This is a genomic window from Candidatus Zixiibacteriota bacterium (assembly GCA_026397505.1).
Classification (GTDB): Bacteria; Zixibacteria; MSB-5A5; order GN15; family PGXB01; genus JAPLUR01.
This window is the reverse complement of sequence record JAPLUR010000123.1, coordinates 1-45851: the sequence shown is the minus strand read 5'-3', so window position 1 is coordinate 45851 and position 45851 is coordinate 1. Positions and strand designations below refer to the sequence as shown.

General features: G+C 48.9%; 43 protein-coding genes. 12 read left to right on the top strand and 31 right to left on the bottom strand.

Annotated features, from left to right (window positions below):
- Positions 1-532: 532 nt before the first annotated feature.
- The 14 genes from NT002_13015 to NT002_12950 all read right to left on the bottom strand — a co-directional run bounded on the left by NT002_13015 (position 533) and on the right by NT002_12950 (position 17168).
- Positions 533-790 (bottom strand): hypothetical protein, encoded by a 258-nt coding sequence (locus tag NT002_13015; GenBank protein MCX6830179.1) that lies wholly within the window; start codon positions 788-790, stop codon positions 533-535.
- A 242-nt stretch (positions 791-1032) separates the two neighbouring features.
- Positions 1033-1716: a hypothetical protein gene (locus NT002_13010; protein ID MCX6830178.1), complete on the bottom strand. Its 684-nt coding sequence runs from the start codon at positions 1714-1716 to the stop codon at positions 1033-1035.
- Positions 1717-1933: 217 nt separating this feature from the next.
- Positions 1934-2923 (bottom strand): fibrobacter succinogenes major paralogous domain-containing protein, encoded by a 990-nt coding sequence (locus tag NT002_13005; GenBank protein MCX6830177.1) that lies wholly within the window; start codon positions 2921-2923, stop codon positions 1934-1936.
- Between the two features lie 1016 nt (positions 2924-3939).
- The gene (locus NT002_13000; protein MCX6830176.1) at positions 3940-5463 is read right to left on the bottom strand and encodes an aromatic amino acid ammonia-lyase; all 1524 of its coding nucleotides are present in this window, start codon (positions 5461-5463) and stop codon (positions 3940-3942) included.
- Between the two features lie 213 nt (positions 5464-5676).
- Complete coding sequence (gene mtnA, locus NT002_12995; protein MCX6830175.1) at positions 5677-6690, bottom strand: S-methyl-5-thioribose-1-phosphate isomerase; 1014 nt, start codon at positions 6688-6690, stop codon at positions 5677-5679.
- Between the two features lie 3 nt (positions 6691-6693).
- Positions 6694-7110, bottom strand: coding sequence for a secondary thiamine-phosphate synthase enzyme YjbQ (locus NT002_12990; protein MCX6830174.1), 417 nt, complete (start codon positions 7108-7110; stop codon positions 6694-6696).
- Between the two features lie 5 nt (positions 7111-7115).
- Positions 7116-8798, bottom strand: coding sequence for an AMP-dependent synthetase/ligase (locus NT002_12985; protein ID MCX6830173.1), 1683 nt, complete (start codon positions 8796-8798; stop codon positions 7116-7118).
- Positions 8799-8904: 106 nt separating this feature from the next.
- Positions 8905-11004: a hypothetical protein gene (locus NT002_12980; GenBank protein ID MCX6830172.1), complete on the bottom strand. Its 2100-nt coding sequence runs from the start codon at positions 11002-11004 to the stop codon at positions 8905-8907.
- A 151-nt stretch (positions 11005-11155) separates the two neighbouring features.
- Positions 11156-12457 carry a hypothetical protein gene (locus NT002_12975; protein MCX6830171.1) on the bottom strand — a complete coding sequence of 434 codons (1302 nt, stop codon included), beginning with the start codon at positions 12455-12457 and terminating at the stop codon, positions 11156-11158.
- An 18-nt stretch (positions 12458-12475) separates the two neighbouring features.
- Positions 12476-13981, bottom strand: coding sequence for an AMIN domain-containing protein (locus NT002_12970; GenBank protein ID MCX6830170.1), 1506 nt, complete (start codon positions 13979-13981; stop codon positions 12476-12478).
- A 15-nt stretch (positions 13982-13996) separates the two neighbouring features.
- Positions 13997-14617: a type 4a pilus biogenesis protein PilO gene (gene pilO / locus NT002_12965; GenBank protein MCX6830169.1), complete on the bottom strand. Its 621-nt coding sequence runs from the start codon at positions 14615-14617 to the stop codon at positions 13997-13999.
- Positions 14618-14628: 11 nt separating this feature from the next.
- Complete coding sequence (locus tag NT002_12960) at positions 14629-15348, bottom strand: PilN domain-containing protein (protein MCX6830168.1); 720 nt, start codon at positions 15346-15348, stop codon at positions 14629-14631.
- A gap of 4 nt (positions 15349-15352) precedes the next feature.
- A complete protein-coding gene (gene pilM, locus NT002_12955; protein MCX6830167.1) occupies positions 15353-16405 on the bottom strand; it encodes a type IV pilus assembly protein PilM in 1053 nt (350 codons plus the stop codon).
- A 256-nt stretch (positions 16406-16661) separates the two neighbouring features.
- Positions 16662-17168: a GspH/FimT family pseudopilin gene (locus tag NT002_12950; GenBank protein ID MCX6830166.1), complete on the bottom strand. Its 507-nt coding sequence runs from the start codon at positions 17166-17168 to the stop codon at positions 16662-16664.
- A 311-nt stretch (positions 17169-17479) separates the two neighbouring features.
- Here NT002_12950 and NT002_12945 point away from each other — a divergent pair, with 311 nt between their 5' ends.
- Positions 17480-19831: a S8 family serine peptidase gene (locus NT002_12945; protein ID MCX6830165.1), complete on the top strand. Its 2352-nt coding sequence runs from the start codon at positions 17480-17482 to the stop codon at positions 19829-19831.
- Positions 19832-19872: 41 nt separating this feature from the next.
- Here the strand turns inward: NT002_12945 and NT002_12940 are convergent, their stop codons facing one another.
- The 4 genes from NT002_12940 to NT002_12925 are packed head-to-tail and all read right to left on the bottom strand — an operon-like array spanning position 19873 to position 23077.
- Positions 19873-20973, bottom strand: a complete 1101-nt coding sequence (locus NT002_12940; protein MCX6830164.1) for an aminopeptidase — start codon at positions 20971-20973, stop codon at positions 19873-19875.
- Between the two features lie 15 nt (positions 20974-20988).
- A complete protein-coding gene (locus tag NT002_12935; GenBank protein MCX6830163.1) occupies positions 20989-21495 on the bottom strand; it encodes a methylated-DNA--[protein]-cysteine S-methyltransferase in 507 nt (168 codons plus the stop codon).
- Positions 21492-22436 carry a hypothetical protein gene (locus NT002_12930; GenBank protein MCX6830162.1) on the bottom strand — a complete coding sequence of 315 codons (945 nt, stop codon included), beginning with the start codon at positions 22434-22436 and terminating at the stop codon, positions 21492-21494. The genes NT002_12935 and NT002_12930 overlap by 4 nt, the downstream gene beginning before the upstream one ends.
- The gene (locus NT002_12925; protein MCX6830161.1) at positions 22433-23077 is read right to left on the bottom strand and encodes an HAD family hydrolase; all 645 of its coding nucleotides are present in this window, start codon (positions 23075-23077) and stop codon (positions 22433-22435) included. The genes NT002_12930 and NT002_12925 overlap by 4 nt, the downstream gene beginning before the upstream one ends.
- Before the next feature lie 434 nt (positions 23078-23511).
- Here NT002_12925 and NT002_12920 point away from each other — a divergent pair, with 434 nt between their 5' ends.
- Complete coding sequence (locus NT002_12920) at positions 23512-25353, top strand: S41 family peptidase (GenBank protein ID MCX6830160.1); 1842 nt, start codon at positions 23512-23514, stop codon at positions 25351-25353.
- A gap of 40 nt (positions 25354-25393) precedes the next feature.
- On the opposite strand, the gene NT002_12915 is transcribed toward NT002_12920, so the two are convergent.
- From NT002_12915 to NT002_12895, 5 genes are all read right to left on the bottom strand, one after another.
- The gene (locus tag NT002_12915) at positions 25394-25801 is read right to left on the bottom strand and encodes a hypothetical protein (GenBank protein ID MCX6830159.1); all 408 of its coding nucleotides are present in this window, start codon (positions 25799-25801) and stop codon (positions 25394-25396) included.
- Positions 25801-27204, bottom strand: a complete 1404-nt coding sequence (locus tag NT002_12910) for a hypothetical protein (GenBank protein MCX6830158.1) — start codon at positions 27202-27204, stop codon at positions 25801-25803. Before NT002_12910 ends, NT002_12915 begins: the two co-directional genes overlap by 1 nt.
- 13 nt (positions 27205-27217) lie before the next feature.
- The gene (rlmN, locus tag NT002_12905; protein ID MCX6830157.1) at positions 27218-28252 is read right to left on the bottom strand and encodes a 23S rRNA (adenine(2503)-C(2))-methyltransferase RlmN; all 1035 of its coding nucleotides are present in this window, start codon (positions 28250-28252) and stop codon (positions 27218-27220) included.
- A gap of 190 nt (positions 28253-28442) precedes the next feature.
- Complete coding sequence (locus NT002_12900) at positions 28443-28844, bottom strand: response regulator (GenBank protein ID MCX6830156.1); 402 nt, start codon at positions 28842-28844, stop codon at positions 28443-28445.
- 171 nt (positions 28845-29015) lie between these two features.
- Entirely contained in the window at positions 29016-29798 is a 783-nt protein-coding gene (locus NT002_12895; protein ID MCX6830155.1) for a beta-ureidopropionase, read from the bottom strand.
- 89 nt (positions 29799-29887) lie between these two features.
- Between NT002_12895 and smpB the strand changes: the two genes are divergently transcribed.
- From smpB to NT002_12850, 9 genes are all read left to right on the top strand, one after another.
- Positions 29888-30358 (top strand): SsrA-binding protein SmpB, encoded by a 471-nt coding sequence (smpB, locus tag NT002_12890; protein ID MCX6830154.1) that lies wholly within the window; start codon positions 29888-29890, stop codon positions 30356-30358.
- Positions 30355-31842 carry an N-acetylmuramoyl-L-alanine amidase gene (locus tag NT002_12885; protein MCX6830153.1) on the top strand — a complete coding sequence of 496 codons (1488 nt, stop codon included), beginning with the start codon at positions 30355-30357 and terminating at the stop codon, positions 31840-31842. Before smpB ends, NT002_12885 begins: the two co-directional genes overlap by 4 nt.
- Positions 31839-32663 carry a glutamate racemase gene (murI, locus tag NT002_12880; protein ID MCX6830152.1) on the top strand — a complete coding sequence of 275 codons (825 nt, stop codon included), beginning with the start codon at positions 31839-31841 and terminating at the stop codon, positions 32661-32663. The genes NT002_12885 and murI overlap by 4 nt, the downstream gene beginning before the upstream one ends.
- 3 nt (positions 32664-32666) lie before the next feature.
- A complete protein-coding gene (locus NT002_12875; protein ID MCX6830151.1) occupies positions 32667-33854 on the top strand; it encodes a DNA recombination protein RmuC in 1188 nt (395 codons plus the stop codon).
- Positions 33855-33858: 4 nt separating this feature from the next.
- Positions 33859-34962 (top strand): M24 family metallopeptidase, encoded by a 1104-nt coding sequence (locus NT002_12870; GenBank protein ID MCX6830150.1) that lies wholly within the window; start codon positions 33859-33861, stop codon positions 34960-34962.
- Entirely contained in the window at positions 34959-35813 is an 855-nt protein-coding gene (locus tag NT002_12865; GenBank protein ID MCX6830149.1) for an HmuY family protein, read from the top strand. The genes NT002_12870 and NT002_12865 overlap by 4 nt, the downstream gene beginning before the upstream one ends.
- 212 nt (positions 35814-36025) lie before the next feature.
- Positions 36026-36271, top strand: a complete 246-nt coding sequence (locus NT002_12860; protein MCX6830148.1) for a CDGSH iron-sulfur domain-containing protein — start codon at positions 36026-36028, stop codon at positions 36269-36271.
- A 44-nt stretch (positions 36272-36315) separates the two neighbouring features.
- Positions 36316-36909, top strand: coding sequence for a YceI family protein (locus NT002_12855; GenBank protein ID MCX6830147.1), 594 nt, complete (start codon positions 36316-36318; stop codon positions 36907-36909).
- A 207-nt stretch (positions 36910-37116) separates the two neighbouring features.
- A complete protein-coding gene (locus NT002_12850; GenBank protein MCX6830146.1) occupies positions 37117-38199 on the top strand; it encodes a protein DA1 in 1083 nt (360 codons plus the stop codon).
- Between the two features lie 458 nt (positions 38200-38657).
- Here NT002_12850 and NT002_12845 read toward each other — a convergent pair whose 3' ends face one another.
- Positions 38658-38855, bottom strand: coding sequence for a hypothetical protein (locus NT002_12845; GenBank protein ID MCX6830145.1), 198 nt, complete (start codon positions 38853-38855; stop codon positions 38658-38660).
- A 191-nt stretch (positions 38856-39046) separates the two neighbouring features.
- Between NT002_12845 and NT002_12840 the strand changes: the two genes are divergently transcribed.
- On the top strand, positions 39047-39799 hold the full coding sequence (locus NT002_12840) for a hypothetical protein (GenBank protein MCX6830144.1): 753 nt from the start codon (positions 39047-39049) through the stop codon (positions 39797-39799).
- Positions 39800-39890: 91 nt separating this feature from the next.
- On the opposite strand, the gene NT002_12835 is transcribed toward NT002_12840, so the two are convergent.
- The 7 genes from NT002_12835 to NT002_12805 form a co-directional block, all read right to left on the bottom strand.
- Positions 39891-40391, bottom strand: coding sequence for a hypothetical protein (locus NT002_12835; protein MCX6830143.1), 501 nt, complete (start codon positions 40389-40391; stop codon positions 39891-39893).
- 33 nt (positions 40392-40424) lie between these two features.
- Positions 40425-41801, bottom strand: coding sequence for a hypothetical protein (locus NT002_12830; GenBank protein ID MCX6830142.1), 1377 nt, complete (start codon positions 41799-41801; stop codon positions 40425-40427).
- Positions 41802-42225: 424 nt separating this feature from the next.
- The gene (locus tag NT002_12825; GenBank protein MCX6830141.1) at positions 42226-43188 is read right to left on the bottom strand and encodes a DUF4097 family beta strand repeat-containing protein; all 963 of its coding nucleotides are present in this window, start codon (positions 43186-43188) and stop codon (positions 42226-42228) included.
- Between the two features lie 215 nt (positions 43189-43403).
- Positions 43404-44153: a CPBP family intramembrane metalloprotease gene (locus NT002_12820; protein ID MCX6830140.1), complete on the bottom strand. Its 750-nt coding sequence runs from the start codon at positions 44151-44153 to the stop codon at positions 43404-43406.
- Between the two features lie 93 nt (positions 44154-44246).
- Positions 44247-44720 (bottom strand): hypothetical protein, encoded by a 474-nt coding sequence (locus tag NT002_12815; protein ID MCX6830139.1) that lies wholly within the window; start codon positions 44718-44720, stop codon positions 44247-44249.
- A 149-nt stretch (positions 44721-44869) separates the two neighbouring features.
- The gene (locus tag NT002_12810) at positions 44870-45529 is read right to left on the bottom strand and encodes a hypothetical protein (GenBank protein ID MCX6830138.1); all 660 of its coding nucleotides are present in this window, start codon (positions 45527-45529) and stop codon (positions 44870-44872) included.
- A gap of 59 nt (positions 45530-45588) precedes the next feature.
- The coding region (locus NT002_12805; GenBank protein MCX6830137.1) for a hypothetical protein at positions 45589-45851 on the bottom strand (263 nt) is incomplete at its 5' end.

Sequence of the window (45851 nt, the reverse complement as noted above, 5' to 3'; positions counted from 1 at the left end):
TTACAGAATCATAATGCACGTCTTGGCCGCCTTCTGGGACTATATAAGACCATTCCGAAAGAATTCCCATGCCATCAACCGAATAAGGTCAGCGGCCATCCCTAATCTATAAAAGTAGGGTTTTTCAACACTCCCGAAGTCCTGCGGTTCCGCCATCTTCTGGGGCCGTTAAACGCAAGAATCTGGATGCTGGATCAAATCCAGCATGACAATGATCGGACTTTAAAGAAGGGTGAGCGGGCCGCACGTTACAGGCTTCTCGAAGTGTCATGCTGGCGGAAGCCAGCATCCAGGGGTGGCGCGGCCAGGGGTAATATAAGTTGTTGAATAATAAGCGATTGCAAATAGGCGAAAAAAGCGAAGCCACCATTATTTCATTTAAACCCATATATAACAATGGATTGTCAATTGGTGGGTTCGCTTTTTGAATTTTTTGCCCTTCTGACGGATGCAATTTACCCCTCGTAACAGATTGACAGTAAATGAAATGGATGGATTTGGGAAGGGTCGTCATTTTGGGTTCCTTCTCATTTTAAGGGGGTGAAATGGGGTGACCGCGGGAGGTTTTGCCCGAGATGTCGCGCTTGAGGCTGCGAATAAGTGATAATAGGACTTTATATTGATGTTTCTCCGGTAGTAATTGGATGGCGCGCATAAGATTGAATTTGGAATAGAGGCCATGTTTCAGACCGTTACGGCTGGAGCGGAATTTGCCCAGCGGGGTTTTAGGGCCGGTGGATTTCTGGGCGTTGAGACAGTTGGCGATGAGTTTTCTTTCGCTAATAGGCATATTCAAATACTCCTATAAATAGGGGTAGTGGGGAGAATCACCATCGGATCAATGGTAATTTTGCGAGGCGGGGATTGAATTGCAAGCGATTAGGAAGGAAATATTGGGAGTTCCGCGGGGTCTTAGGTCGCCGCCTTTGGCGGCGGGCGTGACCCTGCGGCAAATGGGCGCAGCAAGATTCCAATGGGCGCAGGGTCACATCCCGCCTGAAGTCGGGACAAGACCCTGCGCAACTTCAAAGCTCATTTCTGCCGGTAATCTGCCCCCGTTCCGCCTTTGCTATTTTCTCCCACACTTCGTCCGTTCGCATGACCAGTCCCTACAATCGATTTGTTGGAAGGACCTCCGTCGTCTATTCTGTTTGTGTTATCCGCGATTTCGTTTATTCTTGCCGCTTGCACAATTACCGTGTGGTCGGCTATTTGCTGTAACATCGGTGACGCAAGATCAAATCCCTTGAATACTACCTCATGTGAAAAAAGTTGCTTGCTGTCAGATAAGTGTCGCTCAAATTGAACTTGGATGGCGGGGCGATCACTCTCATCCAAGATTTTGTTGTCAAAGGTAGGCCGTACTATATGGAGGGCAACGCCTTCATCCTGTGCTGCAGCGCGCGCCCCTTGAGTGAAATCTATATTTGTGATCATCACACATTTGTGTGCCCTAACTTTTTCCCTAACTTTCTGGAGAAGCATTACTTCACCTTGGTCGACCTTTTCGGCTGTCCGCCACTTGGCATTGGCAATGTTGAGATATAGTGTAACATTATTGCAGATTTCCCAATATAGGTCAATTTGATGCCTGTATTCAGGTAGATCGGGACATCTGGGGTTAGGTATATCTATAGAGCGCACGTTGTCAATAGGTAAGCCTAACTCAATAGCAAGGAATCGGCGGCACAACTCTTCATATTGTCTACTGTTCACGGTTGCGACCTCTCTTGGTTTTGCAGTTCATTTCTCCTGCGGATTTGACAATCTTTGTATTTCAAATAATGCATTGCCATTGATGCCATAGAATATATGCGGCTCCATCAACCTGTCAAGTATTCATTTCAGAGATGTTTGGTCAATCACAAGATTAGGGGAAGATCAGTTACGACCTACGTGGCTACAAGGTTATCCGACGGAGTGGTAAGTCAACCTAATCCTTGACACAGCGAACCGACCAACCGTAGCGCTTATTGTCAGAGCCGCGGCCAACACCTGCTAGAGAGTAACTCAGGATTCGGTTCCAGGCGCTACTATTGTTCTCCGTAGAAGAACAATAGAGAGCGACGTTACCCACAGCGTCGTAATATCCATAGTTGTAACGGTAGCCGCCAGGCAACCCGGAAAAACCGCTTTCGTTGGTGGCGCCTATGTTGGGACTGCTCCAATGCGTGGTTCCGGTTTCTTTCATTTTGCCACCTGCAACTGCACCGCCACCAAGGTAATCAACTAACGTCTGCCACTCAGCATCACTTGGCACATGGCAGCCAGCAGGCGCTATATTCCGGCTGTCACTTACAGCATACCAGTTATATAATCTGCCATAAGTAGCAACATTATTTATATCATTATTATATTCGCAATAGGCACCGGTAGTAAGACCGCTCCATGTGGCATCGTAAGTCACATTGGGTATCGCTTCGCCATTACGATAATGTGTCACTTTCAGGTTCTCTGCCAACCACACCTGTGTACCAATCGTTACTGTTTGATATCCATTGCCGTCAATATCGATTACTGTACCTAAAGCAAATGTCGTAAATGCTACTTCATTGCCATAGCCAGTACCGACACTATTGGTTGCGTAAGCCCTTACATAATAAGGGGTACTGGCAGTTAAACCGGCTACGGAACTTGTAAAACCACCTGCCCCTACGCCATCGGTAGTCTTGCTGTCAGCAATAGTAGGTGTTGGACTTGCACTCCAGCATACGCCGCGGGCGGTTACGGCCGCACCGCCATCTGATATAATATTTCCGCCGCATTGTGCCGTTGTTTGCGTTATGGTGCTGACAGCGGCGGTCGTTAAAATCGGCACTTTATCATTTGGACTTACCGGATCATCGTCACCGCAGCTGACGAATAAGAGAAGAATAAATGCCGCCAATGCAAACAACAGAGCTACATCTGATTTCTTGAACATAGCTCTCCATTAATTTAATATCCTTAGTATTACATATTCCAACTTCGCGATGAACTGATCTTCCTCCGACAACTAGGGCACAATCGTGCTCAAAGTGGCGACACTCTCTTTCTACCATCATCGCCGTCAATGACTCTTGACTCAATCTCGGCGCCCGCCGGTGTGCTCGCGGGAATCAGTGTTAACTTAATAGAATCTTCCATTATGTCAATCATTAATATTCTCTGCGCCTTCCGACTGGTCCTTTGAGGGGTTGCCCCGACAGAATTGGAGGGGGCGGTTTTCGGGCCGCGTAACAAGAAAACTCCTTGTCAATATTTTCATCTTGATTTCGCATAAGCCCCGGCGGTACGGTCGCTTGTGCGATTCTCTAAGATTTCGCTTGGAATTAAGCGCGTCGATATGGAATTTAGAAGCAAATAATTATACAATATAGTGCAATTGAGATGATAAATGTAATTCTATCAGAACTTAGGCAGGCGGGGCCCAAAGTGGCGGCACTCATTGTTCTGTGGCTTATAGTAAATCAGACCCTTGAAATGATGGCAGAATCCGTCTGGCTGTGTTTTGCAGTATATTGTTCGGCGTGGCTTGGAGCTCTGATCATCTATCTTGTCCCAATGGATATTATATTTAAAGGACACTCAAGAATCCGCAGAGTCAAATGAGGATGTCAATTTAATAGGGCACCCCGAGATTCCAATAAGCGCAGGGTCACATCCCGCCTGAAGTCGGGACAAGACCCTGCGCAACTTCAAAGCTGAAGCCTGCCGCACACAGGCGGTCGTAAAACCGTTCGGGATTTTGCGCTATTGGCTGGATTCTGGCTTTCGCCAGAATGACATTTAAAGAAGTCTATTGCAGGAAGCCTAGTCTTCTGCCATTATCGCTCGATTAATGTCATGCTGGACATGATCCAGCATCCTGAGTTTTGTGTCAGCGAAAATGGTATGAATCTGCGCAAAAATAGGAGGGGCGTATGCCATACGCCCCCACAATACAATCGGGAACAGAATTTATCCCAGCGGGCCGATCGCTTTCTCCACCTCGTGCAATATCTCGCACGATTTGACCAGCTCTTGCATCCGGGTATGGTCGGGATACAGCGGGCGGTCGATATCGAGAAAAGCAACATACTTGCGGATCACCTCTTTGGCTTTGGTAACGCCCTGCCCGAATTTGTACTCGCGGAAATCGAGCGCCTGCGCCGCGGCCATGAATTCAATCCCCAGCACGCCGTACGCATTGTCGAGAATCTGGAAATTCTTGATGGCGGTATTCATCCCCATCGAGACAAAATCCTCCTGGTCGGCGGCGGCCGGGATCGACTGCACCGAGGCGGGCGCCGAAAGAATCCGCTGCTCCACGATGAGCGAATCGGCGGTGTACTGGCTGAGCATCAGGCCCGAAAACATCCCCGCTCCTTTGGTTAAAAACGGCGGCAGGCCGACCGAGAGCGCCGGATTATTGAGACGGTTCATCCTTCGCTCCGACATGACACTGACCATGGTTATCGCCGCGCCGGCCATATCCATCGGGAGCGAGACCGGCGACCCCTGGAAATTGGCGCCGGAAAGCTGAAGATTTTCCTCGGGGAAAAAGATGGGGTTGTCGCCGACCCCGTTGAGTTCGATTTCGACCTGCGCGCGGCCATAGGCGAGTGCATCATGAGCGGCGCCGATCACCTGCGGCGTGGAGCGCATCGAGTAGGCATCCTGCACCTTGCACTTGACCTTGCCCAGGGCCAAATCCCCGCCGGCGACACAGTTCAGAATGGCGCGGGCGCTTCGAACCGCCCCGGCAAAACCGCGCACCTCGTGTATTTTGGGATGGTACGGTTTCATATTGGCCTTGAGCGCCTCGAGCGACATAGCGCAGGCGATTTCGGCCTGTTTCAGCCAGTTCCGGGCATCATAGAGAAATATGGCGCTCATTGCCGTAAGCATATTGGAGCCGTTGATAAAGCCGAGGCCATCGCGGGCTTTCAACCCCGGTATAGGGATGCCCGCCTTATCCATGGCTTCCTTACCGGAAAGAAGCTCGCCTTTATAATAGGCTTGCCCCTCCCCCATCATCAGGAGCGCCATCTGAGCCATCGGCGCCAGATCGCCGCAGGCGCCGACCGAACCTTTCTGGCAGACAAAGGGAGTGACCCCCCGGTTGAGCATTTCGACCATGGTCAGAGTTATCTCCGGGCGGATCCCGGAGTTGCCGTGGGCATGCACATTGACCCGCCCCGCCAGAGCGCCGCGGACATATTCGATCGGCGCCGGATCGCCGATACCGGCGGCATGGTTGTAAACAAGATATTTCTGGAAATCCTCGACCTGTGCATCGTTGAGGACAACCTCGGAGAATTCGCCGATACCGGTATTGATACCATACATGATTTCTTTAGCTTCGATCTTTTTCTCAAGCATCGCGCGGCATTTCTTGATTCTCTCCACCGCCGCGGCGGGGAGCTCCACCTTTTCGTTATCTCGGGCGATCTTGACCAGTTTTTCGATGGTCAGGCCGGAACCGTCTAATTGGATAGCCATATATACCTCACAATATAAATAATTTCATGGTGATCAGATTTATAAGGAACGGAAATTGACAGATGACGATTACTCATCCTGCAGGCCGGATGAGGATTTGGGCTGATAGCGGGAGACGGACGTAACGCAATGATAGTAGAAGCAGTTTCCCGCCGGAGTTTTATCTATAATCTGCCAAAGCATGAAAGAAAGATATTCGGTTTGACAGAAAAGTCAACGTCTTTTGCCCTTGCTTATTCCCTTGTCGGAAATATAGGCGGTGACCAGTTCTGCCGGCGTGATATCAAAAGCGGGATTGTATACATTCACCGCAGAAGGTGCGGTTTGCACGCCGCCCCAGTCGGTTATTTCATCCGAGGCGCGCTCTTCAATGGGAATCTCTTTTCCGGAGGGAATATTATCGTCAAATGTCGATGACGGCGCGGCGACATAGAATGGTATTCCATGCTCTTTTGCTAAAACCGCCACACAGTATGTACCGATCTTATTGGCGAAATCGCCATTTTTTGCAATGCGGTCGGCGCCGACAATCACTTTAGTGATTTTTCCCTGCTGCATCAGGAATCCGGCCATATTGTCGCAAATGAGGGTGACATCAATCCCCTCCTGCATTAGTTCCCAGCAGGTCAGGCGCGCCCCCTGAAGGATTGGGCGAGTCTCATCGGCATAGACTTTGACTTTCTTTCCCTGTTCATGGGCGGTATATATCACGGCCAGCGCCGTACCGATGCCGCCGGTAGCCAGCGCCCCGGCATTGCAGTGAGTGAGAATGCAATCGCCGTCCTTTATCAATTCGGCGCCATTCCGCCCGATGGCGCGACACATCTCTTCATCCTCTCTGAGAATGGTCACCGCTTCATCCCAGAGGAACTGCCCCAGTTCGTCAATATCCTCACCCCCATAGGCATGGCAGATACGCATGATTCTGTCCACGGCCCAAGCAAGATTGACGGCTGTTGGGCGGACTGCTTTGATTTCCCCGGCGACATCAGCGAGAATCCTCTTAAGATGCTCGCTGTCGGCTTTGACCTGGGCCTGTGCCGCAACGGCCAGGGCAAACGCACCCGCAATGCCTATGGCCGGCGCGCCGCGAATCTCGAGAGTTTTTATGGCCCGGATAATATCGCGGTAGTCATTATATTCATGATATATTATCTCAGCCGGAAGACGCCGCTGGTCAAGTATTCTCACTTTAGTCCCGATCGGCTCTATGGTCTTAAACTGCATCGTTCATTCTCCGATTATTTGAAGGATTACCTTGCGGTCTCGCGGGCGGTTGTCAAATTCGAGGAAAACCACCTGCTGCCAGGTGCCAAGCTGCAGTTGCCCATTGACAAATGGTATATTGATGTCCGGCCCAACCAGGGCCGCCCGCAAATGCGAAAAACCGTTGCCGTCATGCCAGGTCTTATCGTGCTGACAGGAGACATTAGAAGGGACAATCCTTTCAAATAGCTCGGGCAAGTCTGCCAGAAGCCCCGGTTCATATTCTATCGTAGTCAGGGCGGCTGTGGAACCGGGGACAAAGGCGGTAACAACTCCCGAGCTTATTCCGGCTGCCTGGATTTTTCCGGCTATGGCTTCGGTTATGTCAACGATATCACCGTCACCGCGGGTATGAAAGCTGATTTGATCCGATTTCACCATTTTCGCTACCGGTATAGGCTCCGCTTGATTTTTCTGGAGGAGGTCTTCTCAAACTCCTGATAACGAACTTCGAATCGATTGATTCTCTTGTAATCGGCCAGACGGTCGTTAACCGCTGTCACCTCGGCATCAATAATCTGCTGAATCTGCTCCGGGCCGGGTTCCTGCCCCTGAACCTTTTCATGGGATTTTATCCTTTCCAAATCGGGCACGATAGCGGCAAAGATTTCCTCGCCCATTTTGTTGTCTTTCTTTCTGCCCAGAACGACCGATTCCAATATATAGGGCGACATAAGCAGGGCGTTTTCAATTTCCTCGGGGTAAATATTTTTTCCGGCGGCGCTGACGATGAGGTTTTTCTTTCGTCCTGTTATATACAGATGGCCATTCGAGAGGCGCCCCATATCGCCCGTATAAAGCCAGCCGTCCCTGATTAACTCCGCGGTAGCTTTGGCGTTATCAAGGTATCCGGGGGTATTGGATGGCCCTTTCACCTTTATTTCCCCTATACCTTCCGGCGACGGATTGTCGATTTCAACAGACAGAGCGGGAAGGGGCGACCCGACCGATTCAAATCTTATATCATGAGGGCGATGGACAGAGACGACCGGCGAGCATTCGGTCATTCCGTATCCCTGCAGGAAGTCAAATCCGACCAGATTGAACCATTCGGCAATTTCGGCCGGAAGCGGGGCGCCGCCGGAAATGAGCAGGCGTATGGAACCGAGGCCGGCATTATTTCGCAATTTCCGAAACAGGGATTTTCCAGCCCTGATTTTAAAATTCCACGCGAGTCTGCTGACCCCATAGAGCAATCGGTAAGTCAACCGTCGAGCAAATGGCGATTCCTCAATTCTCTTTTCAATTGTTTTATACATCTTCTCGAACAGAAGAGGTACCCCCACCATGCAAGTGACCCCATGATTCCTGATATCCTCAAGGATATCGCGTGATTTAAGCGACTTTGAGTAGGCTATCGTCGTTCCGATGCAAAGCGGGAGGAGAAAACCGCAGGTGGCTTCAAGAGTGTGATGAAGCGGCAGGACGGATAAGTATATGTCGTCGGAATAAAATTCAATGCAATGTATTATCGCCTCAATATTGGAAAGTATATTGCGATGAGTTAGAATTACCCCCTTGGGGTCACCGGTCGTTCCGGAAGTATATATCAGCGCCGCGGGGTCCTCCATACTCCTTAATTCGCCGATCAGTGGTACAGCCTTCGCCAATATTTCCAGATTAGGTGCGTTATCGGGTTCAAAACCAATCAATTGCGTGTCTAATGCCGACTGATTAATAATCTCCCGGGCAACCCCAGCATACTTTCCGGAACAGAAAATGAAACGGATGCCAGACATTTTAAGGATGTTGCGCAGTTCCATTTCTTTCCAGGCACTATCAAAGGGAACGACTATCCCTCCGGCGTTCAGAATGGCCAGATAGGTTAATCCCCATTCAGGACAATTCTCCGAAAGAATGCCGACTCTGTCTCCTGCTTTCAGCCCCAGCGACCTCAATCCGCCGGCCAGCTTAAGAATATAGCCGGCCAACTCGCCATAAGTGTATTGGCGGGATGTGCCGGCCTTCCCGAGCATTGCAATTTTATGGGGCTGTTTCCGGCAGCTTTCAATTATTGTCAAATGAAGGGAGGGAAGGATTTTTAGTTTCTCCGGATTAATCAACTGCATATGGGAAATCTATATGGCGGAACCCCGGACATCAAGCATTTTTCCCAAAATTAAAGGGCCATCCCGGGAATGGGATGACCCTCTCGAAACAAAACAGGAGCGAGATCTATTTGGTCAATGAAATTGTCTTGCTCAATGTTACGCTACCCCTCGGGTCAATATCCTGAACGCTGAGGGTAACCGAGGTTATAGTCGTATCGCTTGGGGCGTTGAACATGAAACCGGAAGCTTCCCCATACATATTCGTCTTTTGGGTTCCATTGCTGACCGTACCGCCGGTAGCACTCGCCACGAGAGTATGATTTCCCAGTAAATTACTCCAGCGATCCTTGATTACGACCGAGAACGGCACCGAGGTGCCATAATTCGCAGTCTGGGTTATATTCAAATTACAGCCGGAGTAATAAGCCGGACCGGTCAGAAGAGCGCAAGTGACATTGCTGTTTACAAATCCCTTATAACCCGAGTTGATATAGTCGATAGCGCCGATACCGTCATCTATGACTCCGGTCATGGAATGGTCATAGTCCAGGATAGTGGATGTCACGGTCGCTTTGACGACAGACGAGTTGCAGCCGTCTTCCACGACTCCGGAGGCTATCGCGACAAAATTGCTGCTAAAATCGATTTTGGTTTGGTCAGCCACAAAGTTCCCATTGAGATCACGGACTTCAACATAGAAAGTCGCCTTGGATTTTCCATCGGCCTGGAGCGAGGTCGGGAAGCCGACGAACCAGAGCGAGTCGGGAATCCAGCTGTTGATGAAATATCCGGAATCAATAAGAGTACCGCCATTGGTCTCGGCATAGACCTTCACAATACCGTCGGTGCCGGAGGCATCATAACCGGAAATCCATTCCGTTGTGGCCAACCCTTCCTCATACATGGTTCTGGCCTCGTGCGCTTTAATGGTCCCTTCATCGCAAGTGAAATAAACGGCGGTCGAATCGGCCACGGGATTGTGGTAGATGTCGGAAATCAGTGCCGTAACCGTAACTCGCTTATTGAGCCATCCCCAATAGGGAACATTACAGTTGGAAGCACCGACGACAATTTTGGCCGGAGGACCGGCATGGACCATAATCTGAGTAGCGTTTGAAAGAACCGTATCGGCATAGGCCCGAATGCGAACCGTTCCCGCGACCGTGCCGGAGGCGATCGGACAACTGGCCAGGCCGAGAGAATTGGTGGTGGCAACATAAGGGCCATACCCCATGGCGCCAAGATGCTCGCCGCCCCCAGGGCCATCGGTGATAATAAATGAAATCTGCAAACCTTCGGGAACACGGTTGCCGTTGGCATCATACGCCACTGCCTGGAGTAGAGAATGCTCTATGCCGCCGGTTGATTTTACGGCCAGGTGAATATCCTGTGCCATCAGGGCAATGCTGGCAATAGAGGCATCCGGAGTCAACTGTATTGATGTCTCGGCATCTCCCTGCAAACCGATGTCTGTGACAGTCGCTTTGATATAGACTGTAATGGCCTCGGTCCCGGAGGTATAATTAACCACTGCTTGACCATTCCCTCCCGATGTCAGAACTGTGGCGGGAATGATCCCGATCGGATCCCAGTGTCCGTTGGGAATGGCGTCATAGACCACGGAGTCAACGCCACTCGAAAAATAACCGTTATGGTCCACATCGACAAATTTTTCTCCCGCCGTCAGCTTGACAACGGTCGAATCGGGCGCGGGCTGAAGATTGGCATCTCTGATAGTTATGGTCACCTGCGAGGTCGAAAGCCCGTCGGCCAGAAGCAACGTGGGCGAAATGGCCAGGTCAACATTCCCCGAGCCGGTCTGCTGTCTCGGAGTGATATTGACCGAGACGCTCTTGGAGGAGCCTGCGGAGAGGGTCGCCGTTATAACTGTCCCGCCCGACTGGGTGGCCGTGAATACGGACGCAACGATACCATCCGCATCGGTAGTATCGACTGCCGGATTGAAATAACCGGCCGTCGTGGGTGTGGCCGTGAAAGTAACCACGCGATTGGGCAGCGGTTTGCTGCCATCGGAAACTTCCGCCTCCACCACGGTGGTGGCGCCGACAGTGATCAATGCCGGGCTGGCCGTCACGCTGGACACCTGCAACGTTCCTTCAGACTTGGAATCGTTTGAGGAGGAACTGCAACCGCCGATGAACATTATCATCAGGGCCGACAGAGCCAGAACAAGCGCACCGACAAAATGTTTTTTGAGTCTCATGACAACTCCTGTTTTTATGTAATGTTATGACTGACGATTCAATGAGAATTGAATTCTTTAATCTCCTTTATGATATTATCGGAATAATTGGGATTACTTTTAACCAAAAAAAACCCGCCCGAAGGGGCGGGTTGGGAATTATGACGGTATCTTACGGCGCCGTTTCGGCTATATCCAGCTCCACGATGGTCGGGGTAACAAAGATTACGAGGTCACGATTTTCAACACCTTTTCGTGTATATTTGAAAATGGCGCCGATAATCGGAATATCTTTTAAAATCGGCACGCCGACTTCCGATTCTTTCTCGTCCTGGGTCGTCAGGCCGCCAATAACCGCCGTCTGACCATTATTCACAACGACATTGGTTTCGGCGTTATTGGTATTGATGATAATACCGCTCGGGTCGGGCTGCAGAGTGCTTCGTTCCGGCTTCAGATGCATGAGAATCTGGTTTTCCGCGGTAATATGAGGCGTGCAGCTCAGAATCGTGCCGACTTCCTCAAACTGGATAACCACATTTCCGGATTGGTCAAACTGCTTGATAGGCACGCGCTGACCCATCTGAATGCGAGCTTCCTTATTATCAATAGTTGTAATTTCGGGATGAGCGATAATTTTGCCCTTGCCTTCGCTCACGATCGCAGAGATGGCGGCGTTAACATCCCAGCCTCTCTGTATGGCGACTATATTGTAGTTAACAAACGGATCGGTTACCCGGTCGCCGCTCTGCGTGGCGGTTTGCGAGATAGAGCGATCGCCGTCGGCATAAATCTTCTTTCCGCCGGCGGTCCAGTCGATACCCAGTTCATTAGCATCAGTGGAATAGATTTCAAGAATCTGAGCCGATATCTTTATCTGACGAGAAGGCTTATCCAATTCCTTGATGAAACTCACCACCCGATCGAGATTTTCGGGAACCTCCTGGAGAATGAGTGAGTTGGTGCGCTCGTCGGCATCGACTTTTCCCCGGGCGGTCATCAGAGACTTAACCGAGGCGACCACTTCGGCGGCGGCAGTATTGGCCAATCTTACAATTTTGACATCCAGCCGGGCCAGGGTTTCTTTTTCCATGTTATGTTTTTCTACTTCGGTCTGCTCCTTACGATAATCCGGGGCGGCCAGGACTCTAATGTAGTTGTCCTTTTCAAAAACCACGGCCAGGTCATATGTCTGCCCGATAATCTTCAGGGCCTGATCCCAGGCGACATTGCGGAGAGTAATCGTCACACTCCCCTGAACGTTGGGGGCCACAACGACGTTGACTTTGCCATATTCGGCGAGAGACCTTATGACCGTTCTTATATCGGCGGCCTGATAGGTGATATTCTCGATCGGCTGCGAAGGGTCGCCACTGCCGGTGATAGCCTGTGAAGCCGCCAAGCTGAACAGACCGACCGTCATCATGAGGGTCATGAACAGCCAGTCATATTTTCTTAATCTGGAACTAATCATATTCAATCCCGCCTTTCATTAATTATGACCGAGATAGAGTGCAATGGTTCGACTCCATCCAAATTCAAACAACTGGAAAAATGCTTTATCGCCTTCAATCCGATCGACAAAACCTTTCTGGACCTTGTCACCGGATTTGAGAAAATAGCCATAGCCGTCGAGATCTTCCAGAATGGCCCGGTTGTTGCCGGTGCCAGATTCCAGGATTCCCACCAGCCGCGAGGTTTCAACATCAGGAATCTTGTTTTCCCGAGATTCGTCGGACGGTCTCGCATCATCAATCAGGGTTTCAAAGGGATCCCGGAAAACGCCCGGGGCATATTCAATAACCATTCGCTGCGGAAATTCAGCGACAATGGTTCCTTTCAGCTTAGTTGGCATCGCCGGTTCGCGGCGAAAGCGCGAAGTCGATTTGGCGGCGGCAGAATCATTCGTTCCGGGGCCTTCCACAGCCGGCATATCGTCGGCCGAGACTCCTCCGGCCACAACGTCAGAGTCAAAATAGATGTCATCCTGATTGACCGAAGAATCCGTAATGGGCGCAGTACCAATATTCTTGGCCTCTGGTCTGGCCGGAGCAGGCGTCACCGTGGCGACAATCGGCTTTTTCTCTTCCTGCTTGACAGGCTGCGGGGCAGTCACGGGAGTGGTCACCGTTGGCGCGGGGACTGTGGTCGATATGACGGGGGGTTCTGTCTGTTTCTCAGACGGTTTAGCTTCACTCTGAGCTACCTGGGCGCCCGCCTGTATCGAAGGTGTTGCAGTCGGAACAGGTTTCCGTTCTTCGGCCGCCATGTCCCGCTCAATTAATGAGGATTGCTTCGGTTTAATGTAACGGGATTGGGGCGGGGTCGGCTGATTTTGAGCCTCAGACACGGTCACCTCTGGTGTGGAAATGACTGTCACATTCTCTTCTTCCACTTCGGCTGGTTTCGATTCCTTCTCCACGGAGGCGGTCACTACCGGCTCGGGGGCCGGAACCACAGCATTATTCTGAACTGTTGCCGGCTGAGGCTTCAAAGCTTCGGCTGGCTTCGCCTCTTTCTCTGCTGAGGCGGTCACTACCGGCGCGGGTGTTGGTATCGGATTATCGGAAGTGCTGGCCCATTCCGGGAAATCAGCGGTCTTGCTGTCGGGAATATAGAGACAGGCAAAATTGCCGCTTTTTTCTATGCGATAAACCGAGGGTTCTTTCAGGTCCAGAACGACTCGGACCACCTTTTCCGGCTTCACCGCGTACTGACTGGTTCTGATGGAAGTGACAATGGAAGGCGGCAGTGCGGCAAATATTTTCTGCCCCAGATTATGCACCGCCGGGAAAAGGTCGACGATGACCCGGAATGGCTTTCCATCTTTGGCATCCTCAATCTGATGCGTGAACTGGAAAGGCCCCGAGACATCTATCTTGAGGACAGTCTCGCCATTTGCCCGCTTGAGATGCAGCCGATCAAGGTTGACATCTGCAAACACGGCCGAATCGAGAAGCAGAATCGCTATTGACAAAATTAGATATTTAATTTTCATAACTTCCCCATCTCCTTATATAACCAGTTCCTGTAATCTCTCTTCCGGTTTGACAAAATAGGTAGAGAGGGTGAAGCTTGCGGTGACCGTAGGCTTTTGTAATTCCACCGCGATGCCTTCGTCATTTGTCGCCGGCGTGGCGGTGTTGCTCCCGGCAACAGCCTTCAGGTCAAGACCGGAGACATTGGCGATAAACGGAAAATTGGCCACATAGCCGATGAATTTGCCGAAATCGTGGTAAGTACCTGTCATTTCGATACTGAAACTGGCCACGTTATAGAAGCTTTCCGGTTTAATCGGTTGCGGCTCAATTTTGACAATCTTGGTCCCGGTCAACGATGAGGCGGTATGCAACTGCACCAGGAAAGAGGGTATCTGCTTAACTTCGGGAAGAAGCTGCTCAATTTCCTGATAACGCCCAAGCAAATCGGCATATTCCAGTTTGAGGGCGTCTAAGGACTTGGACTTCATCTCGACATTCTTCAGGTTGGTGATCATCGTCTCATATTCCCCGGTCATGCCGGCCAGTTGAATGTCATATTTGGAATACAGTCTAGTGTACCAAAAATATACCACCACAAAGAAGGCTACTATGCCAAGGGAAATCTTCTGAATTTTTGGGTCTCTGAAATCCATGGCGCCTCTCTTTAGTTTGTAATTTCCAGATTACTATCAGTTTGCTGAGCGACTATTTTTTCCAACTCTTCGTCGGACAAATAATGGACATTGCAGCTCAGTTTAAAATTATATGCCTTCTGTTTCCCAAAAGCGATTTCCTTGGAGTAAACCAGGTCGACATCTTCAAAGAAATTCGATCTCATCATCTTGATCATGAAAGAGGCCAGGGCGTTGAGAGTGAAAGTGAAGCCTTCAATCTCGGCTGGTCTGACAATCGGCCCGGTCGGAGCGGAAACAACGGTCGCGGTCTCGACTTTGGGGGGCGGCGCATTCTTGCCGGCCTGCCCCGGCTTAGGTGCGGAAACCGCCGGTTTTTCCGGAATTTCGACGAAACTGGACAGCCAGACAAATTCCGGAATGTTACGAGTCAGATCCTCTATAATTCTGACCCAGGCGCCGCGGTGACGATCCAACCGCTCCACCGCCTCCATGCGGTTGGTTATCTTGGCCTTGATATCAATCAGAGCATCGACCATCTTGATATCCTTTTCCAACTGGGCGGTTCGCGACCGGGCGATTTCCATCTGCCCGCTCAACTCTCTCATCTGATGCAGCTGATAGACCGTGACAGCCCCCAGCATCAGGATGATACCACAAACAGCGGCCGCGGCATAAATGCCATGTTTGCCCAGACTGACTCCCCCGGAACGTTTGAGGTACTGCTTGGGAATCAAATTTATATTTATCATAGCCCTACCTCACCTTCCTAATCGCCAATCCTACCGGTACGGTCAGAAGGGGGGCGATCTTTTCGGGAGACAGATATTGAAACATCTCGGGGTCAAAATCTATATTGCGCAGAGGATTGAGTATCTCCAGAGGGATATTCAATTTCGACTGCAGATATTCGGGAAGGTACGGCACCAGAGCTCCTCCGCCGGAGAGCACCAACCAGTCAATCTTGCTGACCTTGGCCTGCGTTTTGAAATATGAGAAGGCCAGTTCCAAACCGGAAATCAGTTCCTCAATTGAAGAGATAATGGTGGCCTTGAGCATATCCTGGTCGATGGAGTCTTTCATCTCCCCTTTCAGAGCCTTGCCGGCCAATTCGGCATTCAACCGGAATTCCTTCTGGATCGAGTTATAGATATCTCTGGTTCCGGCGGAAATGTCACGCGTCGAATGATAAAGGCCCTCATTGAGGTAAAGGACATTGGTGACATCATAGCCGACATTGACCAGAACCGTTGTCCGGGTAGGATCAATATCGTAATTGAACTCATAGGCATTCAGAGTAGCGAAAGCATCGATATCGACCACAACCGGCTGCAGACCGGCATCCAGAATCAATTCGATATAGGAATTGAGGAATTCATTGCGGGCAGCGACCAGCAGAATTTCGGCCTTCTTGGTCTCTTCATCGACCCGGATGACATGATGATCAAGCGTGACATCCTCAACATCAAAGGGAGAGCGTTGTTCCGCCTCAAAGAGTATGGCCTGTTCCGCCTCGGAACCGGATTTTTTGTCGATCGTGAATTTGTCGGTAATCACGCCGTATCCGGATATGGAAACAACGACATCCTTGATCCTTGGATCGACTTGATCGATAAGAGATTGAATATTGAATATAACGGCATCGCGGTCACGCACTTCGTCGGCCACAATGGCCTCGGGCGGGAGTTCTCGGATTCCCATCGCCGCAACAGCCAGCCCCCCCTTATTATGGTCAAGCTTTACCAGCTTGACGGAATTTGCACCGACGTCCAGACCGACGGTACTCTTGCTCCTTTTAGAGAATAACATAGGCGTCTCTTCTATTATTATGAGTCTTTTTATTCATCTTTATCATTTATCGTCAATAATTCCTCAAAATTAACCACCGGCAATCTGATACGAGTCTCCTCAACAATTCGCCTTATCAGCCTTTGACATATGGTTTTCTTTGAGATTATCGGACGTCCGGTTCAATTTTTTAACACTTAACGAATTTATTTATAAAAAAACCCCCCGTCCATAGGACGGGAGGTTCTACCGGAGGATGAGAAAGAGGGAGCTTTGGTCAATAATTATGGATATAAGCCACTTTGGCCCGACCTGTCGAAGCTAAGACATTGACCTGAGAGGTATTAACTATACCACGATCAGTCGTAAGCAGATATATATCCCCACTGGCCGAAGCGGTTCCATTCGGCTCATAAATAACTGTCGAATTCGGAAAAGAGGCATATAGATAGGCAATATCATAGGGGAGCTGATCAACCTTTATCACCGAATCGCTGCCCGATTCAAAAGTATAATTTGCGAGATTGGTCAGATCTTTAAATGTGGTGACGGTGCGATTCGTCGCGTCATAGTAGATCCCGTATGGGGCCTTCTCCGAAATCGCCTGCGATCTGGCCATCCGCAGAGTTGAAACCAGATTCTTGGTTTCGCTGCGGAATTTTATTCTCTGGACGGCACGGTTGAAACTGGGGGCTGCAGCAGCCGAGATAATTCCGATCACAACCACGGTGGACATTAATTCCACTATTGTAATACCGGCAATCGATTTCAATCTATTATTCATAATCTCCATTTCCTTCCATCTGGCTTTTCTGCGAACTTATTTTGCATAAATGATGCCCTTTATGAGAAAATATGACGACCGACCGGTTATCCAACATATCTTTTTGATGCACAAAGCATTAGATTTACACGTCATTGGTAATAAATTGTGAAAGCGGACTGGATGATCCTTGTGCGCCGCAAAATATATGGGGTCTTCCCCATATTAATAGCGCCTTGCCAACTTCTCCTTGACATCGGACGAGGATTTATTAATTTATTATCAGTCAACTCATTACGATTTGCCTTTAATGCTTACAGGAAGGACTCGGCATGAATTTCCTAAGAATCATAAAGACCATTGGATTCCTCACCGCCATCCTCCCCAATTCCCTTTATGCCGCTGATTCCGGCAGTCTTCTGGAAAAACCCCTGGTTCTAACCAAGCCTCCGGCTGCAATTTCCGAAAAAGCCGGCAGCTACCTGCTTGGACAGAATAGGGACAAGGTAAAAATCTGGGTCTTTTTCCTCGATAAGAGAGTCTATGATGAATCCGCCTTTCGACAGGCTGCGGCAAAAGTAGCCATTAGTGAGCATACCGTATCAAGGCGGCAGAAGATGGGCATCACAGGAATTACCTTTGCCGATCTTCCGGTGAATGAGGGATATATTGCGCAAATTATTCTCGAGGGGGCGTCTCTGCGCCGGATTTCGCGCTGGCTGAACGCGGCCAGTTTTGAGGTTCCTGTCAGCATGATTGAAACGATTGCCGCATTGCCTTTTGTCGGCCGGATTGAACCGGTGGCCTCCTTCAAGGGTGATAGGCCACCCACTTCCGAAACCCCCATTCCTTCACGTCTGGAAAAACCAGGCGATATAACCGGCCTTAATTATGGTCTCTCTTATGCGCAGGTAAATATGATTAATATTCCCGCCATGCATGATATGGGATATAAAGGGCAGGATGTCATTGTGGCCATGTTTGACACCGGTTACAGGAAATCACATCAGGCATTCGCCCAGGCATATAAGAGTGGGCGAGTGTTGGCCGAATATGATTTTATATTCAATGACGGCAACACCGATAATCAGCCTGGAGATGATGTAAACCAGCACGACCACGGCACGGAAACATGGGCGACTCTTGGGGGAAGCTATTCCGGCAGGATTTTCGGTCCTGCTTATGGAGCCTCTTTCCTTCTGGCCAAGACAGAGGATATGAGAAGCGAGACCCAGGTTGAAGAGGACAACTGGGTGGCGGCGATGGAATGGGCCGATTCCCTCGGCGCCGATGTCATATCATCTTCACTGGGATACTCGGATTGGTACACCTACGCCGATTTCAATGGTAATACCGCCGTAACGACAAAAGCGGCCAATCTAGCCGCCGGACTGGGTATCATTGTCTGCAACTCTATGGGGAACGCAGGCCCGAACGCGGGCACTCTTAGTGCCCCGGCAGATGCTTTTGATATTCTGGCCTGCGGGGCGGTCGATGCCTCAAGATATATCGCCACATTTTCTTCCCGCGGCCCAACCTATGACGGCAGAATAAAACCGGAAGTCTGTGCCATGGGTGTCTCAGACTACACCGCCGGTGCCTGGGCCGATAATGCTTATACTTATGCCAGCGGAACTTCATTCGCGGCGCCTCTGGTCGCCGGATCTGCGGCGCTGATTTTATCGGCCAACCCTTCCCTGACGCCGCTTCAGATAAGAAAGAGTTTGATGCTCACGGCCGGCCAGGCGCAGAATCCGGATAACAATTATGGATGGGGCGTTATCGATGCTCTGGCGGCCTACAACTGGGGCGCCAATTTCACTGCGGACAGTACGCTGGGATATGGTACTCTGGGCGTCAATTTTACCGATATCTCCAATCCGGCTGCGGCCGGCTGGAAATGGTATTTCGGCGATGGGGATTCCTCTTCTCTGCCGAATCCGACCCATCAATACAATTCCCCCGGCTCTTATGATGTTACCCTGATAATTGAATCATCCGAAGGAACGCTGAATCGCACCAGAAAGGAATTGATAGCGGTTGTGGCGGATACACTCACATTCGGTACCGATTCAGCCTATTCGGGATATACCGCAGTCATGCCAGTTGTATTAAAGAATTCACAGAGACTCAATTCAATTATTATCCCGGTATCTTATTCGCCGGGAATGAATTTAAGATTTGATTCGCTGAGCTTCGGTAGTCGCACATCAAATTTCGAAGCGCTGAAGGTGCTTTATCGAAATGACCCCATGCATCAACTGGTGTTCGAACTCATTGCCGATACCGGCGGCGGAACGTCGCGTTTGGCGCCGGGTAACGGAGAGATCGCCCGTCTGTATTTTGGCCTGGACAGATATGCTCCACCCGGAGTGTTGACATCAGTTGACACTTCCATAGTCGACGGCAAGATTATCAATCTGGCCAATGCCTGGGTTCAATACGGTCCGGTCGTCGTGGGCGGGGATGTCATTGCCCGTTATGTCAGAAGAGGTGATGCTGATAATAACGGTTTAATAAATATGCAGGATATAATGTACATGATAGCTGCACTCTATCTCAGTGGTCCTCCGCCAGTAACGATAAGGGCGGGGGATGCAAATTCGGATAACATGCTCACCCTTCGTGATATAGGTTATCTGATAAATTTCGTTATTAAGGGCGGCCCTCCGCCTAAAGATTAACGGCAGATTGAGGCCCCGCCGGAGAAGGCGGGGCCTTTTTATTAGATTATAAAGATGCCGTCTTTATATATGAGCTTGCCGTCGGCGATGATTTCGCCGCCTTTTTTCAGATCACGCACCATATCCCAGTGAATGCCCGATTTATTCCGGCCGCCGGCCTCGGGGAGACCAGCACCCACCGCCATATGACAGGTACCGCCGATTTTTTCATCAAAGAGGGTGTTTTTCGTGAATTGGGTGATTTCGTAGTTGGTGCCGATGGCAAATTCGCCGATTCGACGCGACCCTTCATCGGTATCGAGCATTTTAATCAGATAGTCTTCATCCTTTTCAGCGCCGGCTTTCACCACTTCGCCGTTCTTGAAAGTCAACTGCACTCCGGAAACCTCACGCCCAGTAAGGAAGGCCGGGAAATTGAACCGAATTGTACCATTGGCACTATTTTCAATCGGAGAAGTAAATATCTCACCATCGGGGAAATTCTTCTGGCCGCAGCAATTGATCCACTTTCGTCCCTTAACATTGAGAGTCAGGTCGGTCTGGTCGGTCAAAAGATGTATTATTTCCACCTGGTCCAGGATTTTGATCAATCGGTCCTGTTCCTTTTCCACTTTCTGCCAATAGGCCACCGGGTCGGCTTCGTCGACATGCCCGGCGCGATAGACAAAATTCTCATATTCGGTGATGGACATTTCGGCATCCTGGGCATGCGCGGGGGTGGGAAACTGTGTGCCGCACCAATGGAGCGAGCCATCCCCTATTCTGGCAATGTATCTATCCATCCACTTACGCCCGGCTTTATTGTTCAACTGCTGGCGGGAGGGATCAATGCCGGAAAGATATTTGGTATTGGTCGATCCCCAGATATAAAGATAGGCATCGATCTTTTCAATCTCGAATTCCCGGATGGGAGAGATGTATTTCAACTGGGCATCGTTGGCCTTTTTGTAGAACATCTCTTTGAGGTCGATAAGCGAAATTTCCACATAGGGATATGCTCCCGCGGCCAGAGCCTCTTCATAAACAGCCTTGACCAGCGGCTCAGCCACCGGTTCGGCCGCAATCTTGAACAACTGACCGGGCTTAATTTTCAATGAATAATGCACCAGAATTTTGGCCAAGTTCCTTACTCTGGAATCCATAGAATCTCCTATCGCTCAACAGATTTTTATATTTTCAATTTCAAGAAGTTGCTTTTTCAATTTCAATCCGCCGCCATAACCACCGAGGCCATTGGAGGCGACGACCCGATGACACGGGATGATCAGAGGATGCAGATTACGGGCATTGGCCATGCCGACCGCCCGTGCGGCGCCCGGTAGTCCTATTGCGATCGCAATGGCACCATAAGTCTTCGTCCGGCCATAGGGAATCGCCGCTACCTGTCGCAGCACCTTTCTTTGAAAAGGAGTTCCTCTGAGATCAAGTCGAAGGGAGAACTTTTTCAATTTCCCTCTCAAATAAGCTTGTATTTGTTTTTCAGCTTTTCTATTTTCGCTACCCCCCTGCGCAATTTTGTAACCGTCAAATTTCTTTGCCAGCACGGATAGAAAGCGGGTCGAACTCTCGGTGGGAAGCCCGATTACGGCGATTCCCTTTTCGGTTTCAGCAAGTTGAAACCGCCCGAATCTGGTGCTGAACTGATGAACAAACAGGCATTTCATATGCCATTCTCCTCTTTCATCAAAGAAAACCACAAGTATATGGTAAACAGCGAGCGGTAAGGTATCATGGGGCGCGCCAGTTTTTCAATTTTCTTGTTGTCGGGGATGGCGCGCATCCGGTAGGCAATCCTGACAGCGCGATGCAGGCCGGAATCGCCGAGTGGAAGGCAATCAAGGAAGCCCGCGCCGCGCAGCAGAATATAATTGGCCGACCAGATTCCGATCCCGCGAATACTCATAAGATAATGTACGGCGGACAAATATGTTTGTTCCACAACAGAATCGAAAAGCGAGCTGTCTTTGGAGAGGTAAAACGAAAGGTCACGAAGATATTCCGCTTTGCGAGCGGAAAATTGAAGACTCCTCAATTCAGCGACCTCCAATTTTGCGAGATCGGCCGGGCGAGGAAAGAGAAACCATTCTCGACCAGCATGATGGAATTTTCTGCCGAAATTTTCCACCAGTCTCTTTTTGAGGGTATATGCAAAATGCAGATTCACCTGCTGACCCATCATCGCCCAGGCTGCAGATTCAAATATGGTCGATGTCAAAAGCGGTTTGAGGCCGCGAAATTTCTCGATCAAAGTCATAAGATGTCTGTCCCGAGACGCTTTTAGATAGAAGGGGAGCAGGTCGAGATCGGCGCATATGATTTTCCGGGCGGCATTAATGACATCGGATCGCTTCACTTTCCCGGTGTTCAAGGCCGTCCAGCGCACTACTCCGTGAGGAGATTCGATATCGCCGAGACATTCAATTTCCGCCAGCACCGGCACATCGCCAATCAGAAGCGCTCGGCGCAGCTTCTTATCGTGAACGTCATCGACATTCTCGAAACGGCTTCTTTGTGAAAATCGAAGAGAAAGAGCAAAGTCGTGCGGAGGGGTGATGCTGAAATGGGCCGCGTGCCATGAAGTCACTTTACTGCCGCGCTTACTCATTTCAGTATCTCCAGCAATTCCTCGAGGCGATGCAAAAAAAGATCCGGCCGGGCCGCCTGAAGATCATTTTCACGACCGAAAGGGGAGCTTACGCCAATGGCCGGGAGGCCGGCCGCCCGCGCGGCCTGAATATCATTGACGGTGTCGCCAATGACAACCGAATCTTCAATTTTCCCGCCCAGCATCTGCAGTAATTTCTGATATGCTTCCGGCGCCGGCTTGACCTTTGCGACATCATCGGCCCCGACAAACGCATATACCATATGATTCCAATGCAGCTTTTCAAGAATCTTGTTTACATGCACGCGCATCTTGGTGGTGCCGATTCCGATTACATATCCCCTTTTGAAAAGGACATCAAGCACCCGATCAGCCTCACCGACCGGTTCAGCCGAGGCGGCAATCGCACCCAGGCCGATCTCCTGAAAGTGCCTCCAGAATTCTCTGTACGGCTTATTTGAAAAGGAATGGAACATCTCTTCCAACGGGTAACCGATAAAACGCTTGATTTCCTCATCGGTCCGAGGCGGTTCTCCCAAGGCTTTCAACGCGTAATTGGTTGCGATTATCACCCCGCGCGAGGAATCGATGAGTGTACCATCAAAGTCAAAGAGGAGGTGTCTAATGTTGTCAATTTTCAAAATTTAATGAACTTTCTTGCATAATAGAGCGGTATTACTCGAATCAAAATAGGGTTGGTCGCCACTTATGTCAAACATAATCCACCCCCGAAATCGCTCTAAGCTGTTAAGCACTTGAACAATATTATTGCAGAAACTTGCATAAGAGAGCATTTTTCATTGAAACTCAACATGATATGAGATTCCGGGTCGAACAGGAAGGCGGGAATTTATGACGGGTCTCACAGTGAAGCCAGTTGGTTCAGATAACATCTTGCTGTCTAACGATTTGCAGGTAGCATGCCACCATCGTAAAAAAAGTGAAACTTAATTTCCGTCTTAACTGTTAAATTGTCAAGCAGATAGGATATAATCACGGTTCTCATCTTGCTTGACAAAATGTGGTAAACAGATAGATTGACATTGGTGAACTACTCATATTGGAGGTCTTTGGGATGAAAAGATTTACTATGATGATACTGGCGCTGACAGCATTTATGATGGGATTGATCTGGGTGGTTGGAAGCGGGGAAGCTGTCCAGCCTCCTGAGACCAAAACCATCTATTTGGCCGCGGATACTCTTCATATAAATCTCGATGAGACACCATCAAATGCGGCGGATAGTGTCGGCCAGGATCCGCGTGAAACGCTTCTGCGCGAGATAAAGAAATTCAATCAGACGGTTTTCGATGTTAAGAATCGTTATATGGAGGATGTCGATACCAAAGAATTGATTAACGCCGGTATTCGCGGAATGCTGGAGGATCTGGATCGCTATTCCGTTTTGATGGAGAAGAAATCATATGATGCATTGATGGAAAGCACTCATGGGAAATATGAGGGTTTGGGGATGGAGATTGATGCCCGTGATGATCACATCATCATAGTGACTCCGATGGAAGGCTCGCCCGCCTATAAGAGGGGGCTGAAATCGGGAGATCTCATATTTGAAATCAACGGCAAATCAACTTATAAATTATCCACAGCCGATGCCTCAAAACTAATGCGCGGTCCCAGCGGGACCAAAGTCATTCTCAAGATCAAGCGGGAAGGTATTCCCGATATGCTCGATTTCGAAATGGAACGGGCAATTATCGAACTCAAATCGGTAAGTTACTATGGAGTTATCCCAGGGAGCAATATCGGTTATATCCGGCTCTCCCGCTTTGCCGAAGAAACCAGCAACGAGTTAACTCAGGCAATTTCGGATCTGAATACGAAAGGGATCGACGGATTGATTTTTGACTTGCGATCCAATGGCGGCGGCCTTCTGCAGCAGGCGGTCGAAACAGGCGAACTGTTTGTGCCGGAAGGGAAACTGATTGTTTACACCCGCGGCCGGTTCTCGGATTCGGAGCGCAGGTATTATTCCCGCCGTCTGCCGATGTTTCCGGATAAGCCGCTAGTGGTGTTGGTTGATGAGGGCACCGCCTCAGCCTCGGAAATCGTGGCCGGAGCCATTCAGGATTGGGACCGCGGTATTATCATGGGACATCCCACTTACGGCAAGGGATTAGTGCAGCAGATTTTCCCGGTCGGAACCGATGATGAGGTGGCGCTGAAACTGACTACGGCTAAATATTATGTCCCTTCCGGAAGATGCATACAAAAACCGGAGAAGGAGTGGAAAGATGGGGCTCGTGCCGATATGGCCGGTCTGGACACTCTTGAGGGACAAAGTGCAGACTCTATCGGGGCCGATTCCATCGCCGTTTCCAAGAAAGAAACATTCAACACCAGTAATGGCCGGGTGGTTTATGGCAGCGGCGGCATCCTGCCCGATGTCGAAATCGCTCAGGATCCTTTCCTCACTCCACTGGAGATCAATTTGGAAAGAAAACAGATGTTCTTTGATTTTGCGGTGAAATATCTGGTAGCCCACCCGGATTTCGGTCGCGAGACGCCTGTCACCGATGAAATGGTCAAGGAATTAAGATCATTTATTGAAAGCAAAAATTTCACATATAAGACCTCGCTTGAAGTCTCCCTGGATAAAATCAAGGATTTAGTCAAAGAGGAAAAGAAGGATACTTTATTCGCTCCGGCTATATCCAATTTCGAGGAAAAAATAAAAAAGGAAAAGGAAGCTGATTTTGCCAAATCCATCGATTATTTAAAGAAGGCAATCAAGCGGGAAATCGTGGCCAAGATTGCAGGCGAACGGGGAATTTATGAGGAGATCATTCTCAAAACCGACCCCGGTGTCGTACAGGCCATGGATCTTCTGAGGAATAAAACCGAATACAGCAAACTTCTTCAGGGAAACCTGTCGCAAGGTCAAAAGCCGCAGGATTGAGTTCCCGAGTATCGAAGCCCCGCCCATCGGCGGGGCTTTCTTATTTTAGATCGAACCTCTTAATCAGCCAGCGGTCACCGGCTTTCACCAGGGTAATCTCAGTCGGACGTCCGATATCGGCGCTGTCGGCCATGATAAAACAGTTGACCACCCCCCGATCCCGGGTATAGAAAAATTCTCTCCGACCGAAAGTGTAGAAACTTCGGCCTCCGGCGTAAACGTCATCCAATATCTTTGTCGAGCTATATCCCTGATTAAAGGCCTCGCCAATTATCAATGAATCTATTGCGGCGGCATTCTGCTCTTTGACGGCGCGATCCAGTTTCGCCAGCAGGTTTTTGATGACGGGGATTTCATCGCGAGGCGGATTCCTTCTGGTGCAGGCAAGCGTCAACAGCAGAAGCACCGCCAGCAGAAGCGCCAGACTCTTATGAATTGTCTTTCTCATCAATCGGTCACCTTATTCAATATATAAAATCCGCTTCCTTCCCGGGTGAGGAGATTGCCCTTTGTCAGCTTATCCAGCAATTCGGTAACAATCAAATTCCAGCACCAGTATCGCGCTCCGCGGAAATATGTTCCGTAAGGAGGGCCGGAGAACATTTTTGTAATTTCCGCTTTCAAATTTGCGACAGATGTTCCAGCGCCATGAGCGAGAATGGACAACCCCGGAGCCACTTTACTTTCATCATAAGAAAAATAAGTTGAAGGGGAATTCTCAGCAAAAGACCAGTCATACAAGGCACGACCATCCGCAGAAATACCGGTCCGGGGGGTACAGTTAATAGCTATTTCCGAATCGGCGCAATAAATTCGCTCACCGTCGGGATCTTTCTGATAATGATAGAAAGAGCGCCCGGCATTACCTTTGTCGGCGCCGACGAGGTACATATATTCAAGCATAAAAGCGTTGCAGGGATTTGAATTCGCGAAAATATTGAATTCCACTCCGTCATTGACGAAATCGCGCCCCAGCTTATCCCACAGGAAAAGAGTCAATATCACCGGGTATTTATGGTAAAGAATGGAACCGCCATCAAAGAGATTGAATTTATCACGGGTCAGTTTTCCCGATGAAGCCAGCGCCTCAATGGTGCTGTCGTATCGGGGGATGTTAACACTTATGGTTTTATAAAGATCTTCAACGGCGCTGTCAATCATCGGTCTAAGTCTATCTATGGCGGGTTTATCAATCACGGCAAAGGCCGGTTTCGGGCCCGAAGCTTCCTGCTTAATATATTGCCATGATTGCAGCTGGGCGGTCAGACTGCTGATATAGTCGGCGCCGGCGCCCGAGAGCACGGAAATCTCATCAAGACTTTTCCCCTGATGAAGCAAAACAAAAAACACTCTGGTGAAATAATTATCAAAGGTCACGTTCTTATCGACAAAGGCGGGGACCTCTATTTTCTCGGGAAGGAGCATCTTGAGCCCCTCAGGAAGCGCATGTACCGTGGGATATTTATTGGAAAGTAATTTCTGCGATTCCAGCAATGTGTCCAGCGTATCGACCACATTATAAAGGTCGAACTGAATGAATCCGGTGTCAAAATTGCAGGGTATTTCAAAGGGAACTTCAATCCTGGTTGTTGTCAGCGGCTCCAATATGAAGGCACTCATGGAGATTCTTTTCGGAGAGATGGCGCTGTGGGGGAAACTGACTTCAATCCGGGCAACAACGAACTTATAGTCGCCAGACGAATCGGTCAGACTCACCCAGGCTCTCTGTTTGCCCCAGTCGGTCGAGGAAAAACTGACATCGCCAACCTGGCAATCAGAAGATGAAGCGGTCATGCCTCCCGCAAGAAGGAACAGCAGCATGCAGAAGACTACTTTGTGTCGAAACAGCATAATTTCTCCAATTCTAAGTTAATTGATATTTCCCGGCCAGCTGGCCGCAAGCGGCTTCAATATCCAGACCCCGGCTCTTTCTTACCGTAACCGCCGAAGCGCGGGGATATAAAAGCTTCGCAAATTCATCCACCTGTTCGTCGGAGGGCCTCCGATAGGGCAGTGACGGAATCGGATTATAGGCCAATATATTAATTTTGCAGGGAATTCCTTTTATCAAGGCAGCCAGCTCTTTGACATCCTGCGGAGTATCATTGAACCCGGCGAAGATAATATATTCAAAGGTGACTCTTTTTTTTCTTTTAGCTGCGAAATATCGGGCGGCCTCCATCAGTTTCTCCAGGGGAAATGACTTGGCCACCGGCATAATCTTCCTTCTTTTTTCATCACTGGCAGCGTGAAGCGATATTGCCAAATTTACTTTCACTCCCGAATCAGCCAGGGTGTAAATCTGGGGGACAATTCCCACGGTTGAGACGGTCACTTTCTTAGCAGAAACGGAGAGACCCATCTCGGAGGAAATGATTTCGACCGCCCGGAGCAGATTGTCATAATTGAGAAGGGGTTCGCCCATACCCATGAAAACGATATTTTCGAAGGCTTCCGCGCCATTGCGGCCTCGAAGAAAGAGAAGTTGTCCCACCATTTCCCCAACGGTGAGATTTCGTTTCGGACCCATCTGCCCGGTGGCGCAGAATTTACACCCTAATCCACAACCGGCCTGACTTGAAATGCAGACCGTGTTCTTTCCCTTCTCGGGAATCAAGACCGTCTCCACAAATTCGCCGTCCCCCAGAGCAAAGAGGAATTTCTCGGTACCATCAACCGAGCGGGAGGCTTTCGCGAGTTTGAGCCCGACAAAGAAATATTTCTCGGCGAGTTTTCCCCGAAGCTCAAGAGAAAGGTCGGTCATTTTTTGGAAATCGGGCTGAAGAGAATTATACAGCCATTTGAACAATTGTCGACCCTTGAATCTCGCCGCTCCCAACTCCTGCACCAGATTTTCCAGGTCGACGAGAGTTGTCCCCAAGAGATTAACCCGTTCCATAAATATAAATTTATACTTAATTGCGGATTTTTCAAGCGGTTTAAATTATTAATAATAGATGACCAAAGTTCTGAGGGAATTGGAGAGATCTTCTCCCGATACGGCAAAACGGAAATAAGGTAAAATCAGCCGTCGGGTAATTTCGGCAAGATGGCTGCGGGTCGCCGCAGATTTCAGAGAGGGGAATCGGTCAGTGTTTCCCGGTGGACATCAATATAATATTGACTATTTCCAGGAGTCTTTCACAGGAGAAAGGCTTCTTGATAAACATGTCGCCCCCGACCTTGAATGACCGCCCCATATCATCATTTCGATCCTTGCCGGTCAGAAACACGACCGGAATGTTAGCCGTGACCGGATCATTTTTCAACTCATTACAGACCCCGTAACCATCAGTTCCGGGCATCATGATGTCGAGAAGAATGATATCCGGCTTGATCGCCCTGGCTTTTTTTAGCCCCTCGGACGCAACATTGTTGACAAAAACCTGATGACCGGCGTTTGTCAGAAATGCTTCAATAATCTCGGTAATCTGAGGTTCATCGTCGATTACCATGATTTTCGCTGCTGCTACTTTTTGTGCTAAAGCCATAAACACTCTCTAAAAATGTCTCTATCCATAAGCTGTATCGGCAGAAAGACCGGAGAGTTTAAGTGATTTCTATCGCTCCGGCGGGTAATATAATTGACCCGGTCATGGAACAAGCTATGCGCGGAAAGTGGAAATATGGGGGGCAGTTGAGTTTTGAATCAGAATCAGGACTTAGTAATACTCCGGGCGTCGATCCCCAAACAGGTCATTCCTCCCGGTAACCATTTTGTTATCAGCCAGTTCCGGAGCGACATCGACGGCCAGAAAGCCTGCTTCTTCACCCCCCAGTTCGGCCAGAACCTGACCATCAGGTGCGATTATCCGGGAGTGCCCGATGAATTTAAGCGACTTGCCGGTTCTCTGTTCGACCCCCACTCGATTGGCGGTCATGGTGAAAACGTTGTTTTCCAGCGCGCGGGTTATCATGGCATCAGGACAATGGGGTAATACCAGATTGGAAGGATGACAGATCATCTGCGCTCCCAGGAGGGCAAGCTTTCGGGCCGATTCGGGGAAACGCCAATCGAAACATATCATCATTCCAATTTTTGACTGCCGGAATGGGAAGACAAAAAAGCCGGTCGCACCGGGTGAAAAAATATCCTTTTCGGTATCGAAAAGGTGGGTCTTCTGATAAACATAAAAAATCCCGTCAGGAAGAGTGGCGGCGGCGGAATTATACAGTCTTTCTCCTTTCTTTTCCGGAAAGCCATAGATTATCAGGGAGTTCTTGCGAAACGAAAGCTCTTTCAGGGCCATAAAAGTGTAACCCTCCCCAGCCGGATCGGCAAGCCCGGCCGCTTCATCAGGATCATGGAACTGATAGCCGGAGGCAAACAGCTCGGGAAATACAAGTATATCAAAGTCAAAGTCTTCCACCGTCTTAATGGCGATATCAACATTCTCTCTGATTTGACCGAAACGGGGTGAATTCTGATATAATGCCACTCTCATAATAAGATCCTCACAGGCCTGCGCATGACTATAATATGGAGACAATAAAGTAATTGCAACGGGTATGATATAAATCTATATTAATCGCCATGCGGGAAAAAGATCCAAAAGAAAAGAATGTTGTCACCAATCGCAAAGCCTTTCGTGATTATGAAATTCTGGAGAAACGGGAAGCAGGTATCTCTCTGCGAGGCACCGAGGTGAAAGCTCTGCGGGAGGGGAAAGTGAATCTTTCAGACAGCTATGCCTCGGTCGAGGATGGCGAGGTGATTCTTTTCAATTTGCATATTTCTCCTTATGAGCAATCCGGTCGGGATACCCATGACCCGACCCGTCCGAGGCGGCTGCTTCTTCATAAAAGAGAGATTGGGCGCCTCTATACCGCTACTGCGGAAAAAGGACTTACACTTATACCGCTGAGAATTTATTTTAAAGGACCTTATGTGAAAATCGAACTGGCCACGGCACGGGGGCGTAAGATGTACGACAAGCGGGAAAGAACCGCCAAACAGGAGGCCGATAGGGCAATCGAAAGAGCCGTTCGTCGGAGAAATAAATGAGAAACATGATATCGAATATGCTTGCCCGGATGATTCTAATCGCAGTGCTCTTTCTGACACCTTGTCTGATGGCCCAGGAGTTGTCGGTTCAGATGCCCGGCGGACTGGAAAAAATAGACTACTTTCTGGAAAATAACAGTATCGTCTATTTTTCAATGTCGCAGATGGCCGGACTTCTGGGAGAGAGGCTCTCCTGGGAGGAGGTAGGCCTTTCGATATTATTTGTTACTGATTATCATCGGATGATTTTCTTTCCCGGCTCACCCTATTTCCGCGTGGATGATTCGGTTAAAAACCTGACCTATGCGGCGAAATTGAAAGACGGCCAGCTGTATCTTCCCGCCCAGACATTCTTTCCTTTCCTCGATAACGTTCGCCAGGAGCATATTGCCTGGGATTCCGGGCGGAGATCGGTAAAGGTTAATTCCGAGCGGTACAATGTCACTGATATCGACTTAGCTCCCAAGGCCAATGGCTTGCTGATCGAGATATTCCTCAACGAACCCAAGGAATATGAATTATTCACCTCCGAAGGAAACTGGATTAATGTTACGATTGCAGGCGGTAAGATTAATCAGCGGCAGATATTATCACATAAATCGAGTTCTCTTCTCCTTGATCTGAATGCATTTCAGTTTGAAAATTCGGCACAGATATCAATGCGATTCAAAAGGGATATCGGCAAATATACTCATCGTCTCCAATCCAATCCGGTCAGAATTCAGATTTCGCTGTTGGATACATCAGCCGCCGCTTTAGCGCCCGGAGGGCCGGGACCGGTCGGCCCGGATAAATTGATTGACCGGGTGATAATTGATCCCGGCCATGGCGGGACAGATTACGGTGCTATCGGACCCAAATCCACCAGGGAGAAGGAAATCGTTCTGGATATTGCACGGCGTTTGGCCAAGCTGATACGAAAAGACAAGCTTTTCGTAGCTTACATGACTCGAGACAAAGACATTAATGTCTCGCTGAAAGAGCGCGCCGACATGGCTAACAGATCCAAAGGGGACATATTTGTTTCCATTCATGCCAATGCCTCGATAAAGCGAGGGGTGCGTGGCTTCCAGGTTTTTTTCCTGGCGCCGGCCAAGAATGATTCGGCGCGGGCGGCGGCCCAGCTGGAAAATGCCCCGTTTCTGGCTGAAAAGAGGACTCGCTCCGAAGAAGGGAAAGATAATTTGAGCTACATTTTGAGCGATATGATACAGACGGAATTTCAGACCGAGTCATCCGATCTGGCGGCCATGATGGAAAAGGAGCTACGGCGTTCGGTATCGGAAACATCCAATCGGGGCATCGACCAGGCCGGTTTCTTTGTTCTCAACGGCGTTTATATGCCATCGGTACTGGTGGAGACCGCCTTTATCACCAATCGCGAGGACGAAAAACTGCTCAACAACAAAGAGTACCGGGAGCAGATGGCCAGGTCTATTTACGAGGGACTAAAAAAATTAAAAGCCAAATATGAGAGTAGATGATGATGGAAGATGCCATTCAGAATAGACCGATAGGGATTTTCGATTCGGGCGTAGGCGGACTGACGGTCGTGGCGGAGATAATCAAACTTCTCCCCGGCGAGAATATAGTCTATTTCGGAGATGTCGGCCGGACTCCATACGGCGGTCGTTCCAAAGAGATCATCACCCAATTTACCCGACAGGATATTAGTTTCCTTCTCGAGCATAAGGTAAAGTACATTGTGGCTGCTTGCAATTCGGCTTCGGCGGTCGCTTTGGAGACTGTTCGCCACGAATTTAACACTGATATTCTGGGTGTTATCGAGCCGGGCGCTAAGGCGGCGGTTAATCAAACCCGCAACAGTCGCGTGGGAATTATCGGGACGGTGGCGACGATCGGGTCGGACAGCTATGTAAGAGCGATTCACGGACGCAACGATAAAATCAAGGTCTTCTCTCTTGCCTGTCCCCTGTTTGTCCCGCTGGTAGAGGAAGGATACATTGAGAAGGAAGCGACCGAATTGATTGCCCGCGATTATCTCAAGACCCTTGTTGATGTTGATATTGACACCCTTGTTCTGGGATGCACCCACTATCCCTTACTGAAAAAGATTATCGGTAAAGTCGTTGGGCCGAAGGTGCGGTTGATTGATTCGGCTGAGGAAACCGCCCGCGAGGTGGCCGCCGTTCTTTCCTTGAAAAATCTACTTCGGTCCGGAACCGAGGGAGCATTCCTCAAATTTTATGTTTCCGATGTTCCGGATCGATTTTCGCAACTGGTGGGGCAGTTCATGGGACGCCATGTCAATAATATTACCCGAGTCGACATTACGAGGTACTAAGGAATGAGTATTTTTATCGCTGTTGCCGTTATGGTTATTGTCATCCCTGTCACTGTATATGTTGTGGTTAGAATTTTCTCCCGTCGCATAGAAAGTGATGTCCTGGTCAAGATTCAGGATTCGTTCAGCAGAGCCTCTCTGGAAGCTCTCTCGCAGAATACCGACCAGTTCCTGAAGCTGGCCAAGGAACGTCTTTCGAAGGAAACTCAGACCAATACTCAGGAGCTGGCGGCCAAGAAAGAGCTGATTGACAGTACCCTTCAGCAGATGAAAGCCGAAATGGAAAAAGTGGGGAATCTTATAGCGGCTTTTGAAAAAGACCGGGATCAAAAATTCGGCGCCCTCAGTAAGGGACTTCAAACCAATTCCGAGCAGACAGCCCGGCTTCAGGAAGTAACCGGCAAATTGAATACCATCCTCTCCGATTCACGGCAGCGTGGGCTCTGGGGCCAGCGGATTGCCGACGACATACTGCGAATGGTAGGAATGGAGGAAGGAATCAACTACATTTCACAGAAAACCCTGTCATCCTCCTCCGGCCGCCCCGATTTCACATTCATCCTGTCCAACAATAAGATAATCAACATGGATGTAAAATTCCCACTCGATAATTTTAAAAGGTATCTCGAGGAGACCAACGAAGGGGTGCGTCAGGGCTACAAGAATCAATTCTTCAAAGATGCTCGCAACATGATCAAGCAGGTGACCTCCCGGGATTATATTAATACCGATGCCAACACTCTCGATTTTGCGATTGTCTTCATTCCTCTGGAGCAGGCCTATGCGTTTATCATGGAGAACGATTCCACTTTTATGGATGATGCGCTGAAGTCGCGGGTGATACTCTGTTCCCCCTGGACGCTCTATGCCATGCTGGCCATAATACGGCAATCAATCGACAACTTCAACCTAGAGCGTTCCGCGCATAAGATACTGGAACTGATGAACAGTTTCTATAAGCAGTGGGACAGCTACCTGAAAGGTATGGAGAAGATGGGCAAGAAAATCGAGGAGTTGCAGAGCGAATACTTGGCTCTGGTCACCACCCGCCGCAATCAGCTGGAAAAGCCGCTGCAACAGATTGAGCAGCTTGCACGGCAGAGAGAGCTTTCGGAGCGCGAGCTTTCCGGCCCAACTCCGAATGGGACGGCAGATTCCTTCAAAAATAACCACTCCAATAATGGAATGTAAAATTATGGATTTGGTAAAAGCCAAAATAGAGCAGGCCATCGAGATTCTTGATGAACTGGATATTGATTTGTGGATCATATTCTGCCGCGAATCGGACATGATGGCCGACCCGACCCTGCCGCTGGTGGTAGGCCATAATATTGTCTGGCAGTCGGCCTTTTTCTTCACCCGCAAGGGGGAAACGATATATGTTCAGGACTGCGGCAAGGAAATTCAGAAAATCATAAAGAAAATCAATCCCCGAAGTATCGCGCTCAATTTCTCGCGTGACAATGATGCCGCCGATGGTATCACACACGGGATGTTTCTTCTGCTGAGTGAATATTTGAAAGGGACTATCTACCCCAAACGATTTGTCTCGTCGGAAGAATTTATGTCGCTTCTCCGCGGCAGGAAGACCAAAGAGGAAATCAACCTGATATCATCGGCAGCCTTTCTGGCCGCCGACTGCTGGAATAAATCATTGAAGGAGATTAAGGCCGGGATGACCGAAAAGGAGATTGCCGGAATCATTGATACCAATATTGCCAAATTGGGCGCGGTCAACTCCTTCGAGACGATTGTCAACGCCGGGGCTAAGACCAGTCCCGGACATGGCCACCCCACCGAGGCGATTTTGGAACCGGGAGATCTGCTCCATATAGATTTCGGCGCCAGACTGGAGGGATATTGCTCTGACATTCAAAGGCTGGCCTATGTGAGAAAGAAAAACGAGATGACTCCGCCCGCGAAATTGGGGGCGGCTTTTAATAAAGTTCGCGACGTAATTGACGCGACATCCCTGCTCTACAGGCCGGGCGCCAAAGGCTACCGGATTGATGCGGTGGCCAGGAAGATGCTTAAAGAGAACGGTTACGTGGAATATCAGCACGCACTGGGGCATCAGATCGGACGGTCGGTTCATGATGGCGCCGCCATCATCGGTCCCAGATGGAAAAGATACGGTGACACCCCGATGATTCCACTGGAAGAAGGGAATGTTTTTACGGTGGAGCTGGGAATAGAACTGGCGGGGATCGGGTATGTCGGTCTGGAGGAGGATCTGGCGGTTACCAGAGAGGGGGGCAAGTTTCTCTGCCCGCGACAGACCGAATTGATCGTTCTATGAAAAGAATCCTGTCCCTGCTTATACTTGCTGCTCTTTTTTTGCAGTGTGCCCCTCCGGCCGAGAAGGGTAAAGTCCGGGAAGAGGAAAAACAGATTACAATTAGTATCCCCTGCAGTCCTACGGGGCTGGCTATCAAACCCGGCAATAAAAAACTCTTGCTCAAATGGTTTACAAATTGCGCCGAGACGGTCCTGCTCTCAGGGTATAATATCTATCTCTTGCGCGAGCCGCTGGAAAAAAAATACTTCTATGTCAATCCGCCGTCGGATATAGGACCATTCAATGCAACTCCCTATCCCGGCGATACCGACCCGAATGACAGTTTCGAGACCATGGAAATCGACGGCCTTGAAAACGGGGTGGAATATTTTGTCTCGGTGAGGTCGGTGTTTCCCGATGGAAATGTTTCTGCCTCGTCCAATGAAGTAGGCGTTATTTGCCGCCCTGAAGGAGAATTCGTGCTGGCCTTTCGGTATGCCAATCTTAACGATGGTTTTTCTTTCGCCCGAGGAATTTCGGCCAGGGCCGATGCGAGCGCCAATGATATCTACTTCTTCGATAAGGACGGCTATGACTTTATCGCCTCTCCCGACCGTTTGAATGGTTTTTTGCGCAAATCGGGAATTTTCTCTCTGGGGAAAACTAAAGATATATATCAGTACCCGCAATTTCAGATCGATGTTGAACCAGTGGAAAAAATGCCTGTCAGAACCGGTGAAAGCTACCTGATCAAAACAGCCGACGGCAATTATGCCAAAATCCGAATTGAAAATATTTCCGGCGAAAATAAGAACCGGAAGCTGAAGATCAGATATATCTATCAGAATATAAGAAATCTGATCAGATTCTGACCCATCACTTTCGTTTTTTACTTGACTCCCATCTTGCCCGGTGGTTGTTTTATTCTGCCGGGCAGAGAATGCTTTCGTCTGGGCATCGGCCGCGTGACAGAAAAATCCACCGACCTTCTACCCAATGGGAACATCGCCCGAGAATCGTTGGTTTAAAGCAATGAATTCATTAATCCTTTGGAGTAGATTGCCTTAATGAAGGAGATAGAATAGTGAGTGAGCCCAAGATTGCTGCCCGTATCCCGATTCCTTTGGAATTAGAACATGGTACCTATTACTGGTGCCGTTGCGGTCATTCAAAGAACCAGCCTTTTTGTGACGGCTCTCACAAGCAGTTACCCGGATTTACGCCGCTCGAATTCAAAATCGCCGAGAAGAAGAAAAGGTCCTATTGCCAGTGTAAGCGAAGCGGCAACGCCCCTTACTGTGATGGAACACATAAGGCTTTGCCGGAGTAAAATCAAGAAGTAAATCAATTTTTATTTATATGATGAAGGAGGAAATGATGTTTTCCAGAAAGGTTTTAATCACATCGGCGGTTTTTTTTATAATGGCTGCGACGGCCATGGCCGCCGACACCTATAAAATTGATCCCGTGCATTCGTATATCGGTTTTGCTGTCAGGCATTTGGTAATCAGTAATGTCAAAGGTAATTTTACCGATTTCTCGGGAACGATAATTTATGATTCTGTCGACCTGGCCAAGTCGTCGGTCGATGTCACTATTAAGGCGGCCGGCATAAATACCGACAATCCCGACCGCGACAAGCACTTGAAAGGCACGGATTTCTTCGACGTTGAGAAATTTCCCAATATCACTTTCAAAAGCGACCGCATTGAAAAGAAGGGCGAAAGATTCGTGGCGATAGGCAAGCTGATTATGCACGGGGTAACGAAGGAAGTTTCGATTACATTTGATTTTCTGGGAACCGTCAAGGATCCCTGGGGAAATTTTCGCATAGGAATCGAGGGCTCGACATCAGTAAACCGTCGGGATTATGGTATCTCCTGGAATAAGGCTCTGGATAGCGGCGGCTTGGTGGTGGGAGACGAAGTAAAAATCGACCTGAGTGTGGAAGCGGTCAAGCAGCAATAAAACTGTCTCCAGTTGATCGAATAGCATTCCGGCGTCCCATTAAGGTGCGCCGGAGAATGCTTTATTTTTGACAAAAAGACCCACTATCGAAAATCATCCGGACAATTATTCTTGGAATTGATCGCTTCACCTTATATAATTAGCTGTATAAATATTAGTATAATCTGGAAGAATTTTTATTTGCGACTGAGGAGTTGTGTGGCGGCAATGCGATGTCGCGAAGCATTAGTTGCGGCTTTTCTGATAGCCATATCCTGTTGCGGAGCTTTCGCCTCCGACCAGATACGTTGTGCCTATTGCCGAAAGGATATAACCGAGGGATCATACCTCACGATAGACGGCAAATATTATCATCCTGAGCACTTCCTCTGTGCCGGATGCGGCAACCCGATTGGACAAGCGGCATATTTTGTAGAAAACGGTCAGTATTATGACAGTGTCTGCCATGTCGAACTCTTTGCCCCTCTGTGCGCTTACTGTGGCAAGCCAATCGACGGGATTTACGTCACCTATGAGAATGCGAGATATCATGATACATGTTATCGCGAACATGTGGCTCTTCGTTGCAGTCTCTGCGGAGAATTGATTCAGGGAGAATATATTATCGACGATTGGGGCAACAGCTATCATAAATTCCATCAGGGGACTGCTCCCCAGTGTGATTACTGTCTCCGGTTTATTTCCGATTCCCTTTCCATGGGGGGTACGACTTATCCTGACGGCCGCAGGATATGCGGTATTTGCCTGCAATATGCTGTCATGGACGAGTCGGCGGCGAAAGAAATCATGTCACAGATTAAAGCGGTTTTATGGGATAAAGGGATCGAGATTGAAGAGGAAAATATCCCGTTGCTTCTGGTGGATAAAGACAAAATGGCCAAAATTAATGGCCTGAACAAGACTGATGTCACCGGTTATACTTTCTATGAGCGGTCGACCGGCACTCGAATACCAGTGACCACTCGAAAATATAAAATCTATATGCTCGCCGGATTGCCAAGGAGCGTCTATATTCAGGGGATCGCGCATGAGTTGATGCATGTTTGGCTGTATCGAAATGCATCATTGGAAATGGATGACACTTTGCGGGAGGGAAGCTGCAATTATGCCTCCTATCTTGTCCTTCAGCGATATGAGGGGAAAGAAATGGAATACCTGATAAGAAATATGATAAAGGATCCTGACAGAATATATGGTGAGGGTTTCCGCCGGGTAAAGGCCTGGGTCGAGCAGAAAAGTGTTTCCGAATGGCTTGATTATCTTAAACATAACAATCTAATGCCTCAATAACGAATCAACTTTCCCTCTCAAATCTCGCATTGAATAAAAAAGCCTGACGCCTCTCATGAAGCTGTCAGGCCGGTAGAACTGTTGGGATTTACTCAGTGTACCCCAACACGATATCTGTCGAGGTAGCGACTAAGTAACAGTCACCTCACTATGGTATGTTATCAAGACCGGACCACCTCCTTTCTAGCTTATCAATAATATCGGCAGGAAGGCCCCCGGAAACAAGAAAAAAATGCAGATTCTCGCAATCGTGGATATGAATTTGGTACGATTCTAATATTATTCCGCAACAGATTACAATTACCGATGATACTTCTCAAATGCGCGGAATCCGATGCGTGCCAAACGGCAAACCGCAATTATATTAAATATGAAAATCCTCTGTTTTTGATGGTTCCCGGCATCGATGTAAAAGTGGGTCCCGTGGTTCTTAAATTATGAAGACGACATCAATAGTTTCACGGGCGCCTGCCGCCCAAGAGACGGGCCGGCAGGAATATGAGGACCTTCAGCAGCGCCAGCAGACCCCCGACCGTAATGCCGACCAGCCTGAATGGCAGGAGTATCAGCCATACAAAAGGATAAATCACCAGCGCCATAAGAGCCAGCGGCCAGCAAAGCACAAGGAGAATGCACCAGAGGAGAAATTTGATCATTGGTTTCGACCTTCCTTCAATCTATCTTTTCTCTTAATGAAATCAGGAGACCATGTTTCTTCAAATTTTACCGACGCGATTACATTGAAATGGCATCCGGTTTAAACGCGACCCTCATCAAACCGACCATTGACGCCCCTTTATAGTATTCATATATTCAATTAATGTCAACTGAAAACCGGAGAGAAACGATGTCTTATTCAAGAAGGTGGATGCTCTTCATAGGCCTGTTGGGATTGTTCGCATCATTGGGCTGTTCCGGCGATAAAGATACAAATCCCACCGGCCCGGTAAATTCGATACCCAAAGAACCATTAATCGTGATTTTGAATGCTCCGGACCGGGCCATGATGCTTTCGGGCAATAATTATGCCGGCCAGGCCTCGGAACTAATTGGCGTATCCAAATCGTTCAAAGATCTTTTTGCCCCCCCACCCGGATCGGGGAAGATTTCGACCGCCGCGCTTGCCGGGGACGATTCCTCGGTTTACGTCTGGACGGTTGACCAGTTGACCATCAAATTGATTCGCAAAACGACCTCCGATGCCTATAGCTGGGAAGTAATATACGATGGCAGTAAGGCCGGAATACAATATTTTAATTGGACCATCATCAGAGCCGAGCAGATGAAAGACGGAAGTTCCGGCTGGATGGAGCTGCACCGAGAGAACACGACTCAAATTGACCGCTGCTGGGAATGGAGTTCCGACACTCATCGCAATGTGACAGTTAACATGACCTGGGTTGAAGGGCAAAATAATATCAGAGTATCAATGGCTGCCAATTCCAATGGAACCGGACTTCTGGAATATTATGAAAATGGAACTATCCTGCGGAAAGTCTCCTGGGCGGCCGCGGGAGCCTCGGCCTCAGGGATGTGGTACATATATAACAACGGCCAGCTTTCCGCCTCCGGTACATGGATGTATTCGAGCGGTGGCTGAGCAAAAGCTGCGGGTTCGTCTATTCCGGCGCTATTCAATATGGCGGCGGAAGATATTGAGATGAGACTTATGAGACACTTTGATCCCGGCTTTAAATGGCCTTTCGACTGCTCCAGGGCTTAAACACGGAGACAAACAGGGCAAAAACCAGGGTTGTCACCTGCACACTTCCCCAGAGCGTATTCATATGCTTATAGTGATCATATATCGGGTTGGACAGTGCGCCAAGGCCGTGAGCCTCTGATACAGGCGGCATGCCGTTCATCCAATGGCCGAGCCAGAAAGTACCGAAAATGATCCCCCCGATATTTATCACCCATTTGACTGTGATCCAATTGTGCTTGAAGAATCCCCAATTAGTAAAGAGAGAGTAAAGCAGTCCGGTCAATAAACTTCCCAGAGCGCCCGGAATAATGATAAAATCGTCAATGAATTTCATGGAACGGTCAATGCCATATAGCTCTCCGCCGGTAGTGGCATGCATTGCCAACTGCATAAGCGTCAGTGTCAATCCACCGCTCACCCACAGGCAAGCGAAAGTGACATGAAACCCCTTGAGCCATCTTTTTCCCTTGACACCGATCTCTTTCATCAATTAATCCTTATCTATCCAATGGTGCCGGTATTATTTATTGCCGGACGACGACATATCAATTAAGGGGGTCGCCCCATAATGTATTAAGTCAACACCCCGTGTCCGGAGATTATACTCTCGAATCCCGGGGAGGTAATAAAGATCATATCCCTGATTTCGGAATTTCGGCAGGGAATTGCTGTCAAGAAAATACTTATATTCAGTTAGTCCCGACCCCTTCGCAGTGAAACCGGCCTCAATGAGAGGTAGATACCAACCGGCAACCACCACCGATTTTTGTGTAAAGCGATTCGCGCGATCATTTACCTGTTTGGCCATGGACATCTGTTTTAGTCTCCCCTCATGGTCGCGCAAAATAGGCCCGGGGCCGATTCCGGATTTCCCGAAGTCAATAAAGGGAGACAGCAACAATGCTACGCAGAAGAACAGAAATATTCTGCGGTACAGAAAGCGAGCTATCAGGAAGAATAGGAAAGGTAGCGGGGTTATCAGGTACCCCGATTCGTGCGGTAATAAGAAGAACGCCAGGGAATAAATCACAATTGTCAGAATCCAGGCGACAGAGTCTTTTTGAGAAATGGGCTCCGCGATGGCGGTATTTCCGTGTCTTTTATTCCACGTCCATAAACCTGCCGCCAGAGCCAGAATCAGTGCCGTTGCTCCAACCATTCCCCATACCCCCTCCCCCGCAGTAGTTATAATATTCTGAAGTGACGGGTAACTCCCGGCATAGAATGTGAGAAATTTCAATCCATATTTTAAAATCACAGGCAGAAAACAGAGACCGCCAACCAAGAGAGCAGTCAATACAAACCGCAGCAGGGTGCGCCGGTAATTGCGCCCATCGGCCCCGTGCCAGAGCATAACCGCGCCCGGGATCAACATGGCCGCCGAGATTATCCGGCTGCCGATCGCAAGGCCAAGCAATATACCTGCAAGGATCGGCAGTTTCCGTAGAAGACAATATACCGATGCCATGACAAATGCCAGAGCCCAAACATAATCTATGGCGCTGGTGCTGTTGATATAAATCACCGGGACAAATGCCAGTGCAAGCCCGGCAGGAAAATAATCTTTGCCCCCATAGTGCCTAAAACAGAGCATAAAGAAGAGAATGCCGGCCGCGCACATCAGGGCGGAAAGACCGTTCAGAACCTGCGGCCCTGCGTTCCAAATAAGGGAATAGACCAGCTCCTGTAAGGGATACCCGGGGAAACGCGAGGCCGCATATTCGCCGCTGACAGCAATGTTCCTGGCGGTATTGGCGACCCGCCAGGCATCCGCGTCGCCACCATATCCAGCGGACAGAAAAGGGAATCGCGTTATCAGAACAACTATTAATGCTAAAAAGAGTAGAATCAACGGCCGGTTCAGCCACCGCATCTTTTTGTATTTATCAACCGGCATTAGATTCTGTTCCCCTCTTAGAATGTCATTGGACCGCAAATATGAAACCGTGAAGCGTCATTACCGGTTTCCAATTGTGAGGATACTTCTCAGCCCAATAATAGCCTGATTGCGCGGACAGGGGAAGATGGGTCGGAATGGCAATCCCCATAAGGAGAATAATAAGCAGGGATGCCCGGAAATGAATATATGATGCAAGTAATCTATGAATTCTCAAGGAATCGGCACTCCTTTAAGGAGTGATAGATTAAATATTATTATCACCTGCCTAATCTAATTCTCCGCCTGATTTTGTCAAGGCTGATTGTGACTTAAGAATGGGATGGGCATCGGCAAGAAAAAAAGCGAGAGCCTTCTATCGAGGGCTCCCGCCATGTGCGCATTTCTGGATGCGGATGAGGCGACTTTATATGGACACCGGAAACTATTCCTCGAGGATGGCTACTCCCGAGGCGGTTCCGATAAATATCTCCGGGGAATCGGCCCCTTTCGTGCAGGATTTGGTTACATATTCCTCTCCATTGCGATGGAATTCCTCTTCCCTGTCGAATTTGAACGGGGCTTTTATCCGCCCATGATTAACCTGGGCGGTAAATTCAAAATAACCGGAGATAGGATTTCCGTTATAGTTGAGGACAGCCTTTCCGGAAGCCGAGGATATATTCAACTCCGCCGACGGACTCGCGGCCAGTTTCACCTCGACATCGCCGGAAGCGGCGCCGAAAGAGCACCTTTGGGTGACCTTGATATCGGTTCCGAATATCGAGCCGCTGGCGCTCCCGACTTTGAGGCGCCCCTCCATCTCACGTACCTCGATATCCCCTGAAGCGGTCGCCAGTTTGACATTCCCGCTCAGCCGGGAAGCGACGATGTTGCCACTCGCCAGACTGACACTTATTTGCCCGGAGCAATTGCTAATATCCACCGAGCCGCTGGCCGTGGCAATATCCAATTCTCCTTTGCCGTTGGAGATCAGGATATCACCCGAGGCAGTACTAACGGAGATATCGTTGTTCAGTCCCGAGACTTCGAGATCCCCGGAAGCGGAGGAGAAACTGATGTCGGTTTTTTCGGGGACAATTATGGTCCAGGTGGCGCTTCCGCTGTTGGAGCCATGAATGATCTCCTCAACGACCAACCTGTTCCCCTTCTCGGAAAATTCCGGCTCAAACGAGTCCTCGGGATCATAGGAGGCGCTGACGGCGACCTCAATTTTGTCGGTCAGTCCTTTTTTCACGATGCAGTCACCGCTGACGGTTTTGATTTCGACCAGAGATTTTGCCTCAAAGGTCTTTTCTATATTGAAGTGGTCATGGGCGGAAGTTGCCACGGAAATAAAGGCAAAGGCGCAGAGAGCGCAGAAGGCTGCTTTAATTGGATTTCTCATTTTTCTCCTCCTCAATGAATTTTCCACTCATTCGATAGAATGATAATTATTCTGAACCATTATTTTGTAATACGTGGCATTCAGGGAGAAGTTTCTTTCGGATAATTGTATGATGGTCTTATATATATGAAAACGTCGATACTGTAATAATTACGACTGCTAAGACTATTCGTCAGGAGAGGTGCCTGAAGGAGCGGTGAAAAGATGAAATATCGTTATGGCATTTTGGGGGGATGGCCGGTTATCAGAAATGTCAGAACAGCGTATATTATTCCCCCGAAGATGCCTCCGAAATTGCCAAGGAAGTGAATAATAACGGCCGGTAAGAGACTTTGAGAACGCGCCCGTACATGGCCGGCCAGAAGACCGAGAAAAAAAGTAAAGAAAATTATGATAATAATAGTTGCTATATCGGCCCCGGAGAAAGCCACTACGATATGCATGGAGCCGAACATTAAGGCGCTGATCAAAGTCGGGAGATTTATGGTTCCGAATGGCACTTTGATATTTTTGTCATTGTAAGGCGCGAGATGCCCTTGTATTAAACCGCGGGTGAAGACCTCCTCACAGATGCTGGCGACAAACCAGGTATAGAATATGATCTGCGGGATGGAAAGCTGTTTGGTCAGGGGCAAACCACCGGCGCCGGAAAAAGCGATGGTCAGGGTGGAGATAATGCCGAGCGCCAGGGCGGCGAGTCCTGCCGGCATCCAGTGTTTCGCCATGAATTCTCTGGGCCATCGGAAACCATATTCGGCGAATTTCCCCTTGCTGAAAACGGCGATTAAAAGAAGCGAGAGCACAAGAAGGGATAATTGAATCGTGAGGACTTTGTGTATCCCGAGCGGGATCCTGGCAAGCAGATTGGCAGCAATGAAAATAGCAACGCCAATGGGTATTATTATTAGAGATCGTGTAGGGTTTGCTGAAGTTATTATCTTTTCGTTTTGCTTGTTATCATTCATAAATGAATCTGCGTTTAGGGTTTTCTGATTATGATGTCGAAACCACGGGGGTTTCGACAATTTTTATTTATGTCATAATGATATTGTCAGAAGCTACTTTGGAATGAGAGTCAATCCCCTGGCTACCCAACGATACTCACTTCTAACATAAGAACCAGAACGATTTCTCCTTATGACTGCTTGATGAGGTGTAAGGCACTCCACAACAGGCTGAGGATCGCCGTTCCCTTTAAAATTAATTATCTCGAATGACGGTACTTCGGCAAATGGGACCTCAAACTCAACTACGGCCGGTCCATTCTGTAATATGGAAAAGTCGCCCTTCTGGATACCAACCTCCTGTTCCCCAAATGATATGCCGGGATAACGATATTTTCTAATCTTTGAAGCAACATTTTGCTCAAATTTGGTATTTGGAACAAAAAGTACATATATGGAAACGGCAAGCGAAATGCCAAATAGAAAGATCATGATCCAAAAATCCTGCGGCCCTTTTAAAGTCACGTACAGACCTCCCATGGATGCGGCACCAGCGAAAAGACTAAATATTGTAATGAATTTGGTCATAGCGTTACCTCATTTATCTAAGAGTCTTCATAAGACCGGATAGGTCACCCATTAAGTCCATTCGATCTATTCAATCCCGGCATCCAATTTCATCCACCAAATTGATCCACTACAGTCCATTGTGCTCTCTTGAAGTATAGAACCATTAATTACTGCTTTAGATATTTCAGAAACCGGCGACCGTAGTCTGTCAGCCCGGAACGCAAATCTTCAGCTCCGTGCGGCGTCAGCATCATATTGGGATCAGCCAGCATGGCCAGACGCAAATCCTTCAACTGGGAAAGTAGTTCAACAATCTTTTCTCTGGGTATATTGGGCAGTCTTCTTTGCAAAGTCTGGCCGATGGAACCTGTAATGCCCGGTGGATTTGGGTCTGGCGTCTGTATAATCACTTTCATCAACGCTATATGTGCATCCTGGAGTTGTTCTAATATATGGATAAATCGCCTTTGTTCATCGTAAGACTCACCCGGCGATTTAATTGCCTCCTCTAAAAAGGATCTGAAAATCTGTCTTTTCTGCTCATTACGTTCTTCAGCTACTTTATGCAAAGTGGTCTCTAATAGCTCCTCGAATTCGTCAGTTTTAACATACTCCTCAGTGACAGTCGATTTGAATTCTTTCAGATCACTTGCCAAACCAAGCAAAAATTCCCTGATTCGAGCTAATTTGCGTTTTGTAAGTGCACCACTAATGATATTGCTGACAGGGCCACCGATGTAAGGCACTGCACTTGAAATGAACGAAATAATTTCTAGAGCCTCATCACCTGATTCTTCTGCCGGTATGATTTGATCATTATTAACCATTTCTTAATCCCTTATCGTGTCTTATAGGTCGTAGACGCTGGCGGTTCCGACGCTTTTCTTCATTTTGTTACTGTAATACTCCCGCCATCCACGTAATAATAAGAGCCGTAATCGCGGCCATCAATATAGACGGTAATATCGCCTTTTTCATAACCATCGAAATAAGCTGAGCCGTCTGAATCGGTATATTCCTCGGATGACATGCCGCGGGTCAATCCTTTAAATGACAGTCTTACCCGCACACCCTTCAAACCCTTTTGATCATCGTTGACCACGCGAACTTCAAATGATGCCATCGTAACCTCCTTTTTTAAAAACATCC

What these genes read in the sequence shown, in the direction of transcription:
- NT002_12815 (MCX6830139.1), bottom strand. Translation starts at nt 44,720, where the DNA reads ATGACCAAATTCATTACAATATTTAGTCTTTTCGCTGGTGCCGCATCC.
- murI (MCX6830152.1), top strand. Translation starts at nt 31,839, where the DNA reads ATGATGATGGAAGATGCCATTCAGAATAGACCGATAGGGATTTTCGAT.
- NT002_12865 (MCX6830149.1), top strand. Translation starts at nt 34,959, where the DNA reads ATGAAAAGAATCCTGTCCCTGCTTATACTTGCTGCTCTTTTTTTGCAG.
- NT002_12960 (MCX6830168.1), bottom strand. Translation starts at nt 15,348, where the DNA reads ATGATAAATATAAATTTGATTCCCAAGCAGTACCTCAAACGTTCCGGG.
- NT002_12830 (MCX6830142.1), bottom strand. Translation starts at nt 41,801, where the DNA reads ATGCCGGTTGATAAATACAAAAAGATGCGGTGGCTGAACCGGCCGTTG.
- NT002_12845 (MCX6830145.1), bottom strand. Translation starts at nt 38,855, where the DNA reads ATGATCAAATTTCTCCTCTGGTGCATTCTCCTTGTGCTTTGCTGGCCG.
- pilM (MCX6830167.1), bottom strand. Translation starts at nt 16,405, where the DNA reads ATGTTATTCTCTAAAAGGAGCAAGAGTACCGTCGGTCTGGACGTCGGT.
- NT002_13000 (MCX6830176.1), bottom strand. Translation starts at nt 5,463, where the DNA reads ATGGCTATCCAATTAGACGGTTCCGGCCTGACCATCGAAAAACTGGTC.
- NT002_12950 (MCX6830166.1), bottom strand. Translation starts at nt 17,168, where the DNA reads ATGAATAATAGATTGAAATCGATTGCCGGTATTACAATAGTGGAATTA.
- NT002_12985 (MCX6830173.1), bottom strand. Translation starts at nt 8,798, where the DNA reads ATGCAGTTGATTAATCCGGAGAAACTAAAAATCCTTCCCTCCCTTCAT.
- NT002_12990 (MCX6830174.1), bottom strand. Translation starts at nt 7,110, where the DNA reads ATGGTGAAATCGGATCAAATCAGCTTTCATACCCGCGGTGACGGTGAT.
- NT002_12855 (MCX6830147.1), top strand. Translation starts at nt 36,316, where the DNA reads ATGATGTTTTCCAGAAAGGTTTTAATCACATCGGCGGTTTTTTTTATA.
- NT002_12850 (MCX6830146.1), top strand. Translation starts at nt 37,117, where the DNA reads ATGCGATGTCGCGAAGCATTAGTTGCGGCTTTTCTGATAGCCATATCC.
- NT002_12825 (MCX6830141.1), bottom strand. Translation starts at nt 43,188, where the DNA reads ATGAGAAATCCAATTAAAGCAGCCTTCTGCGCTCTCTGCGCCTTTGCC.
- NT002_12975 (MCX6830171.1), bottom strand. Translation starts at nt 12,457, where the DNA reads ATGATTAGTTCCAGATTAAGAAAATATGACTGGCTGTTCATGACCCTC.
- NT002_12945 (MCX6830165.1), top strand. Translation starts at nt 17,480, where the DNA reads ATGAATTTCCTAAGAATCATAAAGACCATTGGATTCCTCACCGCCATC.
- NT002_12895 (MCX6830155.1), bottom strand. Translation starts at nt 29,798, where the DNA reads ATGAGAGTGGCATTATATCAGAATTCACCCCGTTTCGGTCAAATCAGA.
- pilO (MCX6830169.1), bottom strand. Translation starts at nt 14,617, where the DNA reads ATGGATTTCAGAGACCCAAAAATTCAGAAGATTTCCCTTGGCATAGTA.
- NT002_12920 (MCX6830160.1), top strand. Translation starts at nt 23,512, where the DNA reads ATGAAAAGATTTACTATGATGATACTGGCGCTGACAGCATTTATGATG.
- NT002_13015 (MCX6830179.1), bottom strand. Translation starts at nt 790, where the DNA reads ATGCCTATTAGCGAAAGAAAACTCATCGCCAACTGTCTCAACGCCCAG.
- NT002_12915 (MCX6830159.1), bottom strand. Translation starts at nt 25,801, where the DNA reads ATGAGAAAGACAATTCATAAGAGTCTGGCGCTTCTGCTGGCGGTGCTT.
- NT002_12940 (MCX6830164.1), bottom strand. Translation starts at nt 20,973, where the DNA reads ATGGATTCCAGAGTAAGGAACTTGGCCAAAATTCTGGTGCATTATTCA.
- NT002_12810 (MCX6830138.1), bottom strand. Translation starts at nt 45,529, where the DNA reads ATGGTTAATAATGATCAAATCATACCGGCAGAAGAATCAGGTGATGAG.
- NT002_13005 (MCX6830177.1), bottom strand. Translation starts at nt 2,923, where the DNA reads ATGTTCAAGAAATCAGATGTAGCTCTGTTGTTTGCATTGGCGGCATTT.
- smpB (MCX6830154.1), top strand. Translation starts at nt 29,888, where the DNA reads ATGCGGGAAAAAGATCCAAAAGAAAAGAATGTTGTCACCAATCGCAAA.
- rlmN (MCX6830157.1), bottom strand. Translation starts at nt 28,252, where the DNA reads ATGGAACGGGTTAATCTCTTGGGGACAACTCTCGTCGACCTGGAAAAT.
- NT002_12935 (MCX6830163.1), bottom strand. Translation starts at nt 21,495, where the DNA reads ATGAAATGCCTGTTTGTTCATCAGTTCAGCACCAGATTCGGGCGGTTT.
- NT002_12900 (MCX6830156.1), bottom strand. Translation starts at nt 28,844, where the DNA reads ATGGCTTTAGCACAAAAAGTAGCAGCAGCGAAAATCATGGTAATCGAC.
- NT002_12870 (MCX6830150.1), top strand. Translation starts at nt 33,859, where the DNA reads ATGGATTTGGTAAAAGCCAAAATAGAGCAGGCCATCGAGATTCTTGAT.
- NT002_12910 (MCX6830158.1), bottom strand. Translation starts at nt 27,204, where the DNA reads ATGCTGTTTCGACACAAAGTAGTCTTCTGCATGCTGCTGTTCCTTCTT.
- NT002_12820 (MCX6830140.1), bottom strand. Translation starts at nt 44,153, where the DNA reads ATGAATGATAACAAGCAAAACGAAAAGATAATAACTTCAGCAAACCCT.
- NT002_12930 (MCX6830162.1), bottom strand. Translation starts at nt 22,436, where the DNA reads ATGAGTAAGCGCGGCAGTAAAGTGACTTCATGGCACGCGGCCCATTTC.
- mtnA (MCX6830175.1), bottom strand. Translation starts at nt 6,690, where the DNA reads ATGCAGTTTAAGACCATAGAGCCGATCGGGACTAAAGTGAGAATACTT.
- NT002_12970 (MCX6830170.1), bottom strand. Translation starts at nt 13,981, where the DNA reads ATGAAAATTAAATATCTAATTTTGTCAATAGCGATTCTGCTTCTCGAT.
- NT002_12840 (MCX6830144.1), top strand. Translation starts at nt 39,047, where the DNA reads ATGTCTTATTCAAGAAGGTGGATGCTCTTCATAGGCCTGTTGGGATTG.
- NT002_12980 (MCX6830172.1), bottom strand. Translation starts at nt 11,004, where the DNA reads ATGAGACTCAAAAAACATTTTGTCGGTGCGCTTGTTCTGGCTCTGTCG.
- NT002_12835 (MCX6830143.1), bottom strand. Translation starts at nt 40,391, where the DNA reads ATGAAAGAGATCGGTGTCAAGGGAAAAAGATGGCTCAAGGGGTTTCAT.
- NT002_12875 (MCX6830151.1), top strand. Translation starts at nt 32,667, where the DNA reads ATGAGTATTTTTATCGCTGTTGCCGTTATGGTTATTGTCATCCCTGTC.
- NT002_12885 (MCX6830153.1), top strand. Translation starts at nt 30,355, where the DNA reads ATGAGAAACATGATATCGAATATGCTTGCCCGGATGATTCTAATCGCA.